The sequence below is a fragment of the Dickeya fangzhongdai genome, from assembly GCF_002812485.1.
Classification (GTDB): domain Bacteria; phylum Pseudomonadota; class Gammaproteobacteria; order Enterobacterales; family Enterobacteriaceae; genus Dickeya; species Dickeya fangzhongdai.
In genome coordinates this window covers 1,726,828-1,784,498 of record NZ_CP025003.1, presented here as the reverse complement: position 1 = coordinate 1,784,498, position 57,671 = coordinate 1,726,828, and the positions used below count along the sequence as shown (strand labels likewise).

The following is a 57,671-nucleotide window of genomic DNA, read 5'->3' as shown; positions in this document are numbered from 1 at the left end:
TGCGACGGGCGATCTTGCGGGTGAAAAACTTCACCAGCAACGGAATATCTTCCGGCCGCTCGCGCAACGGCGGAATAACGATGGGAAACACGTTGAGTCGGTAATACAGGTCGCTGCGGTACTCGCGGTCCGCCACCATCTGTTTCAGGTCACGGTTGGTGGCGGCAATCAACCGCACATCCACCGCGATGACTTTGCTGCCGCCCAGCCGTTCTATCTCCCGCTCCTGCAACACCCGCAGCAATTTGGGCTGCAATTCCAGCGGGATATCGCCCACCTCATCCAGAAACAGCGTGCTGTTATCCGCCAGTTCAAACCGCCCCTGACGCTGACTGGTGGCGCCGGTGAACGCGCCCTTTTCATGGCCGAACAGGTCACTTTCCAGCAGGCCGGACGGAATGGCGGCGCAGTTCATTTTCACCATATGCCGGGCTTTACGCTGGCTCAGGCTGTGTATAGCGCGGGCAATCAGCTCCTTGCCGGTGCCGGTTTCACCCAAAATCAGCACCGTGCTGTCGCTGGCCGCCACCATCTCCACCTGTTCCAGCACCTGCCGGATGGCGGCGCTGCGGCCGATGATTTCACCGAACTCGTCGCCGCTGCGCTGATGAATATGCTCGGTAAGCTGTTCCGTCAGGTAGAAATTCTCATGCACCAGCGAATCTTTCATGCGGGTGATCTGCTCATAGGCCAGCGCGTTATCCAGCGCAATAGCGATACGCGCGGCAATTTGCCGCAGCAGCCGGAGATCCGCTTCGCTGACCGCCAACGCTGAGCGGTGCGCCAGCTCCAGCACCCCCAACGTCCGGTTGCCAAACGCCAGCGGCAACAGGCAGACATGAGACAACGCATGGTCAAACCACTGACTGAGCGGGCGCGGCTCGCCGGCCTGGGGGCGCTCCGCCACCCGTACCAGCAGCGGCTGATGCTGCGCCATCACGCCGTCTGCCAGCGTTTGCGCCCGCTCCACCTCGCCTTGCACCGTTTTCGGCGCGCCGGCCTGCGGGTAGACGGTGGCGAGATACTTGAGCGCTTGCGCTTCGCCCTCGCCTTCTTTTAATACCAGCGCGATAAAATCAATGCCGAAGAAACGGTGGATCTCGCGCGACACCTCCAGCGCCAGCGCCTTCAGCTCCAGTTTGGAAATCACGGTATTGGTGACATCCACCAGAATGCGCAGATGGTCGCGCTCATGGCGCAACCGCTCCTCTTCTTGCAGCACCTGCTCGCGTTCACTAATGTTTTCCACCACCAGCGCCACCACTCCAGCCAGCGCCTGGAAAAAGTCGAGTTCGTTATCGGTGAAACGGCTGCCGTCGGTCTTGAGGAATTCCACTCCGCCCAGCCCGCGGTGCGTGCCACACAGCGGCAACTGACAATAATCGCTCAGTCCGGCGTAGGCCGGCTGGTCGGTCAGGTGGGGAAAATCGCGCAGGAAGTGCGTGCGATCGCAGTGCAGCGGGGTCTGGGTGCTCCACACCACTCCGCCGGGACCGTTCGCCAGCAGAACCGCCTCTTCGCTGCACTGGGTACGCCCGGATTCGCGATCGTAGCGGTAGAAATTCATCTGGTTATGCAGCGGATCAAGCAGGATCAGATTGACCCGGCCAAAGCGCACCACTGAAAACGACACGCCATCCAGCGCCCGCAACAGGTCGGGAATGCTGCGCTGTTGCAACAGTGACTGAGAAATTTTCAGCAAGGCATCCTGCCACAGAATAGACAGCCGGGACGGAGAGTCTGTCAGTCGTGTCGCCATAACCACCGTAATCCAATTTCCATAGATAGTGTGGGGAAATAGTGTAAGAGCTTCACTGACGAAATGACACGTCGCCTCACCAATAGCTTGATCTGAATCGTGCTAAACCGGAGCACGCCGGCAACAAGCGGTTACCGGATAAGCGATTATCGCCTGTCGCGCCAGATAATAATAAGAACCGTTTACTATTGTGGGTGTATTTTATACAGCGGCCATTACCGATGCTTGCTGAGGTAATATTGTCTTTGTGTATATTATCGTGCTGAATTGGTTAAAACGCCGTCATATAAAAACCAAAATCCAACATTTCAGTTACATCCAGAAAGAAGAAAATAACATTTACCCGCCCGTTCAATGCAATTAAAGCAGGTCATTAAAATTGCTGCTGTTTTTATTCAATTGCGATACGTTTTTTTCGTATTACGCCAGATTATATTTTCATGAATAGAAGGGTAATTACTGTTTATTAATCACTCATGTCATCAACCAATAATAAAATCGTGAATGGATAAAAATAGTTCAACGGCGATTATTGGATTTATTGCTGACTCAGATGATGATATAAGAAAAAGTTATGATTAACTTAAAAAGCGCCTGTCGTCTCACGACATAAAAAACACAACCAATTGATAAATATAAAATTATAGAAATAAATACACCTATTATTTATCTGGTTTTTACCCATAGTCAACAGGGAAATAACGCATTTTTGACCTCATTCAGTGATGCATTTCATTTTATCAGCAGAAAAAAAGGGCAAAAATCCGATTTCGTTGTAATATTTCGCGCGGCAGACACAACACCCCACAAACAAATCAGGGTATCGGCCTGCGTATGTCTCACGACATCTCTGACCGCTACGCTGCAATAACACTGTGTGTTGTCTGAATACATTCATCAACATGAGGTTAATATGCAAAGGCAGAAGTTATTAATACAGATATGCTTGGCGATCGTGCTCGGTATTCTGATTGGTTGGGCATGCCACACCTATCTGGACGGTGCCCGCGCCAAAGAGGTGGCGTCTTACTTCAATATGGTCACCGACATCTTCCTGCGCCTGATCAAGATGATCATCGCGCCGCTGGTGTTCGCCACTCTGGTCTCCGGTCTGGCCAGCATGGGCAACTCTTCTGCCGTGGGCCGCGTCGGCCTGAAAGCTATGACCTGGTTCGTTACCGCGTCTTTCCTGTCGCTGCTGATCGGCATGATGCTGGCGAACTTCTTCCAGCCGGGCGTCGGCATGAATCTGGTCGCGCCGGTCAACCATGTCACCACCGGTCTGAATACCGATGGTTTCACGCTGAAAAACTTCATCAGCCATATCTTCCCGAAAAGCATCGTGGAAGCGATGGCCAACAACGAAATCCTGCAGATTCTGGTGTTCTCGCTGTTCTTCGGTTCTGCGCTGGCTTACGTCAAACACCATAACAAACAGGCCAACTTCATTCTGTCCACCATCGAAGAGCTGGCCAAAGTGATGTTCCGCGTGACCGACTACGTGATGGCGCTGGCGCCGATCGCCGTGTTCGCCGCCATCGCGTCCGCCATCACCACTCAGGGTCTGGGCCTGATCTACGACTTCGGCAAGCTGATCGGCGAGTTCTATCTTGGTTTGGCGCTGCTGTGGGCGGTGCTGTTCCTGGTCGGTTACGCCTTCCTTGGCCGCTCCATCGCGGTGCTGGCCCGTCTGATTCGCGAACCCACCATGCTGGCGTTCGCCACCGCCAGCAGCGAGTCGGCCTACCCGAAAACCATGGATGCCCTGACGCGTTTCGGCGTACCGAAGAAGATCACCAGCTTTGTGCTGCCGCTGGGTTACTCCTTCAACCTGGACGGCTCCATGATGTACCAGTCGTTCGCTATCCTGTTCATCGCTCAGGCGTACAATATTGACCTGAGCCTGACCCAGCAGATCCTGATCCTGCTGACGCTGATGATCACCAGTAAAGGTATGGCGGGCGTCGCGCGCGCCTCCGTGGTGGTGGTAGCCGCCACCCTGCCGATGTTCAACCTGCCGGAAGCCGGCATCCTGCTGATTCTGGGTATCGACCAGTTCCTGGATATGGGCCGCACCGCGACCAACGTTATCGGCAACAGTATCTCGACCGCCGTGGTGGCCAGTCTGGAAAAAGACATCACCGACGACGAGGAAGAGCCTGAGGCGGAAGTGGCGCTGCAACAGGCCAGACAAGACGCCTGACCGTTCCCGGAAACAGCTTAGTTCGTCAAACAGCGGCCCTGCGGCCGCTGTTTTTTATTGCGCCGAACGCGGCGCGGTCATCGCCCGCCAGAATGACTCCGACGCCACGTTAAGCCGCGCATCCAGCCGGTACAGATACACCTGCATCTTCATCACCGCCTGATCCAGTTTCAGCACCGTCAGCTCCTTGTGCGCCAGTTCATCGCGGATGGAATAATCCGGCAGCCAGGCGATGCCGTGGCCCTGCTTCGCCATACGTTTGAGCAAGTCGCTCATCGAGGAGACAAAACTCACGGTAAACCGCTCGGGCGCCAGCGTGGAAAGATAGCGGTTGACCTGACGCCCCATGTAGCTGGTGTCGGTGTAATTGAGCAGCGGCAGCCCGGCGGCACGGATGTCAAACAACGGTTTGCCGGCCGCATCGCAGGCGCAAACCGGGTACAGGGTGGAATCCATGATGCGGGTATGGCGAAACGGCTCCGACATCAGTTCCTCGTTGTAAAACGAAAAAATAAAATCGCTGCGCCCTTCTTTCAGATTGAGTACCGCATCATCCACATCGATGGATTCAACATAGAAAATCTTCTCCTGCCGATCCGGCACGGTTTTAAGCAGTTCCGGCATCACAAACACCGACAGCGAATGCGCCGCCGCAATCGTGATCTTGTTCTTGTAATGGCTGCCGCCGTGCAGTTTGTGAATCTGGTATTCCAGATCGTCGAGGGTGTTGCGGATATGGGCGTGAAAAATCTTGCCCGGTTCGGTCAGTTGCAACGGCTGGGCGCCGCGGTCGAAAATATCGAACCCCACCGCCTCTTCCAGCGCCCGGATTCGTCGGCTGAATGACGACTGGGAAATGTTGCGCGTCTCGGCTGCCAGCGTAAAACTGCGGTGCTCCTCCAGTGCGATAAAATCGTATAACCATTTGGTTTCAATGTTATTTAGCATCGACACTCACCTTTCAGAAAAACGCATTACGCGCATAACGCCAGCACAGTTATGCAAAACATACATAGAGGATGGGAATTTCGCAATTCACATTTCCGGGCGCTGTGCGATGATTTTTCCACTCCAACATCACCATCAATGAGGCGGAAAACGTGAATCCTGTAGTCGGCATTCTTGGCGGCATGGGACCCGGTGCGACCGTGGATGCCATGCAAAAACTCATCCGGCATACTCCGGCCAGAAAGGATCAGGAACATATTCCGGTGATCGCGGTTTCTATCCCGGATATTCCCGATCGTACCCAATGTATTCTCAATCACAGCGCCTCACCGCTGAAGAAAATGGTGGAGTACATGAAAATTCTGGAGAGAGCCGGCGCGACCTGCATCATCATTCCCTGCAACACCGCGCATTACTGGTTCGAGGATTTGAAGCGGTATACCCAGTTGGAGATGATCAGCATTATTGACGCTACCTGTCAGCAGGTGGCTGAACAGCGCGTCCGTCACGTCGCCATCCTGGCCACCACCGCCACCGTGCGCGGCGAAATTTACCAGCACGCACTGGCCGATCAACAGGTGCGCTGCACATTACCGACCGACGAGCAGCAGGACGCGGTGATGAACAGTATCTACGCCTACAAGGCGGGCGATGCCGCGCAAGCCCGGGCGCTGCTGCTGCCGGTGGTCGACTCGCTGCGGCAGCGGGGCGTGGAAAAAATCATTCTGGGTTGTACCGAGCTGCCGCTGATTCTGGAGCCGGAAGCCGTCGCCGAGCCAGACGCCTATCTGGATGCCACCGATGCGCTGATCAGAAAAACCATCGCCTGGTATTACCAGCAGGTAACGCATCCACCGGTCGCCGCGTAATTTTTCTCTGTCGGTCGCAGTCTACTGTCGCCAGCCTTTGTTATGATAACGTCAGGTGACAATACAGGGACTGATTAACAGAGAACCATGAAAGCGAAACCAGTAACGCTCAATGACGTGGCGGCTTACGCCGGGGTATCGTACCAGACAGTCTCCCGGGTGCTGAATCAAGCGCCTCATGTCTCAGACCGAACCCGGGGAAAAGTGGAGCAGGCAATGGCCGCGCTCCACTACATCCCCAACCGGGTGGCCCAGCAACTGGCGCGCCGCAGCGCCACCACCATCGGGCTGGCGACCATCGACCTGTCGCTGCACGCGCCCTCCCAAATTGCCGCCGCGATTAAAACCACCGCCAGCGAACTGGGATTCAACGTGGTGATATCCATGCTGCGCGCCGTCGATGGCAATGACGTTCAGCGCGCGGTCAATGAACTGCTGGCGCAACGGGTGGACGGCGTGATCGTCAACGTGCCGCTGGAACAGGAAGCGGCGGAGCAAATCCACCAGCTGTGCGCCGCCACGCCGGCGCTGTTTCTCGACACCTCCCCCGCCGCCGACCTGCCCAGCGTGATATTCGACCCGCATCAGGGCACCAAACTGGCTATCGATCATCTGGTGGAGCTGGGCCATCGCCGGATTGCCTTGCTTGCCGGCCCGCAAAGCTCGGTATCCGCCCGGCTGCGTTATGAAGGCTGGCAACAGGCGCTTGCGGCCCATCTGCTGACGCCCTGCGCTATGGCGGAAGGCGACTGGAGCGCCAGTTCCGGCTATCAGCAGGCGCATCTGCTGCTGGCGAATGCGGTTCGCCCGACCGCCATTGCCGTCGCCAACGATCAAATGGCGCTGGGCGTTTTGCGGGCCATCCACGAGTATGGTCTGCGGGTACCGGAACAGATCTCAGTGATCGGCTTTGACGACACCCGCGACAGCGCCTATTTCCAGCCGCCGTTGACCACCATCCGTCAGGACTTCCGGCAACTGGGCCGGGAAAGCGTCAACCGGCTGCTGGAATGCCTGCAACACCCGCACACCCCCGCCCCGCTGCGGCTGAAAACCACGCTGATCCCCCGTCAGACCACCGCCGCCTGGCAACCCTCCATCCTGTCGCCGCAAGACGTAGCGCTACAGCTGATTACACTGGCGCGGCAGTTACAACGCTAATCCATTCCCCAACGCCGATTGGTTTTGTGATCGACGCCACTTTCCGGCGTCCTTGCGCTTTACTCACGCCCGGCAAGCCGCGATCCTGCCAGTAAAATTGTGAGCGGATAACAATTTTTGTTCATCCGCCAGTCGGGCGATTTCAGCCACTCACTTTCAGCCAACAAAGGAAAGCCTGCTTTATGTCCACTGCTTCCGCTTACGTTCCTCTATCCGGCATCTCGCTGGCGGATATTCTGGCCAGACGCGACTGGGAAAACCCGGCTTGTCCTCACGCTCGCCGGCTGGACGCCCATCCGCCGTTTTCCAGCTGGCGCAGTCTCGACGCTGCGCGTGACGACCAGCCTTCCGAGCGGCGTCAGTGGCTGAATGGCGCATGGACCTTCAGCTATTTCCCACGCCCGGAAGCGGTGCCGGAACAGTGGCTGATGCAGGATCTGACCGACGCTGACGCTATCGCCGTGCCATCTAACTGGCAGTTGGCAGGTTACGACGCGCCGATTTACACCAACATCAAATACCCGATACCGGTCAATCCGCCGTTCGTACCGCAAGACAACCCCACCGGTTGTTACTCGCTCACATTCTCAGTTAACGCCGACTGGCTGGCGCAGGGCCAGACCCGCATCGTGTTCGACGGCGTGAATTCCGCCTTTCACCTGTGGTGCAACGGCAAATGGGTCGGCTATTCCCAGGACAGCCGGCTACCGGCGGAGTTCGACCTGACGCCCTGCCTGCAGCCGGGAGAAAACCGGCTGGCGGTGATGGTGCTACGCTGGTCTGACGGCACCTATCTGGAAGATCAGGACATGTGGCGCATGAGCGGCATTTACCGCGACGTCTACCTGCTGCATAAACCGGCGGTGCATCTGCGCGATGTGCAGATCACCACCCCGCTGCGCCACAGCTACACGCAGGGCGCGCTGTGCGTTACCGCGCAGGCTAATCTGTCGGAAGAACAGGCGCAGGCGTGGCAACTGCATGTGCAGCTGTGGCGCGGCGGGCAACTGGTGGGTGAAAGCCGCGCGCCGTTCGGCACGCCGGCGATCGATGAACGCGGCGCCTACCATGACCGCGTAAGCCTGCAACTGGAGGTGGAGCGGCCCGCGCTGTGGAGCGCGGAAGAACCCAATCTGTATCGGGCGGTGGTGGCGCTGGAGCACGCCGACGGCACGCTGGCGGAAGCGGAAGCTTATGACATCGGCTTTCGCGAGGTCGCCATCCGTAACGGCCTGCTGCTGCTCAATGGTCAGCCGCTGCTGATTCGCGGCGTCAACCGCCATGAACACCACCCGCAACGCGGTCAGGCCATTGATGAGGCGACCATGCGGCAGGATATTCTGTTAATGAAGCAGCACAACTTCAACGCGGTGCGCTGCTCTCACTATCCCAATCATCCGCTGTGGTATCGGCTATGCGACCGTTATGGCCTGTACGTGGTGGACGAAGCCAACATCGAGACTCACGGCATGCAGCCAATGAGCCGCCTGTCCGACGACCCGCGCTGGCTGCCGGCTTACGCCGAGCGCGTCACCCGCATGGTACAGCGCGATCGCAATCATCCCTGCATCATCATCTGGTCGCTGGGCAACGAGTCTGGCTACGGCCCTACCCACAGCGCACTCTACCAATGGGTGAAACAGCAAGACCCGAGTCGGCCGGTGCAATACGAAGGCGGCGGCGCCAACACGCCCGCCACCGATATTCTGTGCCCGATGTACGCCCGGGTGGATCAGGACCAGCCGTTCCCGGCGGTGCCGAAGTGGTCGATCAAAAAATGGATCGGTCTGCCGGGAGAAAACCGGCCGCTGATTCTGTGTGAATACGCGCACGCCATGGGCAACAGCTTTGGCGGATTCGACCGTTACTGGCAGGCATTCCGTCAGTATCCGCGGCTGCAAGGCGGCTTCGTCTGGGACTGGGTGGATCAGGCGCTGGTGCGTGAGCAGGATGGTAAAACACACTGGGCTTACGGCGGCGATTTCGGCGATAAACCCAACGACCGTCAGTTCTGCCTCAACGGTCTGGTGTTCCCCGACCGCACGCCGCATCCGGCGCTGTACGAAGCCCAGCGCGCCCAGCAATTTTTCCAGTTCACCCGCCATGAGGACAACCCGCTGACGCTGACCGTCACCAGCGAATACTTGTTCCGTCATAGCGATAACGAGGAGCTGCGCTGGCGCATCATGCAGGATGACGTCCAACTGGCGTCAGGCGTGGCGCCGCTCACTATCGCACCGCAGGGCTGCCAGACCTTCACTCTGCTCGAACAGTTGCCTGCGCCGCAACACCACGCCGATATGTGGCTGACGGTGGAGGTGGTTCAGCCGAACGCGACTGACTGGTCGCCCGCCGGGCACCGCTGCGCCTGGGATCAATGGCCGCTGCCGATGCCGCTGGCGTACCCGGCGTCACGCCAGGCCGACGGCGCATGTCCAACCCTGACTCGGGATGATGACTGCTTCGATATCAGCCACGGCCAGCAACGCTGGAGCTTCGACAAACGTAGCGGTCTGCTGACGCAGTGGTGGCGCGACGGGCAGCCGCAGTTGCTCAGCCCGTTACAGGACAATCTGACGCGCGCGCCGCTGGATAACGACATCGGCATCAGCGAAGTGGACCGCATCGACCCGAACGCCTGGGTGGAGCGCTGGAAGCTGGCCGGGCTGTATCAATACCAGACCGACTGCCGACAGATCCGCGCCGACACGCTCAGCGACAGCGTGCTGATCACCACCGAACACGTCGGCCATTACCAGCAAAAGGTGTTGTTCATCAGTCGCAAACAGTGGCGTATTGACGCACAAGGCGTGTTGACGGTGAATGTCGACGTGGACGTTGCCCGTCACCTGCCGCCGCTGGCGCGCATCGGCCTCTGTGGTCAACTGGCGGCGGTCAACCCACAGGTAAGCTGGCTGGGGCTGGGTCCGCACGAAAATTATCCCGACCGCCGCCTCGCCGCGCTGCACGGCCGCTGGCAGCAACCGCTGGAAGCGATGCACACGCCGTACATTTTCCCATCGGAAAACGGCCTGCGCTGCCACACCCGGGAACTGCGCTACGGCAACTGGCTTATTGAAGGCGACTTCCACTTCGGTATCGGCCGCTACAGCCTGCGACAGTTGATGGATTGCACCCATCAGCATCTGTTGCAACCGGAGCCGGGCACCTGGCTCAATCTGGACGGATTTCACATGGGCATCGGCGGCGACGACTCCTGGAGCCCAAGCGTCGCGTCGGATTTCCTGCTGACCGCGCCCCGCTACCGTTACCAGTTGCAACTGCGGCTGCAATAATCCCGCCGGGCCGGCAGCCTCACGCTACTGTCGGCCCGCTGTTTTAGCACGGCGACACAACGTAAAACGCCGTTCAATCAAGACGATCGTGTGAAAAAGTCGGCATATTGCGCATTCCCTCGCCAAACGCGTCAAAAATGTGGTTTACACCTTTGACATGCACAGCAGACCCCGTTATCATGCGCCCCGTTCAAGCGATTCCTCTGTAGTTCAGTCGGTAGAACGGCGGACTGTTAATCCGTATGTCACTGGTTCGAGTCCAGTCAGAGGAGCCAAATTTAAGAAGCCTGCTTAGGGAACTAAGCAGGCTTCTTGCTTTTATCACGCCATCTCATCAATGGCGTTTTTATCCGATAGGCTCACCGTCAGGATTTACCCGCTGGAAGCGGACTGGGAGATTATATTGCCATCAGTTCAGTAAATCGCTCAGGAAACGCCTTGCGCGAGGGTGCTGCGGTGCGCTAAAGAATTGTTCCGGCTTGGCCTTTTCCAGAATTTCGCCCTGATCCATAAACCAGATGGTATCCGCCACATCGCGGGCAAAATGCATCTCATGCGTAACGCACATCATGGTCATGCCTTCCTGCGCCAGCGAACGCATCACGCTTAAGACCTCCCCTACCATTTCCGGATCCAGCGCCGATGTGGGTTCATCAAACAGCATCACCGGCGGCTTCATCGCCAACGCTCGGGCAATAGCGACTCGCTGCTGTTGCCCGCCGGAAAGCTGCGCCGGATAGGCGTTGGCTTTGTGCGACAATCCGACGCGCTCCAGCAATTCTCCGGCATGTTTGCGCGCTTCGGAACGTCTGGTACCCAGCACTTTCACTGGCGACATCATGATGTTGTCCATCACCGACACATGCGGGAATAGATTGAAGTTCTGGAAAACAAACCCAATACGCGTACGCAGCTGATTCAATCGCGTGCTGCTGCCGTGAATATCTACGCCATCAAACAGAATCTGCCCTTGCTCAATAGGCTCAAGACGGTTGACCGTGCGAATCAGCGTGGACTTACCTGAGCCGGACGGCCCGCACACCACCACCACTTCACCCACTTTGACTTCGGCGCTAAGATCGGTCAGCGCATGGTAGTCGCCGTACCACTTGTTGACCTGATTAAACAAAATCATCGGGATCATGATGTTTCCTTATTAAGATTGCGGTTGGCGAAGAAAAGGGAATTGTTCTGCGCTTCTCCCTGCGGTGGTTGTTCGTTGAGTCGTTTGTTAGCAATATAGTTTTCGAGCTTATTCGCCAGCCACGTCAGACTAAAACAGATGATGTAATAGCTTAGGGCGACAATAGCGAACACCTGAAACGGCTTGGTCAACAACTGATTACTAACCTGATTTGCCGCATAGGTCAGTTCCGGCACGTTAATGACATAGCCAAGCGTACTGTCTTTGATAATCGACACCAGTTGGCTCACCAGACTGGGCAGAGAATTGAACAAAGCCTGCGGTAAAACCACCAGCCGCAGGGTTTTCAGGTAACTCATCCCCAGCGCCCGCGAAGCTTCGTACTGGCCGTGGGGCAGCGCCTGAATACCGCCGCGGACAATCTCGGCGATATATGCGCTTTCGTAGATAACCAGCGTGCAGAGCATGGTGGAAAAGCCGCTGATATTCTGCCCAATCAGCAGCGGTACGCAGAAGTAAGTCCAGAACACCACCATCATTAGCGGAATACCACGCAGCGTGTAGACCCAACAGGCGGCGGCCCAGCGTAACCCGCGCCACGGCGACAGGCGAGCCAGCCCCACCAGCACGCCAAGCGGAAAGGAGAGCGCCACCGCCAACAGCGAGATTAACAGCGTGCAAAGCACGCCGCCCAGCGGCCCGTTCGGGTATTGTCCCATCAGGAACAGCATGCTGTGGTCGTGCAAAATAGTTAAAACGTCAAACATAGCGATTACCTCGCATACACGCGTTGAAAATGACGCCCCAACAGCGCGCCCAGTCCCATCAACAACAGTGAAAATGCCAGATATCCCAGCGTTCCAATCACATAGGCTTCGAAGGTACGGAAGGTCTGATTTTCAATGTCGCGCGTGACGTAGGTCAGTTCGGTCACGCCGATGACCATCGCCAGGCTGGTGTTTTTAAACAGCAAAACGGTATGGTTAATCAGCGCAGGCAGCGCGTTGCGGATCCCCTGCGGCAAAATAACCGCCCCCATCGCCCGCATATAGCTCATTCCTAATGCCCGCGCGGCCTCATTCTGCCCGTCAGGTATGGCGCGCAGGCCGCTGCGGATATCTTCGGAGAAGTAGACCGCCTGGCATAACCCCAATGCGAACATCGAGAAAAGAAACTCGGCATTGAACGCGTTGATCCAGCTCTGCACCGATTCCGGCAGCAGCGTCGGAATGGCGAAATACCACATCATCAATTGGATCAGCGTGGGCACATTACGGTGATAGGAGATGTAAGCCGCCACCAGCCGCGTAGCGAAGCGGTTTTCCGTCAGACGGACAACCAGCAGCAGCAGCGCGATAAACATGGCCAGCAGCCAGGCGCCCAGCGCCAGTTCCAGCGTAATAGTCGCGCCCTGCACGATCATCCCGCCATAATGGCCTGTTAACACAGCACTAAAATCGAGCGCCATAATGAGCCTCCTGTAAACCCGCTCAGACTACGCTTTCGCCGGGACGCATCGTAGAAAGCCCGCCGGGAACCTGCAGCGTCGGCGTGATTTCTATATTGCCGATATTCACCGCCACCGGTGCGCTAACGGCAAAGGCCACGCAATCTGCAATGTCTTTTGCCTGAGGCAGCTCAAAGCCATCGATAAAACGCCTGCGGGCGTCCTCATGATCGCCGGACACGTTGCCAAAAATATCGGTCGCCACACGCCCCGGACAAATCTCCGTGATACGAACGCGTTTGCCGTAGCAGTCAACGCGCAGTTGTCGCGACAAGGCATGCACGCCCGCCTTGGTCGCGTGATACACCGAGTTGCCGTTAAAGTTATAAATAGCGGCGATGGAGGTGATATTGATGACGTGGCCGCAGTCGCGCGCCACCATGCCCGGAACCAGCAGGCGACACAGATGCAATACCGCGCGCAGGTTAACGTTCAACTGGGTTTCAATCACATCTTCACTGGCATTCAGAATGGAGCCGGGGTGCGAAACCCCGGCGTTATTCACCAGAATATCAACCTGCAAATCGCTGCACAGGCGGGTCAGCGCATCGAGGTCGGCCACGTCCAGCGCATGAGGAATGCAGCCGGTGCGATCGGCCAGCGCAATCAGTTGTTCCCGCCGGCGGGCAACCGCATGCACGGTGATGCCTTCCTGGCATAAACGTTCAACAATCGCTTCACCCATACCGGCGGACGCGCCAGTCACCAGTGCGACTTTGTAATCTGAAAATGGCATGTTGCCTCTCCTGTCATGACTGCGGTCATCAATGCCGCATCGTATTTATTGCGTATTTTTGACTCTATTCAGTTATGTCCCGGCGGTATAAGACATAAATGGTTTGAGGCGATAAGGGGGACTTATAATCCTGATGCCAGAGGGGCATGGTTTTGAATTTTCGCGATTTCCTGACCAAATCCCACGACGTCACCATCGTTGACGACGAAGGAAATCAGCCGCCCTGACACCGGGCTTCGCACGGGTAAATAGAGGGCGCCTACCTTCACTATCGCCAGCAAATCGTGTGGGTTAACCGCTACGCCCGGCGCAGCGAAATTGCCGTCAAGAAGCGGATGGCGCAGCAGCACCCGCCCTGGAGCAGGGGCGCATAACGGCGTTAACGGCGGCATTAGGCAAGAAGGTTTCTCTGTCGCTGGAGGCGGCGCAATGCGGGGAGAAGCGGTGAGATGAACTGACCACGTTCTGCCCTTTAGCGAAACATGCGAAATTGACGTGGCGCGCAGACTGTGCGCCAGCTGCTGTAACACCTTAAGTGTGAGCGTTTTTTCCATATCCGGACCCGGTTACTGGCTAGTGTTTTCGGTGAATGTCTTCACTCTATCCCGTGTACGCTGCCGGCCAGTAAGAGGGTTTCGCTTTACGGTAATAAGGGAGACTTATTAACTCACCAGCGTTAAGGGACGGTTGTCCGGCGTGCGGTTCGACACCAGTGAAAGCAGAATGGATTTCACCGCTTCCGCCGGTTCCGAGAGCGGCAAATGATCCGAGATGCAAAACGAGAGCGAGGCATGTACATCCGGTTCGATAATTTTCGCCATCCACGCATCGGATGCTTTCAGCATCGCGCGCGCAGCGGACTCCGGCATGATCGTGCAGCCCAGCCCCGCCGCCAGCGCCGCATTGAGCGTAGTTTGCGACTCGATTTCACAGGCGACCCGGTAATCCAGCCCTTCTTTAACAAAGGCGTCATCCACACATTTACGCATGATGTTGTAAATGCGCGGCACGAACAGGTCGTAGCGCGCCACATCGGCAAGCGCAATCTCTTTTACCGGCTTATCAAGGCTATTCGGGCAGACAAAATACAGGTGCTCCTTCATTAAAGGAATAAAGCGCAGCCCGTGGATCGCACGGTTATCGTAGATCACCGCCATATCCATCCTCCCGTTCATGATCAGCTCGCTTAAGGTAGTGCCGAAGTTTTCGTTGAAGTAGAGCACAATGCCAGGATGCTGGCGCTGCACCTCTTTCATCAGCGGAATAGCCAGCTGCTGCGCCGCCGTGCCGGGAGCAAGGCCCACGGAAACGTTGCCGCACAGCTCCATTCCCGAACGGTCGATAGCGCTCTGCGCCTGCGCGCACTGGCGCAAAATCGCCTGGGCATGGGTATAAAGAATGTTGCCCGCGGTGGTTGGCGTTACCCCGCGTTTGGTACGGATCAGCAGTTGCTGATTCACCTCCCCTTCCAGCGTCGCAAGCTGCTGGCTGAGCGCGGGCTGAGCGATATGCAGAATATCCGCCGCCTGGGTTAAGCTGCCCACATCGACAATTTTGATGAAATATTTCAGGCGACGTAGATTCATGGCATTTCTCCAGTGATGGCTTTCTCATCAATTAAGCAATGGATGTGCCAGTTCTAATGATTGCGGAACCACACAGGCTACTTATGGTTTGATTAGCGCATAATCTGTGCAACTGCCGCCCAGGCCGCATTCCACCGTGAGCACCCCGCACCGCTGCGGTGCAAACGGGCATGGCATTGCATCGTTGCAGTGTCTTACGGTGGTCTCCGTCATTGCTTTGTATTATGTCCCCACAACAAAGCGGTATTATCCGCCCGCCAGGCCGGTTCCCTATCCTCAGACATGCATCACCCTCCACCGTGCGCAAGCGCGGTTCCCGCTGAACCAACTGGAACACCTGTGATATGCCAGAAATTGCCGATCGACTTAAAAACATAGTCATTTCAGCGTCCGTTGCGATGACGCAAAAGGCGCGGGATCTCGCCGCGCAGGGTATTGATGTGGTTGGGCTTTCCACCGGAGAGCCGGACTTTCCCACCCCCATGCATGCGATTGAAGCGGCTCATGCCGCCGCCCTCGCCGGAGACACGCGCTACCCTCCCACCGACGGAACACCGGCGCTGCGGGCGGCTATCCAGCGCAAATTCAAACGCGACAACGGCCTGGATTACGACGTTAGTCAAATAATCACCGCCGGCGGCGCCCGACAGATAATCTTCAACGCCATGATGGCCACGCTTAACCCCGGCGATGAGGTGGTGATCCCCACGCCGTCGTGGATTAGCTATGCGGACATCGTAAAATTCGCCGGCGCCACGCCGATCCCCGTGCCCTGCCATGAAGAAAACGGTTTTAAGCCGCTGCCTGCGGATATCGCCGCGGCGATAACAGCCAAAACCAAATGGCTGTTGCTGAACTATCCCAGCAATCCCACCGGCTCCGTCGCCAGCCGCGAAGAATTGCAGGGCATCGCCGATGTGATGCTCGATAACCCGCACGTCTGGATCCTGACCGACGATATTTATGAGCACCTGATTTATGACGACTGCGTTTTCCTGACGCTGGCGCAGGTGGAACCGCGTCTGTACGACCGCGTGCTGACGGTAAATGGCGTGTCGAAAGCATATTCCATGACCGGCTGGCGTCTGGGCTTTTGCGGCGGTCCCGCGCCGCTTATCAAAGCGATGAGCAATGTGAACACCCAGAACTCAGGCGGCATTACGACGCTGGCGCAGGCGGCGGCCATCGCCGTGCTGGATGGCCCGCAGGATTTACTCAAAGAGCGCGCCGCCATTTACCGCGAGCGCCGCGATTTTGTGCTGGCGAAACTGGCCGCCATTCCGGGGCTGACGTGCCATAAGCCGCAGGGGGCGTTTTATCTGTTTGTGAATATCGCGGCGTTTATCGGAAAAACCAGCGCGGCCGGGCGACTGATTGCCAGCGATGCCGATTTTGTGATGGCATTAATTGAAGAGCAGCATGTGGTGACCGTTCAGGGCGCGGCCTACGGTATCAGTCCCTATATTCGCCTCTCTTACGCCACCAGCATGGAGCGCCTGCAGACCGGTTGCGAGCGCCTCGCCGCGTTTTGCGAAGGATGCCGGTAAGCTTCACATTCCCTCCCCGGCGGCGCTGGCGCTGACCGGGGCTACACGAACGCTCCCTCCCACCCGACATTAAAATAAACCGCCGGTTGTTCCACAGGCGGCTTTGTTCCATTAACCGGTCACATACAGGAAAAATATTCTATTAATGGAATAAGGTCATTATCATCACTTTGCCACCATGCTCTATAAATGGGTTATAATTATGCAATATGACCTATTAATGAAACACGAGGTAAGTTATGGCAAAGCCGGCCACTCGAACATATTCTCGCTATAGCAGTGATGCGGCTCGATTACTTGGACTGATGATTCGCACTGCGCGCATTGAGCGCAAACTCACCGTCGAGGAACTCGCCGAGCGGGCAGGGGTATCCCGGGGGCTTGTCTATCGTGCCGAAGAAGGCGATATGGGGTGTACAATCGGCGCAGTATTTGAGCTTGCCACTATCATCGGAGTTCCGCTTTTTACGCCCGAGCACGTGGCAATGACAATGCATATAGCGAACGCAGAGAAAACCCTGTCACTTATGCCACGTGCAGTACATCGCTCCCGAAAAGAGATAAATGATGATTTCTGATAATAATGCCAGGCAGGCCTACGTATGGATCTGGTTGCCAGGCGCGACTCAACCTGTTGTTGCTGGCGTATTAAACCGCGACGGCAATCGGTTTATCTTCAATTACGGGCGTAGCTATCTGGAGCGTGAAGACGCAATATCTATCTATGGGCCAGAACTCCCTCTGGTTCGTGGCGCCATTTTACCGGGTCCGGACCTACAGCAAGCCAGCGCTCTACGCGATGCAGCGCCTGATGCATGGGGCCGACGTGTCATTCTCAACAGGCTGGTTGGTACCCAGAGCAAGGATGCCGATCCCGATAAACTGGACGAACTGACATACTTACTCGAATCTGGCTCTGACAGAATAGGCGGGCTCGATTTTCAATTATCAGCGACACAATATGTCCCACGAGCGGCCCAGAGCGCATCTCTTGAAGAGCTGATGCAAGCGGCGGCCATGGTTGAAAATGGTATCCCTCTCACGCCGGAACTGGACCTTGCGCTTTTTCATGGCAGTTCGCTTGGCGGAGCGCGACCAAAAGCAATGATCGAATCTGACGACCGTAAGTTCATCGCTAAATTCTCTTCTTCAACGGATACTTATAATGTAGTGAAGGCGGAATACATTGCCATGAAATTGGCGGTCAGAGCCGGTTTAAACGTCGCTTCTGTACGCTTTCGTCATACTGCAGGTAAGGATGTCATATTGGTCGAGCGATTTGATCGCATGAAGAAAGATATGGGATGGGAGCGTCGTCTGATGGTGTCGGCCCTGACTATTTTTGGTCTGGATGAAATGATGGCGAGATATGCAAGCTACGAGGATTTAACAGACATTATCCGCCAGCGCTTCGACGCGCCGAAGGAAACATTGCGCGAGCTATTCAATCGTCTGATTTTCAATATCATCTGTGGCAATACCGACGATCATGCCAGAAATCATGCAGCGTTCTGGAATGGCAAGACACTGAGTCTAACTCCTGCCTATGACATTTGCCCTCAGAGCCGTTCAGGTAATGAGGCGACGCAAGCGATGCTCATCGCAGGTGAAAACCGCATGAGTAATCTCTCTGTCTGTCTGAGAGCCGCACCCAAATTCCTGCTGAACGAACAGGAAGCCATCAGGATCATTATCCAGTGCATTGACGCTGTGCGCACAAACTGGACAGAGGTGTGTGACGAAGTTGCATTAAGCGAAGTAGACCGGCGCTTGTTCTGGGGGCGAATGTTCCTCAACCCGTTCATATTTGAAGGCACTCCTTCTGTCATCATGCAATTACGTAATCTGTCGGGTTGATCTTGCGGTTGAAACGGTATTGGCATGTCGGGTAAGCGCCGCGCCTTCCCGACAAACCACCGACAGGGCTACTGCTGCAACACCTCCGCAGCCGGCGCCACCGCCGCCCCGCAGGCCTCAATCTCACTGCGCACAATCTTCGCAAGCGTCAGCGAACCCGGCGTATCGCTATGAATCAGAATGGACCTGGCGCGCACGGCAAGCCGGTGCCCCTCAATGCTGGTGACCGTGCCTTCCTGCAGGAACTGACGCACCCGACCGCGCACCGCCCCTTCTTCTTTAATGACCGCGCCGGGCTTGCCGCGCGGCACCAGACGCCCTGCCGCGTCGCAGGCGCGGTCGGCCAGAAACAGCGTCAGGCTCCGCAGGCCCACGCTTTGGGCTGCACGCTCAATAATGGTATCCGCCTGACAAAAGATAATCAGAGCCGGGTCAAGGTGAGAAATCGCCTGCATCACCTGCCGCGCCAGCGCCTCATCCCGATTAATCATATTGCCCATCGCCGCGTGAAAACTGACATGCGACACGCTCACGCCTTCGGTTCTGGCAATCGCCTGCAGCGCGCCGATCTGATAAATCACCTGCTGGCAAATCTCATCGGGGCTAAAGGCAATTTCTTTACGCCCGAACCCTAACCGGTCCGGCAAGCCAGGATGCGCGCCAATGCCCACGCCCCGGCGTTTTGCCAGCCGTACCATTTGCGTCATGATGGCCGGATCCCCCGCATGAAAACCGCAGGCGATATTCGCCGATGAAACCACTTGCATCAGGGCTTCGTCATCACACAGTTGATAGACACCAAACCCTTCTCCCATATCGGAGTTCACATCTATTTTCATCATCTGTCGTTATCCGTTCACGCGGTCAAAGAACGCGAAAAATCACGCAGCTGCGCCAGCCAGCGTTCAATCGCCCGCCGCGCAACGATGGCCTGCTTCGCATCGCTTTGAATTAATTGAATCGACTGTCCGGCCTGTAGCTGTCCGAGCCGCCATAAATCTTCCTCAATCACGCAGGCGATTTTGGGGTATCCGCCTGCCGTATTGGCGTCGCTTAACTGAATGATCGGTTCCCCGGCGGGGGGAACCTGCACAATACCGGGGATCAGCCCGTACGAGCGCATCTCAATGGTGCGCGAAGGGTAAATCGGTTCTCCGGAAAGCCGGTAGCCGGTACGGTTGCTTTGTCTGGAAATTTGCCAGGATTGCTGCCAGAAACGCGCATGATCGGCTGCGAACAGCGCATATTCGCCGGACGGAATCGCCCGCACCGCTACCACGCCATTGTTCGCCGCCGGGAACGCGTCGCGCAGCGCCAGTTCAGGCGGCTCGATGCCCAACCCGCCCTGCGGCAAGGTCGCCCGGCAAGCGCCTGACGGCAAGGTGTCGCCAGCCTGCAGCGGACGCCCGTCAACGCCGCCGAACCCGCCACGCAGCGCCGTGCTGCGCGAACCTAACACCTCGGGAACCGCGATTCCGCCCGCCACGCAGAGGTAGCCGCGCGAGCCGGAACGCGGATAGCGCATCTCCAGCACCTGTCCTTTGGCAACCCGGCAGCCCCACCAGGGCGGCAGGTCAACATCATCAAGCCGCGCACGGCAATCCGCCCCCGTTAGCGCAATCGCCGTATCTTGTTGAAAACGGACGCGAAAGGGAAACATCTGCACCTCAACGGCGGCGGCGTTATCGTCATTACCCAGCAGCGCATTGCCCGCCCGCAGCGCCAGCGGATCCATCACACCGCTCACCGACACCCCAAGGTGGCGAAAGCCAAAGCGACCCAAATCCTGCACCGTGTTCAGCGCACCCGTGCGCTCAATTTCAATCACAGCTCTATCCTTTCGGGTAAAAAACGGATGTTGTCGCCGGGCGCCATCAATGCGGGACTGGCCGCGTACGGGTCAAAGACTTCCAGCTCCGCATAGCCAATGGCGTTCCAGCCGTTGGGGCCGGTCAGCACCGATACGCCCGTCTGCGCCCCGCCAATGGTGACCGTGCCTTTTAGCATATTGAGCGACGGTACTTTTTTACGCGGCGTGGCGAGCAGCGGATCAAGGCCATGCAGATAACCGAAACCGGGGGCGCTACCCAGCGCGACAACGGTGTACTGCCCCTGATAATGGCGGCGAATCACCTCGTTTTCGCCAAAACCGGTATGACGACAGACCGCTTCCAGATCGCTTGCCAGCGCGCCGCCGTAGTGAACCGGAATTTCAATCAACCGCCCCTGCGGGTGCACTTCCTGTGCCTGTCGCCAGTATTCACGCAGCCGCTGCGGGAAGGCATCCGCCTCTTCCGGAGTCCGTTTGAGCAATACCAGTAAATTGGTGACGCCGGGAATCAGCGTTTCGACGTCGTCACAGTGAGAGAGCATTTGCGCCAGTGACCAGATGCGCCGTTGGGCGGCCAGGCTAAATGCGCCTGGCGCTTCCACCAGCCAGGCCCGGCTACCCATGGTCGAGAGGGTGACATCCGCCCCCAGAGAAACCGACGCGTGTTGCTCTAACCAGGCCATAACTTATTCCAGCGGTTCAAATTTCAGGTTCGACAGAGGCTGCACGCGCTCTTCGCGCACCATTTTGTATTCGGTGTTCGGCCCAATCCAGGTGTCCCAGATTTTGTCGATGGCGCCATTGTCATCCATGGTTTTCAGGCCGGTGTTGACGGCGGTAAGCAGCGCAGGTTCGTCGCGTTTCATACCCACGCCAATGGGTTCCAGCGCCATCGGTTCTTTGATCATCGCCAGTTCAATACCGTCTTTTTTCGCCTGTGAGATCATTTTGATGCCGGTCATCGTGTTGGTAACAAAGCCCACCGCCTTGTTTTGCTCAAGCGCGAGAAACGCGGAAGCCGCGTCCTGGAAGGTGACCGCTTTACCGCCTTTAATGTTGATCGACTGCTCAGAGGTAGTTCCTTTGGTCGCGCTGATGCGTTTGCCTTTGAAATACTCAAGGGTTTTATCTGCGTTCTCTTTTTTCACCAGCAGCATCTCTTTTGCCACGTAGTATGGGTCGCTGAACTGGATTTGGTTACCGCGTGTTTTCGTGTAGGCCAGGTTGGCGATCAGCACATCGGCGCGTCCGGTGGCAATCACCGCGATGCGGGCTTCTACCGATGTCGGCACCAGCGTCAGCTTCAGCCCCATTTGCTTCGCCAGCGCATTGCAGAGGTCAACATCCATTCCCACCAACTGACGTGTATTCGCATCCGGTGATGAAAAAGGCGGGACATCCGAATAAACCGCACATCTCAAATCCCCCCGGGCAGTCATGTCTGAAAGCAGGTCCGCCTTCGCCCCGACGCTGGCGAATACAAGTGGCAACGCCAGCGCGGCAGATAATTTTTTCACGGTCATGATGTTTCCCCCAAAGTATTAATTCGTTGAATACACGACTTTTATTACCAGACCCACCCAGTATGGCAGCCCGTATTCTCTGAAATATACGGGCTTTGCTTTCGACGGCATAAGAGGGAAACCGTGTTGCGAGATACACAATTTATATGACCAATATCACGCCGCATCGACAGCATCGGGTAATAAGAAAAGGTTATTCAGGCAGAGGGAAATTATCTTATCGACGCACGTTGCGGGCGTTCTAAGGTTAGGGCTCATCCACACCTGCATGTAGTAAAGGTAAGACCATGAATGCCAAACTTGGGATGTTGCTGAAAATAATGTCGGCGCTGTGCGCGACATTAATGCTGGCCTGCGTCAAAGGGCTAAACGGCGCCATACCCACCGGAGAAGTCATCTTTTTCCGCTCGTTCGTTGCGCTCTTTCCTCTGTTGCTGTGGCTGAAAATACAAGGCAGCGTCATCAACAGCATCAAAACCCACAATATCTTCGGCCATTTTATTCGCGGTTTCTCCGGTACCGGCGGCATGTATTTCAACTATCTGGCGCTGGTTTATATCTCGCTGGCCGACGCCACGGCCATCAGTTACGCCGCACCGTTATTTACCGTGCTTATGGCCGCGATGCTGCTGAAAGAGAAGGTGCGCTTTTATCGCTGGCTGGCGGTCCTGGTCGGCTTTAGCGGCATTGTGATTATGCTGTCGTCAAACCTCACGCTCGGTCACGCGTTACGGGCATCCGGCTTCACCCTTGACGACGCAGCGCTGGGGGCGGTATTTGCCCTGCTGGCCGCCGTCTGCTCCGCGACATCCAATGTGCAAATCCGCTTCTTGAATGGCGTCGAAACGCCGGGAGCGATCGTTTTTTATTTTTCGCTGATGACCACGTTGATTGGCCTCTCGACGGCCCTTTTGGGCTGGGCGCGCCCTACCGGCTGGCAGTGGGCGTTGCTGATGGGCTGCGGTTTGTTTGGCGGACTGGCGCAAATTCTGGTCACGCTTAGTCTGCGTTATGCCGATGCCTCGCTACTCGCGCCGTTTGATTACACGACGCTGGTATGGTCTATGGTGATTGGTTATTTGTTTCTCGACAGCTTGCCCGGACACGCCACGCTTCTCGGCGCGTCTATCGTCGTCATGGCTGGGGTCTTCACCATCTGGTGCGATCAGCGCCAGCGCAAAGGGCAGATAATCCGCTCGTTATCATGATCCATCGTCACGCAATACGCTTCATCCTCCGGTCCGGGTAAGCATCGCTCTACCTGGGCAAAATGATGGGCATTTAACTGGCTTCAGGGTACTCCAGTGTCTGTATCCCGGTAATCCACACGACAGACTATTCAGGCATAGCCGCTGAAGAACAGCAATCAATCCAATTGGCCGTCTTCCGCTGCCTTAACCAGCGCATCAACCACGTGGCGTATTTTGGGCAGTAGCTGACGGCTTTTGGGCCATAGTGCGCTGATCGGCATTTCGCCGCCGGAATGACCAGCAAGAACCGCTTTCAACTCGCCGCGCTCCAGGTAATTACCGACCAGCCAAAGCGGCAACTGAGACAAACCACATCCGGCGAGCGTAGCGGCCAGCATCGCGTCACCGTCGGCAAATTCATGCGTAGGCGTTGGCGTATAGCGCGTTATTTGCCCGTTATTTTCCTTCAGAAGCCAGGAGATCGGCTGATTTCGGCGAAATCCCACCACACAATGGTGTTGACTCAGTTCATCCGCCGAGGTGGGTTCACCGTGATTAAGCAGATAATCCGGCGAAGCACAGATGACCAGTTTCTGGGTTGTTAGCCGTCTCGCCACCAGACCACTGCTGTCGGCGAGCTCGCCAATACGGATAAGCAGGTCAATACCTTCTTCGATCGGGTCCACAAATCGCTCACTGAAGGTGACGGTCAGCGCCAGCTCAGGGTAGCTGCGGGTGATTTTAAGTAGCAGCGGAAGAATGCGCTGTCTGCCGAATGCGGCGGGTAAATCCACCCTGAGCCTGCCCGCAGGTCGGCAAATGTGAGACGTCAGCTCAGCTTCTGCCTGCTCAAGGGTATCTATTGCGCTCTGGCAACTGATCAGAAAGCGTTCGCCATCCGGCGTAAGGCTGAGACGGCGCGTGGATCGCTGGAACAGCTTCAGCCCAAGCCGATCCTCAAGGCGACTAACGCTCTTTCCCACCGCCGATTTGGTCAGGCCCAGCCGCTCAGCCGCTGCGGTAAAGCTCCCCTGCTGCGCAGTGGTAACAAAAGCAGTAATGCCGCCCAGATGATCGGTTGTACGCATACTCAATTTTCCGTTACGTGCCTCATACCCAGTCTGTGTGCATGCCTGATTGAAAGAGGACGCCGGCTGGTCCCAGGCTGAACCCGCATCACGGGATCCTTAACCTCTCACCGTGATTGTTGAATCTATGTCCACACAGAAGCGAATGAAACCCGATTTATCATGAAATAAAAAACAATCATAGTTATTTCCGGATTTATTGTGATGCCCCGAAACGAAAAATCGTCAGGCTGAGACAGTGATAAGGCATGGCCGTCCCCGGTCATTTGCGGGCCAGGCCCCGATTGAATCAACAGCAGAGAACATGATGACGTCAGTAACAGGTTTTAAACACGTGGGTTTTATCACCCGCAAGAACGGTCAGAGCTTTGAAGAATTTGTGCAGCACTGGGATAAGATCCACACCGAAATTGCCCTGCGCCTGCCCGGCTTAAAAGGGTATGTGCTGAATCCTATCGATCGTGAAAAATACCCAGAGTCACCGGTAGACGGCTTTTCAGAACTGTGGTTTGACTCAATCGAAGCGGCTGTTGCCGCCTTCAATTCGCCTACCGGTAAAGAAGCTTTTGAGGATGTCCCGAATTTTGCCGATCACGTTGCCGTCACTTACATTACCGAAATTAAAAAACGCTGAAATACAAAGGATTTTTACCTGAAAGCGTTTGATGTAAGAGGCAAAGACGAAACCGCGCCATCAGAATGACTTAATTGAATACATCGTTTGCAAGCCGCTGTCGAAAGACAGCGTTTTTTTCAGACAGCGGGTTACCCTCGCCCTCTCATCTATACCCGCCCGGTAAAAACGCCCACCAGCTCCGCATCCTGTTTCCCGGTTTATTGATGGCTGCTGTCAGCTACGGATCACCTCCAACCAACGGGTCACCGTTTCTGTCGTTTTTCTTTCCTGATCGCATTCAATGACCAGCGGTTTTTCTCGTTTGGCTCGCGATATATGGCCGCAGGCGCTATCCCGAACCTTCGACAAAAATAGCTAACCGGCCGTTTTCGCTACACGAGTGGTCAACGCAATTACCGCGCTGATCGCGGTAAACAAGGCGATAATCCAGGCCATCGTCCACGGCGTGCCGTCCCCCGACAGGGCAAGCAGCAAGGAGGAAATAATGCCGCTACCGTATTGTAGCGAGCCGATTAATGCCGACGCGGAACCCGCAATGTTTGGCACGGTATCAAGCGCGGCGGCGGTCGATGTTGCAGCGATAATCCCGTTCATCGCAAAGAAAACAAACACCGAGACCACAATCAGGATCATCCCGCCGATATTGAGTTTCGTGCCTAACGCAAGAACGAGTGAGGCGGCGGTGGCGATCAGTACGGCAAATTTAAGCAACTTCTCAAGCGGATAACGTTGAACCAAACGGCGGTTCACGATACTCATTCCCACCACGCCGACAATATTCAGCGCAAATAACCAGCCGTAATGTTGTGGGTCGATACCGAAGTAAGTGATGTAGACAAAGGCTGACCCGGTAATAAAAGCGTAGGCGGCGACATAATAGGACGTCAGGCACAGGGTGAAACGCATAAAAGCGGTATTCGTCAGCAATGCATAATAGTTGTGAAAGGCGCTGGATAAAGAAGCCTTTACGCGTTTGTCTTCGGCTAACGTTTCAGGCAGCCAATATAATGAAATGAACATGAGCAGGCCAATCACCGCCAGCAGCCAGAAAATCGAGTGCCATGACGTCACTTTGATCAATTGCCCGCCGAGCAGCGGCCCGGCAATCGGCGCAATCGCCATAATGATGATTAGCGTAGAGAGCATTTGCGCGGCCCGGATACGGCTAAATAGATCGCGGATCATCGCACGAGCCAGCATCGGCCCAGTGCATGCGCCCAGCGCCTGAAAGATACGCCAGAAAACAATCTGCGAAATAGTCGTTGAAAGTGCGCAGCCCACGGAGCCGATGATAAATAGCACCATGCCAATAAACAGCGGCGTCCGTCGCCCCCAGTGGTCGCTTAATGGCCCCCAAATCAGCTGTGCGATGCAAAAGCCGATTAAAAAGCCAGTAATGGTCAGTTCCACATCACCCTGTAAATCCTTCCCCATGATCGGCATGGCAGGCAGGTAAATATCTGTCGATAAAGAAGTAAACGCCATCAGGGCGCTAAGAATGGCAATAAAAAATAGCTCTGGGATTTTTTTCGATCGCATCTGGGGTTGAGTCATATCCGTCATGTAAGCGTAAATTCTTTGCGCTATATTACCGGCATTGAACCCGATGATAATCATGCGCTACAGAATGGCTTTATGAATAAGACTCATGAATCAGGCATTACTGAGCAGCCCTGGCATCCAGGATAATAAAAGATGGCGCTATGACCACAAATTACAGGCCCAGTGAATTTAGAATTCCGAAACAAAGCCGCGGATCACAGCGCAATAATACTTAAACGGAGATTGACTGAACAATACCCCTCCACATCGAATAGATATATAAGGAGTATTTACTACCTCAACACGGCCCGCTACCAGCCGCAAACGTTAGTTTCCTCGTCTGACTCGTAGCCTCGCACAATATTAATCAGTTCTTTGACGGCATCGGCGGCAATAGCCGGGTCTTTCAGTTCAGAAAGAGCAGCGAAATCTTTATCCACTGACACGCCATTATTTTGATTGGTAACGGTCAGCACAAAATCTTTACCCTTTTGACTTGTTTCCGACAGTTCGTCGATCAGCGCGGCAACCGCCTGAGCCGCGACGTCCGGCACATATAAAGACATGGGTTTCAAAAAAATCTTTTCTTTTTTTTCACTATTATCGCGATTAGCTATCGCTAAGGAATACCCTTTATTTTCGCTTTCCATTATTAACACCTCAGCCTTCGATCAAAATTTTTGGATCGACATAAAAATCAACGTTGAATAGCGTATCATCAGATAATGCTTCTATTCGGTGCCATTTTTCGGGCGGGAATACGCCAAACTGCCCGGCTTCTATCGTCAAGGTGTCAACAGGATCAGGGCTTGTCTCATCAGCGTAACCATAATAACGGATAGCCCCTTGCATCACGCATAAACGCGGGTAAACGCCCTGGCGGGTACCCGCATCCAGGTGTCGCTGCCAAATAGACGCAGGCGCAGTGTCCCTGGTCCAAAAAGGTGTTGTTCGTGTATGAACATAATTAGCAGGTATTACGATTCGTTGCATGTTTTAACCTCATTTTTCCCAGTTTAAAAGTGATGGGAGGATAAAGTAATATGATGCATATCATATACCTCTTTTCGGGTTTGTGGATTATTTTTTCCGATCTATTTTTCACAGCAGCGCAACACGCATACCCCGTAAATACTCAATTGTGGTTATTGTTAAAGACGAGCTGGAAGAGTAGAAATGGACGCCATCTAAGCCTTCACATAATGGGTTCCATGCTGAAATGAAGAAGAATGTGAAATTAAGTTCATTTTATTACGGCTTCCCGGTTTTTCTTGTCACCACGACAGACAGCCGTAACGGAAATACCAATATCGCCCCCGTCTCCTCTTCGATCTCTCTTGGCGATAAAATTATTATCGGGGTCAGCAAAGGCAGCAAGACGCACAGCAACCTAATATCGGGGTCCGATGCGGTCATCAATATCCCTGATTCTACGCTTTGGGAAAAAGTGGAAGAAATCGGTAAGCTGACAGGTGGAGATACGTTATCTGAAAGCCAAATCAAATGGGGCGTTCAGGTATGTCACGATAAATTCGCCAGAACCGGGCTTCACACGGAAGAATCAGCTGGAATTGCACCACCGCGTGTAGTTGAATGCCCACTTCAGGCGGAATGCAAAACAGTAAGCACAACGGACAAAGGGCGTTTTATACTCGTTGAGCTTGATATTCTGAATATCTGGGTGGAAAGCCATCTATTGGGTCACAACGACGCCATCGATTCGTCAAAATGGAAGCCGTTGATATATAACTTCCGCGAGTACGATACCACTGGCGATGCGCTAGGCTTTAATTTTAAATACGGTCACTAACCATGGCGCATTACCCCGACCAGACGCTATCAATGCCGCGCGCTGGTCGGGGATTTTCCGTCAGGAAAGAAACTTCACGCCTTGCTTTAATACGATATCACACGCTTTGGCTTTGACTTTTTCCGCCAGCGGGGTATTGCCCAACGTACTCAGGTTTACCTGTTTCCCCTCCCCCGTATTCAGCAGGCCGGCCAACCCTTGCACATAATCGGTCTGTTTCTGCTGCTCCTGTTGCGAGCTCAGGCCCAGTTTATTCAGCAACTGGTTTTTGACATTTTCGGTGTTTGTCGCCGAAACCAGCTTCTGTTTCAGGCAATATTGCAGGATACCCGCCGCATTGTTCATGCTGCCGGCGCTCAACGACTGAGTTTCGCCATTAAGCAAGCCGGTCAGCCCACTCAGGTTGCCGGATGAAGCGCCGTTCTGGCTTAACTGGCTGGCAGCGCTGGAAAGGGAATCCTGCCAGCCGGCCGCCTGAACGTAACTCGCTGCCGTTATCAGAGCGGCCACACCCACGATGTTCACTGCACGTTTGATTAATGTCATAACACGCTTACTCTTTTGTGATCGAAAACTGCGATGCAGTATACCTTCGCAGTCATCAGGCACCATCCGATAAAACCGAAATCGCCCGCTGAAACAGCGCCATGATTATCCGATGCACGGTTTTCGCAATTCGGCACGCCAGCGCCGGTCCCATGCACATAATCGCGTCCCTTCATTACTGCACGGTGTTGCGCATTTCAATCGACTGAGAAATGGTGTGCAGTAAATCCGGTATATCCATCTTAGGTAAAACCACCTCGATAAACGACAGGCGATGCTCTCCCTCAATGTCGGCCAGAACCTGAGCCAGTTGGTCTGGCGTACGGGTTTGCTTGATGAACACCTTGTCTTCATCGCAGCCAAGCGCCATCGGAAGCTGCGTCCAGTTCCAGGCCGCGATGTCGTTATAGCGCTGTTTCGGGCCGTGTATCGCCCGTTCGACGGTATAGCCCTGATTATTCAGCACAAACACCACCATGCTGAGTTCGTTGCGAATAATCGAACCGAGCTCCTGCACGGTAAGCTGGAGAGAGCCGTCGCCAATCAGCAGGATGACCCGGCGATCGGGTGAGGCGGTCTTGGCGCCAAGCGCGGCGGGCAACGTGTAGCCTATCGATCCCCATAACGGCTGGGCAATAAACTGGCACCCCTGCGGCAGCGTGAGCATCGCCGCCCCGAAGCAGGAGGTTCCCTGCTCGGCCACGATGATGTCGCCGGGGCGAATGAAATGCTGAATTTGCAGCCAGAACTCGCGTTGGTCCAGTCGGTTTTTCGCCTGCGGGGAAGGCAGCGCCGGCGGCGTAATAAAGCCGGGGTTCCAGCGGGCCGCTTGCGCCGCGGTGATCGTTTCCAGCGCGTCAATCGCCTTCAGCATCGGAACGGCAGGAAATGTCTGATGCCCTACCCGTGCGAACGTCGGCTGAATATCAATGTTTTTTTCCGCGGGAATTCGGTGGCTGAACCCGGCGGTAATGGTATCGACAAACAGAACGCCGACGCTGATGATGACGTCAGCGTCTTCAATGCGCGACCTGACGCTTTCACTGCTGCCGCCCCCGGCATACGTGCCGATAAAGCACGGATGCTGCTCATTCAGCGTGCCTTTTCCCATCAGCAAGGTTGAATGCGGTAACGGCACACGCTCCAGCCAGCGTTGTAAGGCAGCCGATGCGCCAAAGCGGTGCGCCAGAAAATCCGCGAGCAGCGAAACCGTCCCGGCGCGGTCCAGCAGCGCGGTTGCCGCTGCGATGAACGCGTTCAGCGAAGCCTCATCGCACCAGGGGTCCGGCATAGCCAGCGGAGAGGGGCGATCGTCGGTTGGCGCCGCAGCCACGTCTAACGGCAAAAACAAATAGACCGGGCGGCGAAGCCTGAGCGCGGCGCTAACAACCCGATCGATTTCTGCCGTGGCGTTGTCGACGCTCAGGCTGGCGCTGACTGCGGTGACTTCGGCCGCCATGCGCAGAAAGTGGCGGAAATCGCCATCCCCCAGCGTATGGTGCATGCGTTCGCCTTTTTGTTGCGACTGTTGTCTGGGCGCCGCCGCGATATGAATGACGGGAACGTATTCGGCATAGCTGCCGGCAATACCGTTAATCGCGCTCAATTCTCCAACGCCGAACGTCGTCAGTAATGCCGCGGCGGATTTGCAGCGGGCGTAGCCATCGGCGGCATAGGCGGCATTGAGTTCATTGGCGCAACCTACCCAGGAAATAGCGGGATGGCTGATGACATGATCAAGAAATTGCAAATTGTAGTCACCGGGAACGCCAAAAAGATGCTGAATACCACTCTGCGCCAGACGATCCAATAAATAATCGCCAATTGTATAGTTTCTATTCGTCACGTTATCTTCTCCATGTTGTTCGTCCTGTTTACTGGAAAGTATTAACGATCAGATAAAAACTTCTCATATTTTTATTGCATGAGATGAATAAGACACGCTAAATATCGGATATTATGTCGTAAAAAATCATGACGGAAATTACTTTAACGTAAAAATACATAGCCACACGGAGTAGCATTTATGACAAAAGCGGTTAAACGCAGAGACTTATATATCACTAATCTTTACTGTTACCCCTCTACTAATTAGTCGCCACCGGTTATTACCGCCGACTGGCAACGCTCCCCTTCCCCAGAGGAATAATGCAGACTCACTGTTTATCTTTTATTTTCGATCAAACGGAACATAATATTCCACCTCAAAATAGTCTTTATCCATCCCGCCTTGCGCGTCTTTCCTGCAATGAATAACCTCCAGATCGCCGCCATTCATGCGGGTATAAGACCGGCCGGGTAAAATATGATGGTAGATCGTCTTCAAAAACGATGTATATTCCTCCACATCTCCGGAAAACAGAAAGCGCAAATAGCGCTCTGTCGCGGCCGGCATTTGCCTGTAGTCATTATCAGCATCGACGCTATTGTACGGGTCGACGGCGCTAATATGGTATTCCATTCGCACATGGCGGTTAACCCGATTGGCATCCGGAATAAAGGTTGAAAAAGAATAGATCACCACCTCCGGTCCGCTATATCGACGACAGGTCTGTTCCCATAGTTTTATTCTTTGCGGAATATCGCTTGCCGAAATAAAGTCATCAATACTTTGGGTATGCTCAAAAAAGGAGGTGTTAGCCGGTCTGGCAGGTAAATCAACCACTTCGGGAATCGGCAGCCAGTCCACGCTAGCGTCTAATGACGGTTGCAGGCCGGTGAAATCCCAACGTAAAGCTTTACGATAATGCCCGGGCGACATCCCAAAATGTTTTTTAAAGGTACGGGTAAATGACTGCTGGGAATCAAAACAGTAACGTAGCGCCACGTCCTGAATGGTTTGATTGGTCAGCTTTAGCTCGACCGCCGCCCTGCTCAACCGCCGGCTGCGAATATACGACCCCAGCGAAACGCCGGTTTCTTTCTTGAATATGCGCTGCAAATGCCATTTGCTGTAGCCCGACTTCGCGGTGACGTCATTGATCATCAGCGGGCTTTCAAGATGACTCTCTATCCAGCCAATTAGATCGGCGGTAAATCTCATCATGGACGGCATCGTTGATAACATCATGGCAGAACCCCCTTGCTGAACATCAGAAACATCGAAACTCACGCCGATAACGAACCTGCACCGGCATTAATTCACCCATCGGCGGCGCCGCGGACTAATGCCCGGCGGCGGCCGGCCCTGTTTTGGTAAACGGCGGTCTGGCGAACCAGATGATCACCACCAGCCCCATAAACCCCCAGCCCAGCAGATGGAAATAATCGATGGTGGACGCCATCCACGCCTGCTGCTGCACGGTTTTGTCCAACTGCGCCAGCGTGGTCTGACTGATGCCGCCCATCCGATTGAGGTAATCCACCGCCGCCGGGTTGTAGACGGAGACGCTTTCGCTCAGCACCGCGTGGTGATAGATCTCGCGATGCGACCAGATCCAGGTGGTGAGCGACGACGCAAAACTGCCGCCCAGCACGCGCAGAAAGGTCGCCAGCCCGGAACCTTCCGCCACATCCTTGCCGTGCAGGCTCGACAGCAAAATGGAGGTCAACGGCACAAAGAAGAACGCTACGCCAATCCCCATAAACAGCTGTACGCCGGCCACCGTCATGAAATCGACGTCGATGGTGAACTGGGCGCGCATCAGGCACGACAGCCCCATGATCACAAACGACAACGTGGCGAGCAGGCGCAAATCGACCCGGTTACCGTAACGGCCGATAATCGGCGTGAGCAGCATCGGCAACATGCCCATCGGCGCGGCCGCCAGTCCTGCCCAGGTCGAGGTGTATCCCATCCAGGTTTGCAGCCACTGGGGCAAAATCACATTGATGGCGAAAAACGCGGCGTAGCCGAACATCAGCGATAGTGTGCCGATAGTGAAATTCCGATCGGCAAACAGCCTCAGGTTGACCAGCGGGTCGCGCTCTCCCAGCTCCCAGAGCACAAAGGACACCAGCGCGATGGCGGAAATCACTGACATCGTCACGATATCCGAGGAGGCAAACCAGTCCAGGTCGTTGCCTTTATCCAGCACCACCTGCAGCAGGCCGACCCCGAGAACCAGCAGGCCGATGCCGACGTAATCGACGCGAGCGCGCTCCGTCGTGTCCTGCCAGTCGCGCAGTTGCGCCATCACCACCCCGGCGGCGAACAGGCCGATCGGCACGTTGATGTAAAAAATCCACGGCCAGGCGTAGTTGTCGGTGATCCACCCGCCGGTAATCGGGCCGACAATCGGCCCCACCACCGTCACCATCGCCAGTAACGCCAGCGCCATGTTGCGGCGCGATGGCGGGAAAATCATCAGCAGCAGCGTCTGGCACATGGGGTACATCGGCCCGGCGAAAAAGCCCTGCAAAGCCCGGAAAACAATCAGTTCCATCATGCTGCGCGAGAAGCCGCACAGAAAAGAGGCCAGGCTGAACAGCAGCACCGAAACGACAAACAACCGCCGCTGACCGACGATGCGCGCAAGCCAGCCGGTCAGCGGCAGAGAAATGGCGTTACACACGGCGAACGACGTAATCACCCAGGTGCTCTGATCCGAACTGACGCCGAGGTTGCCGGCAATCGTCGGCAGCGACACGTTGGCGATGGTGGAATCCAGCACCTGCATGAAGGTCGCCAGCGATATCGCCAGCGTCGCCAACCCCGGATTCGGCGGCGTAAAGGCGGCTTTATCGTTCATCACCGCCGCCTTAGCCACGCGAGCTCGTCAACGGCTGACTGTTGTCGCGAAGAATTTTCGCCACCAGTTTATCGGCCTGCAGGAGCGGATCGTCGTACACATCGGTACGATAGCGCGGCGCACTGTTCGACGCGGCCGGCAGCAGTTCGCCCTGGGTGTTGTGCAGATCCACGCTAGCCAGCATCGACAGGCCGATACGCAGCGGGCGCTGTTTCAATCCTTCCGGGTCCAGCGCGATGCGCACCGGCAGACGCTGCACGATCTTAATCCAGTTGCCGCTGGCGTTCTGCGCCGGCAGCAGCGAGAACGCACTGCCGGTGCCGATCCCCAGGCTCTGAATGGTGCCGTGGTATACCGTTTTGTCGCCATAGATATCCGCCGTCAGGGTCACCGGCTGCCCCAGCCGCATTTGCAGCATCTGGCTTTCCTTGAAATTGGCGTCCACCCATACCTGATCGAGCGGCACGATCGTCATCAGGGTCGCGCCGGAACTGACGCGCATCCCGACCTGAACCGCGCGTTTGGCGACATAGCCGCTGACCGGCGCGACGATGGCGCTGCGCGCCCAGTCCAGATATTTACTGCGCAGATCCGCCACCGCGTTTTTAATGTCGGGATGGTCGTCCAGCACGGTATTATCGACCATCGCCTGATTGGTGCGCAGCGCCTGTTCGGCCGCATCCAGCGCGCTGCGGGCGCTGTTGACCGCATCCTGATAATGCGCCAAATCCTCGGCGGAAATAGCGCCCTTCGCCACCAGCCCTTTGCGGCGGTTATAGTCGCCAATCGCCTGTTGCAGCGCCACCTGTCTGGACGCGACCTGCGCCTGATAGTTATCAACGGTGCTATACAGGCCGCGCACCTGACGCACGGCGCTGGCCAACTGCGCTTCCGATTGCTGCAACGCGATGAGGGTATCGCTTGGGCTGAGTTGCACCAGCAACTGCCCTTTTTCCACATAGTCGCCGTCGTCCACGCTGACCTGGGTTACGGTACCGCCGACCTGCGGCGTCAGCGTGATCAGATTGCCGCCCACATAAGCATTGTCGGTGGTTTCGTAAAAACGCAGGTAAAGCTGGTAATAGGCCCCGCCGCCTGCCGCGGCCAGCAGCAACACCAGCAGCAGGATGGCGAATTGACGTTTACGGCGGCCGTTGCGCGGCGCCGATGGCGTGGAGGTGGTATCCATGAAAGTCGTGGCCTTTATTATTGTGGGTAGGTTAAGTGAGGGGAATAACGCGCTATCACGTCATCCGGCAACATCTTGATAAGCAGCCGCATCAGCTGCTCCGCTTCCTGATGAGTCAGGCGCGCAGTGGTTTGCGCCAGCACAATCCGCATCCCCTCCTGCTCGAAATGCTGGCAGATCGCCTGCCCTTTTTCGGTCAGCGCCAGAATCACCTGACGTTTGTCGTTGGGATGAGGCTGCCGCAAAATCAGCTCCCGCTTCACCATCCGTTCAATCATGCGACTGAGCGCGCCGCCGTCCATCATCACGTTTTTGCTCACATCCACCGGGCTGGTGAAGCCTTTATAGATACTGATCAACACCTTGAATTGGGACGCGGTGATGTCGCTGTCGGCAAAATAGTCATTCAGCAGGTTATCTTTGAACTGGTTTGCCAGGTGGATCAGCAAGCCAATCGGGTAAAGCGTGTCATTGACGGTATTGTTCATTACATAAAAACCTGACTAGGCATTAATTGAAAGTGAAATTAATGCCTAGTCAGTAAAATGTCAATATCGATTCTTATTCACGCACATTCTCCCCACCGAAACGCCAACGCGGCGTGCCGAAGCGGCGATGCCCGGTCCGGTGATTTTCTGGCAGGGTAATTCTCTGGCAGGGTAATTCTCTGGCAAGGTGAGCCGTGGCGCTGCCGGCGTGCAGGCGTCATGCGGCCGACATAACGCCATCGCGCGTTAGCGAAAGGTCATGACCGCTTGCAGCAGCGATGCTGAGTATGGATGGGAAACCGTGGATAAATCGTTAACGGCGCAGGTTTCAACGATTTCGCCCTCGCGGAAAAAAATCACGTTATTGCACAGGTACGCCGCCGCCTGTATATCATGCGTAATAAACAGGCAGGAAAGGTTAAACCGCTTTCTCAGGTCGATGAGCAGATCCAGAATCTGCACCTGCGAGGACACATCCAGCGCGCTGATGGCTTCATCCAGAACCAGCAACTGCGGATGCGTCGCCACCGCCCGGCAAATACAGACGCGCTGAATCTGGCCGCCCGACAATTCATGGACATAACGCCCGCTGAATTCCGGCGCTAACCCGGCCAGTGCTAATAATTCGGTTATTCGGCGATCCCGCCCGGCCCGGCCGGTGGTTTTCTGCAGCAGCAGCGGTTCGGACAGCGCCTGATACACCGTCATCAGCGGATTAATCGACGACGTATAATCCTGAAACACGGCGCTAATGCGGCGCCTTCTGTTTTCGGGGGAAAAGACCGGCTCGCCCGCCAATAATATTGCCCCCCGGTCGGGCCGTTCTAGCCCGCTAATCAGGCGCGCCAGCGTACTTTTTCCGCCGCCGCTTTCGCCGATAACGCCGAGACAATCGCCGTGCTCAAGCGAGAACGAGACATTTTTTATCACCGTGCGTTTTCTTTTCGAGAAAAACTGTCCGCGGTTTTCCCAATAGCTTTTTTCAACCTGCCGAACCTCAAGCAACATGCGTCATTTCCCCATCACCTGATTGAAAGCCAGACTGAGTCGTCTGCGGGTATCAATCAGGCCGCGCGTATAATCCTGTTCGGGGTGGGCGAATATCCGTTCGGTTTCACCCTGCTCAACGATCCGGCCGTCTTTCATCACCACCACATACTGCGCCAGCGCCCTGACCAGCGCCAGGTCATGAGAGGCGAACAGCATGGCGCTATGACTGCTTTTTTGCAGGCGGATAAACTGCTGCACGATGTGATACTGGGTAATGCCGTCAAGCGAGGTGGTCGGTTCATCCGCAATAATCAACGCCGGTTGCGACGCCAGCGCGATGGCGATCATCACGCGTTGCAGCATCCCGCCGGACAGCTGATGGGGATATTTAGCCAGTAATTCGGCCGCATCACGCAGCCCGACGTTTTCCAGCATCTCTTTCGCGCGGGCCCGGCGCTGCGCGCGCGTTAACGGGGTATGCCGTTTCAGGGTTTCATCAAGATGGTTGCCCACCGTATACAGCGGATCAAACGCGCTGACGGCATCCTGCATGATCAGCGCGATCTGTTTGCCGCGAATGGTCAGCCACGCGTTGGACGAGAGACGTTGCAAATCGCAACCGCGGAAAACCGTTTCGCCGCTGACGCGCAGCCAGGGCGGCAACAAGCCGAGCACGCTTCGGCATAACAGGCTTTTTCCACCCCCGCTCTCTCCCACGACAGCCGTACAGCAGCGTTCATGCAGCGTCAGGGTAATATCGTTGAGCAGGATTCGGCCTTTTCGCGTATCGGCAACCGAGAGCCGGTTAATCTCCAGCAATACCGGCGGCGTCATCGTGGCTTACTCTTCACTGCTTCTGCGCGGCTGACATAACCAGTGGGATCCAGCGCGTCGCGCAAAAAATCGCCGACCACATGACAGGCGGCGACCACCACGGCAATGGCGATGCCGGCGGGCAACATTTGTGTCGGGTGAGTCAGCATGACGTTTTTCGCCTCGCTGAGCATATTGCCCCATTCCGGTAGCGGCGGCTGAGCGCCCAGCCCCAGAAAAGAGAGCGCGGAAATCATCAATATCACGCTGCCGATATCCGCGGAAGCCAGAATAACCAGGTCGGCGGCGGCGGCCGGCAATAAGTGCCTGCGCATGACATAGGCGGAAGGCGCGGCAATAACACGCGCGTAATTGACATAGTTTTTACTGCCGTACCGCAGCGTCATCCCTCTGACCATTCGCGCATACCAGGCCCATTTCGCCAGCACCACCGCCAGCAGGATATTTTGCATCCCCGGCCCGATAATCCCCACGATGGCGAAAATCATCACTTCGCCGGGAAAAGAGAGCATGGCGTCGCAAGCGCGCATCAAAAACCCGTCGATTCTGCCTTTGCAATAGCCGGCGATCAGGCCGACGATAGCGCCGGTCAGCACGGTCAACATCATGGCCGCTACGCTATAAAACACCGTGGTTCTCACGCCAAAGACCAGACGCGAAAACACACACCGGCCCAGGTTATCCGTGCCGAGCGGATAGAGCAGACTGGCGCCCTGATACTTATGCCTGACCGACGTCAACGCCGGATCATGCGGAGCGATATACGGCGCGAAGATACCGAAAATCAACACCGTCAGCAGCAACAGACAACACAGCAAAGCCAGTCGATCCTGCGTTATTTTTTTTCCGATATTCCACGCCATGATTAGCGTTCACCCCTGATGCGCGGGTCAAGTTTGGCCTGCAACACGTCGGTCAAAAAATTAAACCCCAGGAACAGCAGCGCCATCAGCAACATGTAGGCTTGAATCATCGGATAGTCACGATTGAAGATGGCGGAAAGACACAAGCGGCCGACGCCGGGCCAGGCAAAGATATTTTCGATCACCACCGTGCCGGCAATGAGTTTCGGAATGCTCATGCCTATCGCCACCAACGCCGCGTGCAGCGAGTTCACCAGCACATGTTTACCGATAATCAACGGCGCAGGCAGCCCCCTCGCTCTGGCGTACAACACGTAGTTTTGCTGCAAATTACCGATCATGCCGCCCCTGATCAGGCGGATATAGGTGCCGAGGTATCCCAGCATCAACGTGCATGACGGCAAAATGACCGATCGTTCTTCCTGCATACCGCCGATGGGAAACAGGTCCATGTTGACCGCCAGTCCCCACATCAACAGCAAACCAATCCAGTAATTGGGGATGGCGACCGTCAGGAAAACCACGCTGCGGACCCCTTTATCGAACGGGGTATTTTCGGTTACCGCGCAGGCGATGCCCAACGTCAGCGACAGCGTGACGATCATCAACAGCGACACCGCGGCCAGATACAGCGTGGCGGGCAGCGCCTGCATAAACTCATGCCACACCGGCTGTCGGGTGATGAACGAGGTGCCGAAATCAAGGTGCAGCACTTTCCAGAGCCATAATAAATAGCGCTGGAGAAAAGGCCGATCCAGCCCTAACTCATGACGCATCAGTTGCACCGCCGCGTCGGTCGGCACGATGTCATTCACGCGCAAGGCCACTTCGGCCGGGTCGGAAGGCGCCAGATTCAGCAGCGAAAAAGCCAGAAACGACATCACCACGGCCAGCGGCGCCGTCATGAATAATCGTTTGATGAAATAAGCACGCATCAGATCCATTTTCCTCTGCATTGCCCCGGCGGGGATATCGCCTGGCGCTCAGAAATGCATGTTCTCAAAGGGAATCTCATACTGTGATGAGTTAAACGCCACCCCTTTCAGCCTGGGCGAATAGATGGCTTTGGTTCTTGAATAGGTCAGCGGGATATACACCGCTTCATCGGTCAGCAAGGTGAATAATTGTGCATAGCGATCCTGACGCTGTTTTTCATTCGGCGTCAGCAATATTTCGCCAATCAGGTTATCGATGTCCGGCTTGCGGCGTAATCCCTTCTGCGCCTGATAATCCGCATGGGCGGGAATACGAAACGACGAAATATACGAAGCCGGGTCGTAAGGCGTTCCCCATGACAACGAATATTGCAGGTCAAAGTCGCCCGATTTTTGACGGTCCAGAAAAGCCTGCTTTTCTTCCCCCAAAATAGTCAGCTGCACGCCGACCCGCTTCAGGTCATCCTGAATCAGCTCGGCAATTTCCCTTTCCGCCGCGTTATTGCGGTTATAGGACAGCATCAGCGCCAGCGCCTTACCCTGCTTTTCCCGCACCGTTTTTCCCGCCGCCAGATGCCAGCCGGCCGCCTCCAGCAATGTTGCCGCCTGCTGCGGATTAAACCGATAAACCGGCAAATCGATATCACAATAGGGCGCACGGCGGGACAGCAGGGTATCGGCAACGCTCTCGCTATTGCCCATAATCCCGCCGGCGATCGCCGCTTTATCGATCGCGTACTGCAACGCCTGACGCACCGCTTTATCCCCGGTAATGGGACGAGCGCTATTCAGCACCAGCGCGCGGGAGGCGACCGGCGGGCTCATCAACGTCTGGTATTTTCCCGAGGTCTGCAGCGCGGCGAAGCTGTCCATATCCAGCATATCGCCGTCGGCGCCGAAGATGAGCTGGACCGTTTCTTTTTGCAACGCCATCAGCATGGACTGCCGATCGGGTATCACACGCCACACGACGCTATCAAGACGCGGCCGGGTTCCCCAGTAATCGGGGTTGGCGACAAACCGCGCGTATTGATTAGGTTTATGTTCCGCCAGCACCCAGGGGCCGGTTCCCACATAACCCGTTATCCCGTCTTTGGTTTTACCGCCGATAAACGCCCGGGGCGACACAAAACGAAACGGTCTGGTCAGCCCCAATTCGATTAGCGTCGGGTAATAAGGATGTTTAAGCGTGATGTCGACGCGGTAACGCTCCAGCACGGTGACCTTATCGATCTGCTGCACCAGTTCAAGCCAGGCATGGCGCTGATAATTGTCCAGCACCGCGTCAATGTTCTGTTTGACGACATCGGCCGTCAGCGGCTCGCCATCGGTAAACCGAACATCGCGGCGTAAATTGAAAATATAGTGTTTGCCATCGGGAGATATCGTCCAGCTTTCCGCCAGCCAGGGTTTCACCCCGTCGGGGGTATTGATGACCAGCGATTCAAACACCATATTCTGGGCGGCCATTTCGCCGGCGTAGAGATGAGGATTAATATCACGAATATCTTTGGTGCTGGCGTACGCCAGTTGATTCTCAGTCGCGCCGGCGCACGCCGGGAATATGCCGGAGAACCAACACAGTATTAGCCCCACCAGCGTTATTGGCCGTATCCTAAACATCACCCTCACCCTGAAAATAAACAAGAAACGCCAGCGCGCCTGCATCTTGAATTATGACGGGCATAGCCGTTTATTTTTCCGCAACAACCATAAACATCGGCGTAGACGCGTAATTAATTTTCTCTTCGTCATCCCATAGGTTTTCGGCAATATTTTCATCGATGAAAACCTGATTAAAACCGCACGCCAGCAGGGTATGGCGATCCCACTCCGGGCGTATTTCCCGGCTCAACGGCAGCGCTCTGGCAATATTTTCCATCGCTACCGTGTCCGTGTTTGCATAGTGGTCATTAATCTTCAGACGGCGAGCATTCTGTCGATCGCGCAAATAGCCGTCACGCGCGTCGGCATTAAAAAGATGCGCGTACCAATTGGCATCGAAATTAATCAACCGACCGCCGGGCGCCAATACCCGCCGCCATTCCTGATAGGCGGCCAGCGGTTGTTTCAGATTCCAGGTGACATTGCGCGTCACCAGCACATCGAAATGATTATCGGGAAACGGCAGCGTATGGACATCCGCCGTCGCTAATGTGATGTCGACGCCATAATAATCGGCATTATTTTTAGCCTGCGCCAGCATGGCGGGCGTGGCATCCACCGCGGTAACGCGATGCCCCGCCATCGCCAGCGTGACGGCGAAAAAACCCGGCCCGGTGCCGACGTCCAGTATCGTTAATACCGGCTTTTTCGGGGCGTGATGTAAAATAACGTTCTGCCATAACAGGCGTTTGCCGCCGGTTAATTCAGAGACATTAACATCGTTATATCCTTGCGCCCTTTTGCTCCAGTAATGCTTTACCTCATTGAGTAAACCATCACACGTAATATCATCCGTTAATAGTGTCACAACAGGTAGCCCTATTATTACGACAAGTGAATCTCACCCAGAAAAAGCTGCGACTGCGTTCCGCCTTTATTTAATTACGCCCTACGCGCAGAAAGAAATAGTACACCGTGAAAGAAAGGCATACCCGCCCCGCGTATGAACTTTTATAAAAATCTCATACTTCATTGAGGTAGATCATGAAAGCCAATACGCGCCAACGCCGGCAAATGCGACTGCCGGCGCGGCTAACGGCAATGATTTAGCGCCTATCCCAATAGGCTCTTATTGGGTGAGCGCGTCTGGCGCAATATCCATGTGGCGCAGCACGTCGCCCATGATGTGGCCGAAGACCGGGCCGGCGACCGACCCGCCGAAGTGTTTGCCGGCGTCGGGATGGTTGATCATCACCACCAGCGCCACCCGCGGCTGACTGGCCGGCGCCACCCCGGCGGTGTAGTTGACGTAACCGCCGTCGTATTTGCCATCAGACCCCATTTTCTCGGCCGTACCGGTTTTAATCGCCAGACGATAGCCGGGAACGGCGGCCGTTACCCCGCTGCCGCCGGGCAGAGCATCGCTCTCCATCATATGTACCACCGTCCTCGCCACATCCTCGTCGATCACCCGGGTGCCGAGCACCGGCGGCGTCACTTTGGTGATGGAAACCGGACGGAAGACGCCGAATGACCCAATCGTGGCGTACTCGCGCGCAATCTGCAGCGGCGTGACGCGCAGCCCGTAGCCGAATGAAAAGGTCGCGCGTTCAATGTCGGACCAGCGCTCACGATGCAGCGGAAAATAGCCGCTGGTTTCACCCTCGATCCCCAATCCGCTGGCAACACCGAGCCCAAAGCGATGATAGAGATCGACCAGCACGCTTGCCGGCATCGCCAGTGCGATATGCGACACCCCGATATCGCTGGATTTTTGCAAAATGCCGGTGATGGTCAGCCGGCTCCAGTGCCCGACGTCTTTAATCAGGTGTCCGTTAACCGGATAAGGCGTGGTGTCGATGACCGAATCGGGCCGGATCAGATGGCGTTGCAGCCCCGCCATCACCACCAGCGGTTTGACGGTCGACCCCGGCTCGAAGCTGTCCGACATCGCCACATTCCGCATGTTCTTCTGCGGCTCGCCTTCGTAATTATTGGGGTTGTAGGACGGGTAGCTGGCCATACCGAGAATCTCCCCGGTGTTGACGTCAATCAGCACCGCGGCCCCGGAATCGGCCTTGTTCAGTTGCACGCCGTCACGCAGGTGCGAATAGAGAACGAACTGCAGATAACTGTCGATGCTCAGAGTCAGCGTCGGCGCCTGCTGCGCCGGATCGTCGGCCATCAGGCTGACCACGTTGCCGTAACGATCTTTGCGGTAAACCCGCAATCCCGGCTTGCCCAGCAGCAGCTTGTTGAAACTCCGTTCAATGCCGTCCAGCCCCTGCCCATCCAGCCCGACGATGCCGATAAGGTTGGATACCGCATCGCTCATCGGGTAGTAGCGGCTGGCATCGGCCGGGGTCGAGATGCCGCCGATATGCAATTGACGCACGTAATCAGCTATCCCAGCTTCGACCCGGCGTCCGATATAGAGAAAGTGACGGTGCGCATTCTCCTGAATCTTGTCTTTAATGGCGCTGAGCGGCAGCGATAACGCGGTGGATAGCGCGTTCCACTGCGCACCGGCCAGCGTCGGGTCGCTCTCCAGCACATGAATCGGATCGGCCACCACGTCATTGGAGGCCACGCTGACCGCCAGCGGATGACCGTTGCGATCGGTGATGCTGCCGCGCAGCGGTTGCATCACCAATTCACGTAGTGAACGCTGATTGGCTTCTTTCTCAAGTTGCAGGCTTGCCACTACCTGCAAATACCCGACGCGGGCCATCAACAGCACCAGGCAGACACTGATACCGACACACAATAAAACAAAGCGACCCTGAAAATAGGTCACACCCACACCTGTAGAATGTCTTTTGAGCATAAACCGCGCCAACTGAAATGAGGCTGTGTCCGCAGTGAAATCATCACCAACGATTGTCACGCCGCATTAGCGGACGCAGCCCAGAGTAAAAATACCGATTGATCGTGTGGCCGCACTATAAATGACATCGGCAAACGGTACAGAAGCAGGAAACATCCCTACGTAATTCATTAATCATTGAAATGAAAGATACAGATGAAAACAAACGCTGCCGGAAAAGCATACGCTGCCTCAACACCGTACCCGCACAACATCCCTGGTTCCCGGCGGCCCGGTTTGCCATGTTACGCGCCTGCATACCGAGTACTAACAATTGCTTTACTTATTAATCTTCACGGTTAAATAGCTACTATCTATCACAATATTCATGTAATTCGATTTCATCTCTGACCAGACGCTGACTAAGATGAATAGTGAATTTCAACCGAAGGACGCGAAGAACCTATCCCAATAGGCGTAATCGGCACAGCCGGTTTGGATGCGGGAAGCCGCGCAGTACATGAGGATGTCGAGCACTGTCCGGATCCCAAATGGCAAGTAGCATTGCCTATTGCGATAGGTTCTATACCCAAAATAATTCGGGTTGCAGAAAGGCGGCAACCGAGTGAATCCCCGGGAGCTTACATAAGTAAGTGACCGGGGTGAGCGAGGGCAGCCAACGCACCTGCAACTTGAAGTATGACGGGTATAAACCACGGATTGGCGAACGAGAATTATCCGATGAAATTCAAATTATTGCGTTAGAAACTGACGCAGCACCCAATGCCAGCATTACGAGCAATTTCCTGTCCACAGCTCACTACCCGGCGGTTTTGTTCGGCCGGGTCGATGGGGACACATGAGCATGAGGTAGAGAACGCATGACAACTGAAAGCAAATGCCCATTCCATCACCAGAGTACGCCGGTTACCGCCAGCGGTAGCGGCACCGACAACCGGGACTGGTGGCCGAATCAACTGAATCTGAAAATTCTGCACCAGCACTCTTCCCTGTCCGACCCGCTGGATAAGGGCTTCAACTATGCCGAGGCGTTTAACAGCCTCGACCTCGATGCGGTTAAAAAAGACCTTCATGCCCTGATGACCGACTCGCAGGACTGGTGGCCGGCGGACTTCGGTCACTACGGTCCGTTGTTTATCCGTATGGCCTGGCACAGCGCCGGCACCTACCGCACCGGCGACGGCCGCGGCGGCGCCGGTGCGGGTCAGCAGCGTTTCGCACCGCTCAACAGCTGGCCCGATAACGTCAACCTCGACAAAGCGCGCCGCCTGCTGTGGCCAATCAAGCAAAAATACGGCCAGAAAATTTCGTGGGCCGACCTGATGATCCTCACCGGCAACGTGGCGCTGGAATCGATGGGATTCAAAACCTTCGGTTTTGCCGGCGGGCGTCCGGACGTGTGGGAACCGGAAGAAGATGTGTACTGGGGCTCGGAGACCACCTGGCTGGGCGGCGACAAGCGCTACTCCGGCGAGCGCAGTCTGGAAAACCCGCTGGCTGCGGTGCAAATGGGCCTGATTTACGTCAACCCGGAAGGCCCGAACGGCAACCCGGATCCGGTCGCCGCCGCGAAAGACATCCGCGAAACCTTCAGCCGCATGGCGATGAACGATGAAGAAACCGTGGCGCTGATCGCCGGCGGCCATACCTTCGGCAAGACCCACGGCGCGGGCGACGCCGCGCTGGTCGGCCCGGAACCGGAAGCGGCCGGCATTGAAGAACAAGGTCTGGGCTGGAAGAGCAAATTTGGCAGCGGCAAAGGCGGCGACACCATTTCCAGCGGCCTGGAAGTGACCTGGACGCAAACGCCGACCCAATGGAGCAACTACTTCTTCCAGAACCTGTTCGGCTACGAGTGGGAACTGACCAAAAGCCCGGCCGGCGCCCATCAGTGGCAACCGAAAGGCGGTGCGGGCGCCGGTGAAGTGCCGGACGCGCATGACCCGTCCAAACGCCACGTGCCTACCATGCTGACCACCGACCTGTCGCTGCGTTTCGACCCGGCGTACGAAAAAATTTCCCGTCGTTTCTACGAGAACCCGGAACAGTTTGCCGACGCGTTCGCCCGCGCCTGGTTCAAACTGACGCACCGCGACATGGGGCCGCGCGCCCGCTATCTCGGCCCGGACGTTCCGGCCGAAGAGCTGATCTGGCAGGACCCGATCCCGGCGGTTAATCACACCCTGATAAGCGAGCAGGATATCGCCACCCTGAAAGCCGGGGTGCTGGCTTCCGGTCTGAGCGTGTCCCAGTTGGTGTCGACCGCCTGGGCCTCGGCGTCCACCTTCCGTGGCTCCGACAAACGCGGCGGCGCCAACGGCGCGCGCATTCGCCTCGCGCCCCAGAAAGACTGGGCGGTCAACCAGCCGGACCAGTTGGCGAAGGTCCTGAGCACGCTGGAAAACATCCAGAACGAGTTCAACCGCGCCCAGTCCGACAACAAGCAAGTGTCGCTGGCCGACCTGATCGTGCTGGCCGGCGCCGTCGGGGTGGAGCAAGCCGCGAAAGCCGCCGGTCATGCGGTCACCGTGCCTTTCACTCCGGGGCGGATGGATGCGTCGCAGCAACAAACCGACGTCGAGTCTTTCGCGGTGCTGGAACCGATCGCCGACGGCTTCCGCAACTACCTGAAAGGCCATTACAGCGTAGCGGCAGAAGCGCTGCTGGTGGATAAGGCGCAGTTGCTGACGCTGAGCGCGCCGGAAATGACGGTGCTGGTAGGCGGTCTGCGCGTACTGGGCGCCAATGTCGGCCAGGCATCGCACGGCGTATTCACCACTCAGCCCGGCGCGCTGACCAATGACTTCTTCGTGAACCTGCTGGACATGGGCACGACGTGGAAAGCGGCGGCAGGAACGGAAGGCGTGTTTGAAGGGCGCGATCGCGTTAGCGGCGACCTGAAGTGGACCGGCACCCGCGTCGATCTGATCTTCGGTTCCCACTCGCAACTGCGCGCGCTGGCCGAGGTCTACGGCAGTACGGACGCACAGGCGAAGTTTGTACACGACTTCGTCGCCGCCTGGACCAAAGTGATGAACCTCGATCGTTTCGATCTGGCGTAATCATCACCGCGCCCCGGCGTTTTCCGCGCCGGGGCGCACCAGACGACTATAGTCCGTGGCGACATCGCTAGTCCGTGGCGACATCGCTGGCTGGCAACGGCGCCAGCCAGAAACGACGCGCCGACATGCCCCTGAACCAGCCCTGACCGTCCTGTTCCACCACGTTGGCTAATGCCGTTACTCCGCTTTCAATAAATCGTCATTCCCTCACTCCATCCGGCAGGCATGTACACCCAACATAATGTAACCGATTGATAGCGGCCGTCAGCGAGAAACCGCCTATAATTCACGATTCACGATTCACGCGTCGCACGGCCGCCGGGTTATTCCGGCAGCGCCGACACCATACTCCATTTTACCGAACTGATATTCTTTTCCAGACTGATGCGGCAAACGATAGCTTCAATATCTTTCTGCGACGAGGTTCTGGCGATAATTTCCGCGCTGACCTCCATTAAATTCTTATCCATATCCGAACTGCGTAATGAATGCAGATGCAGCGATACCAGATTAATCGCCTGTAATATCAGCGCACGGATAATAATTTCATCCTGCGAACCGCAAATCGCTTCGACCCGATACCGGGTTTCCCGATCGGCTTCCGGCGGTTGTGGATGCTGATTCATGCGCTGAGCAAACTCACGCAATAATATATTGGCGCACAGAATAATCATGACTGCAATTACCGCCTCCCAATACAAACTTAATCCGCATAACAAACCAATCGCCGCCGAACACCATAATGTCGCCGCGGTATTCAGCCCCCGCACATTCATGCCGTCGCGCATAATCACGCCCGCGCCCAGAAAACCGATGCCGGAGACAACCTGGGCGGCAATCCGCCCGGCGCTCACCGGCTCAAACGACAGAGAGCAGAGAATAAAGGCGGCGGCGCCGGTGGCGACCAGCGCATTGGTGCGCAACCCCGCCATCCGCTGACGCCACTGACGTTCGGCGCCGATAATAGCGCCCAGCGCCATCGCCAACAGTAAGTTCAATGCGAAAATAGTCAGGTTCATGTTTATTCCCCCTGAAATTAAAATGCCACTAATGTTATTCGCCAAATCCGTTAATTCCCTGCGGATTCATGAAAAATTCATTAGAAATACAAACAAACATCATCAAAACCGTTCCAGCTGAGTATCATTAAGGTAATGTTTAGCGACAACCGCCATAAAATAAAACCATTCATAGCGATAAATCAGCCGGGAATAAGACTAAAAGCCATCCACTGCTATTTCAATTATGCAATCGTCTCACTGGAATATACTTTGGTATAGATGGCCTATACTTTTTAATCATGGACGCACCTTAGCGCTTATTATATTTTTCGCCATCATTCATCAGCGAATAAAACCGACCGACTGTTGTATTGCGACAGCGTACTGTAATGACCGTGCATTATTTCGGAAACATGACACGACATCTGCCGCAAGACATTTTTCCGGCTAATGCCTGACATTACCGCGAGGAAAATCATGCATCATCCACTTCAGAGCATTATGACTGACCAGGCCGCGCGCCCTATCCGGCGGCATGCCGCGCCGTCCTACCGGGCGGACATGCTGTTTTTCACCCTGCTGGCGCTGGTGGCCGCACTGGTGGTGTACGGCATGGAACAAATGAGCCTGCCGCTCTCCATTCTGGATGCCAGCCCGGTCAGGCTCGATATCGCCCTGCTGCCCGAATACGCGCTACGCACCACCCTACGCATGTTCGTGGCGCTGGGGGTGTCGTTGCTGTTCACGCTGGTCATCGCCACGCTGGCCGCCAAGAGCCGCAAGGCCGAGATGGTGATCATCCCGGCGCTGGATATCCTGCAATCGGTGCCGGTGCTGGGGTTTCTGACCTTCACCGTTACCTTTTTCATGGGGCTGTTTCCCGGCCGCCAGCTAGGGGTGGAGTGCGCCGCCATCTTCGCCATTTTCACCAGTCAGGCCTGGAATATGGCGTTCAGTTTTTTCCAGTCGCTGCGCACCCTGCCCGGCGATCTGAGCGAGGTCAGCCAGCAATTCGGTTTCTCGCCCTGGCGGCGGTTTATCCGGCTGGAGTTGCCGTTCGCCACCCCCGGTCTGGTGTGGAACATGATGATGTCGATGTCCGGCGGCTGGTTCTTCGTGGTGGCGTCGGAAGCGATCACCGTCGGCAACACCACCGTCAGCCTGCCGGGGATCGGCTCCTGGCTGGCGCTGGCGATCGCACAGGAAAACCTGACCGCCATCGCCTGGGCGGTCGTCGCCATGACCGTGGTGATTGTGCTTTACGATCAATTGCTGTTCCGGCCGGTGGTGGCCTGGGCGGATAAGTTCCGTTTTGAGCAGACCGCCTCGCAAAAAAGACCGCGTTCCTGGGTCTACGACCTGATCCGCCGCACCCACATTTCAACGGCGATCGCCAGAGTAGTTAGCTGGCCGTTGCACACGCTGGCGGCGTTGCGCTGGCCGCCGATGCCACGGTTTTTACGCCACACGCCCGGCCCACGTTACAGCAAGATCACCGACCGGCTGTGGCTGGCGCTGGTGGTTATCGGCGTGCTGGCGGGCGTGGTGCAGTTGGTGCAATACATCGGCGCGTCGCTCGGCATGGCGGACGTCATCGCAGTGTTCGGCATGGGGCTGGCGACGCTGGCGCGGGTGGTGGTGCTGATCGCGCTGGCCAGCGTCATCTGGCTGCCGATCGGCGTGTGGATCGGTCTGCAGCCCAGCGTCGCCGAACGCCTGCAGCCGCTGGCGCAGTTTCTGGCCGCCTTTCCGGCCAACGTGCTGTTTCCATTCGCGGTCATCATTATTGCCGGCTTCAACCTCAATCCAGATATCTGGCTGTCGCCGCTGATGGTGCTGGGTACCCAGTGGTACATCCTGTTCAACGTGATCGCCGGCGCCGCCGCCCTGCCGACCGACCTGCTGGAAGCCGCGCGCATTTACGGCATCCGGCGCTGGCAGTGGTGGCGTCAGGTGGCGCTGCCCGGCATTTTTCCCTACTACGTGACCGGCGCGCTCACCGCTTCCGGCGGTTCCTGGAACGCCAGCATCGTGTCCGAATCCATTTCCTGGGGGAAACAGCATCTGGAAGCGACCGGCCTTGGCGCCTACATCGCCAACGCGACCACCGCGGCCGACTTTCCCCGGGTCGCGCTGGGCATCGCGGTGATGTCGGTATTTGTGATCGCCTTTAACCGCCTGCTGTGGCGCCCCCTGTACCAATTTGCCGAACGCCGTCTGCGTCTCGGGTAAGGAGAACCTCATGACTGCCCATCAACAACACTGCCTGGTGAAGGTGCAACACGTCCGGCATCTGTATGGCAAACCCGGGAGCGCCGAGCGGCTGGTGCTGGACGACGTCAACCTGACGTTGGACAACAACGAGATCGTCGGGCTGCTCGGCCGCTCCGGTTCCGGCAAGTCGACCCTGCTGCGTTCGATCGCCGGGCTGCTCACGCCGAGCGCCGGTCAGGTGGATTTTCCGCCGGGACCGGACGGCAGGCCGACTACCGTCAGCATGGTGTTCCAGAGTTTCGCCCTGTTTCCCTGGCTGACGGTGCAGCAAAACGTCGAAGTCGGGCTGGAAGCGCAGAACGTGCCGGTGGAGCAGCGCCGTAAACGGGCGCTGGCGGCCATCGACCTGATCGGCCTCGACGGGTTTGAAAACGCCTATCCCAAAGAGTTATCCGGCGGGATGCGTCAGCGCGTCGGGCTGGCGCGCGCGCTGGTGGTGGACCCGGACATCCTGCTGATGGACGAGCCGTTTTCCGCGCTGGACGTGCTGACCGCCGAAACCCTGCGCACCGATCTGCTGGACCTGTGGGGCGAAGGCCGAATGCCGATCAAGTCCATCCTGATGGTGACGCACAATATCGAAGAAGCGGTGCTGATGTGCGATCGCATCATCCTGTTTTCCATCAACCCCGGCCGGGTGGCCTATGAAATCCGCGTCGACCTGCCGCAGCCGCGCAACCGCCAGGACCCGGCGTTTCGCGCGCTGGTTGAAGATATTTACGTTAAAATGACTTCAGATAACGGCGCAGGCGCCGCACGACAGGGGATTTTCCCCGGCGCCGGGCTGGGCATGGTGCTGCCGCTGGTGTCCACCAACTCGCTGGCCGGCCTGATCGAGGCGGTACACGCCGCGCCGTATGACGGCAAGGCCGACCTGCCCGAGCTGGCGAATGCGTTGCAGTACACCGCCGATGAACTGTTCCCGGTGGCGGAGATCCTGCAATTGCTGCGGTTCGCCGAGCTGCAGGGCGGCGACATTCGGCTGCTGCCCGCCGCCAGCCGCTACGCCGACGCCAGCGTGGATGAACGCAAACAGCTGTTCGCCCAGCATTTGCTCAATTACGTGCCGCTGGTCGCGCACATCCGACGGGTGCTGGACGAACGTTCGTCGCGCACCGCCCCAGCCCGCCGCTTTCGCGACGAACTGGAGGATTTCATGTCGGAAATCGACGCGGCGCGAACCCTGAATTCGGTCACGCAATGGGGACGTTACGCGGAACTGTTCGCCTATGACGAAACCCACGACCAGTTCAGCCTGGAAAACCCGTCGTAATCACGCGCCGCCGGCGGTGGGATCGACACAGAAAAGGGTCCTTGACGATGAGTGAGAAAACGCGCGTCGGCCACGCTGCCGCAACGCTGCGGGTGATTCCGCTGGTGCTGATGGCGGTGGGTATCGCGGTGGTGGATACCCTCACCAAGCTGGAGATCGCGGTGGGGGTGTTTCAGATCGCCATCGTGCTGCTGGCGGTGCGCGTTCTGACCCCGCGCGGCGTCACCGCCATCGCGGCGCTGTGCATCGTGCTGACGCTGCTTAGTTATAAGCTCAGCAAGCCCGACGGCAGCGAATCCAGCCTGATCAACTGCGGCATCAGCCTGCTGGCGATCACGCTGTCGACCTATCTGGCGTTGAAAATGTCGGCCGCCATCAACGCGTTTCATGAAGCGCGCGCCCAGCTGGCGCAGATCTCCCGCGTTAACCTGATGGGCGAACTGACCGCGTCGATCGCCCATGAGGTTAACCAGCCGCTGGCCTCCATCGTCACCAGCGGCAACGCCTGCCTGCGCTGGCTCAACGCCACGCCGGCCAATCAGGCGCGCGCGGAACTGGCGGTACAGCGCATCATCAACGACGCCAACCGCGCCAGCGAAATTATCGCCCGCATCCGCGGATTCGCCAGCCGCACGCCCCCGCACAAGGCCTGGCTGAACATCACCGATACCATCGACGAAATGCTGCTGTTGATTCGCACCGAACTGATACAGCAGCGTATTTTGTTTAGCTTCAACGTGACGGAAGGGCTGCCGCCCATTCTGGCGGACAAGATCCAGATTCAGCAGGTGCTGATGAACCTGATTCTGAATGCGGTGGATGCCATCGACGCCGCCAATACCGAACAACGCGCGCTCTCGGTCACCGTGGACCGCGATAACAGCGGTGATATCCGCTTTGCGGTCTGCGATCATGGCGTCGGGTTTAAACCGGAAGAAAGCGAGCGGCTGTTCGACACCTTTTTCACCACCAAATCGACCGGCATGGGCATGGGCCTGACCATCAGCCGATCAATCATCGAAACCCACGGCGGCCGGATCTGGGCCAGCGCCAATACCGACGGCGGCGCCACCTTCTACTTCACCCTGCCGGGGACGGAAAAAAAGCGCCATGAACAACACCATTCTGAATGAACACGCGCCGATCGTGTATATCGTCGATGATGACGCATCGGTGCGGGCCGCGTTGGAAGACCTGCTGGCATCGGTCGGGCTGGAGAGCCGTGCGTTCGAGTCGCCGCAACAGTTTATCAGCGCGCCCCGCCCTGACCGGCCGGGCTGCCTGATTCTGGATGTACGGATGCCGGGCATGAGCGGGCTGGATTTTCAGGATGACATGCACCGCCACGGCATCACGCTGCCGGTGATTTTTATTACCGCCCACGGCGACATTCCGATGTCGGTGCGCGCCATGAAAGCGGGCGCGCTGGAATTTCTGACCAAACCGTTTCGCGAGCAGGACCTGCTCGACGCCATCCAGAAAGGACTGGAGCGGGATGGCGAACAACGCCGTCAGGCCGATATTCAGGCCAGACTACAGGCGTGCCACGACAGCCTGACCGCCGGCGAACAGCAGGTGCTGGAACAGGTGGTGACCGGGCAGTTGAACAAGCAAATCGCCGCGCAACTGGGCGTCAGCGAGGTGACGGTGAAAGTGCGGCGTGCGGCGGTAATGCGCAAAATGAACGCCGACTCGCTGGCCGAGCTGGTGCGGCTGTACGATGCGTTGAAGAAGAACGCACAGGGGTGATTTGGCTTTATTGCTCGTCTGTCTTTATTTCGATAAACATCGTCCTGATTTGATAATACCAGCCACAGCGGAAGGCGCGATAATCAACGCCGTTATCCATTCACCTTCATCCGCTGGCAGACAATTTCATGCGTACGTTCATTACCCGCTTCTGGCACCAGGCCCGGGCGTTTTTACTGATTTATGCCTGTTTATACCTCGGTATCGGCGTGTCCGCCGTGTTGCCCATCACCTTGCCGGGCAGCATCATCGGCATGCTGCTCCTGTTTCTGTTGTTGTCGTTGCAGATTATCCCGGCGCAGTGGGTCAAACCGGGGTGCCATGTGCTGATCCGCTATATGGCGCTGTTGTTCGTGCCGATTGGCGTCGGCGTGATGCAGTATTTCGGCCTGCTGCGCGCCCAGTTCGCGCCGGTCATCATTTCCTGCGCCGCCAGTACGCTGGTGGTGCTGATCACCGTAAGCAGCTGCTCGCATCTGATCCACGGGCGTAAACCGGCTCACCATCAGGCCGATGCGGAAAAAGGAGCCGACCATGCTGCATGATATCGTCTGGTCGCTGCCGCTGACGCTGCTGGTGTTCTTTCTGGCGCGCCGCCTGTCCATGCGACTGAATACGCCGTTGTTAAACCCGTTGCTGGTTTCTATGGTGGTGCTGATCGCATTTCTGCTGGTCAGCCACATCCCTTACGAACGCTATTTCCGGGGCAGTTCGGTGCTCAACAGCCTGCTGCAACCGGCGGTGGTGGCGCTGGCGTTTCCGCTGTACGAACAACTGCACCAGATTCGCATGCGCTGGAAGTCGATCATCACCGTCTGCTTTCTCGGTAGCGTAGTGGCGATGGTCACCGGTACCTGGATTGCGCTGCGGCTGGGCGCGACGCCGGCGATTGCCGCCTCGATCCTGCCCAAATCGGTCACCACGCCGATCGCGATGGCGGTGGGCGGCAGCATCGGCGGCATCCCGGCCGTCAGCGCGGTGTGCGTGATCTTTGTCGGCATCCTCGGCGCGGTGTTCGGGCACACGCTGCTCAATGCGATGCGGATTCACACCAAAGCATCGCGCGGGCTGGCGATGGGCACCGCCTCGCACGCGCTCGGCACCGCCCGCTGCGCCGAACTGGATTATGAAGAAGGCGCGTTCAGTTCGCTGGCGCTGGTGATCTGCGGCATCATCACCTCGCTCATGGCGCCGTTGCTGTTTCCGCTGTTGGTCGCCCTCGCGCGCTAATCCAGCAGGTGGGGCTGTTAACAAACAGCCATGTTGTCTTATGAACGGTGAATGTTGTCCGGTAAGTGAATAGTTTCGTGCGGGATAAACGGTGTCATTTCTCTGCCATTGCATCGCTCGCACGACAAGGAGAGGTTCAGACGCCACCTCTCCTTGACCACTGGCTGAGGGCTAAACTGTGCCGCTTCGCGGTCCCTTCGGCGTTCGCCTTCGCTGTTCGGGCCGCCCGTGACGCGTTCCCGACGCGACACGAGCTTTCGCGGCATCCATGCCGCTCACCCGGCGAAGTCGCACACCTCAGCACAGTTTTAACGCCGGAAAATCCCTTTATTTTAAACTCATAGGGTTTGTCAGCGGTCTGACCGCAGACCGAAAAAGCGGGAATTAATAGCGCGTCGGCGGCACGCCGAACATCTGACGGAATGCGAAGGTAAACGAGGCGGTGCTGGCATACCCCAGTTCCAGCGCCACCTGCGTCACGCTGCGGTTGTTCTTTAGCATCACCACCGACTCCAGCAGCCGCATGCGTTTCTTCCACTCGCTAAACGCCACCCCGGTTTCCTTTTTGAACCGGCGTGAAAAGGTGCGCACCGACATCCCGGTGCGCGCGGCCCATTCCTCAATGCCGTGAGCCGCATCCGGCGTCTGCTGAATATCGCGGCATACCCGCATCAGCGTGGCCGAATACGGCCACGACAGCGAAAACCCGGCATCCGGCAGCTGTCGCAGCAACGTGGTCAGCACCCGCACCAGCCTGGCGTCATCGCCGTCGTGGTCGTACTGTTCCGGCACATGCCCGGTGGCGTAGTGGATAAACTCACGGATGAAATCGCTGACCAGCACCACCTTGCAGCCGCTGTGGTCGATAGCCACGTAATCCGGCTCGATATACAGACTTTCCAGCAGTACGTCGCTGCTCGCCAGAACGCGGTGCGGCACATGCGCCGGAATCCAGACGCCGTACAGCACCGGTACGATCAGCGTCTTGCCTTCAATCTCCACCCGCATTCCCCCTTCCCGCGCATAGAGAAATTCGACAAACGGGTGCTGATGCAGCGCCACTTCCGTCTCCTTCGCCAGCGGGTAGGTGCGAAAGTAGACCGGCCGCGGCAGCGTGAGCAATACCGGCGCGGGTTGCCCGGCCACCGGCAAACGGGGGGGAGAAACAAACGAACGGGACATGACAGACTGGCCTCTACTCGATGAAGTTTGTCTCAATAGGGTAACGCAGGCCAGCCCAATTTGCCCGATAATCAGCATCTATTCAGCAGGCGCCAGCTCATGACCTGATGAACAAATTCTCTGTGATTGTACGATTTTTCAAACCAGAAAATGGATTGAGGAATAACTCATGGAAGCGACATTATTTTTATGTCACGGCCGTTCGCCGTTTTTAGTCACGCATTGTCCGTCTTTTGATGGAATACGTCATTTTGCCGACAGCAGCACGATGTCATCCGAAACAACAGTACCTCAGTAGTCATTAGCACTAGCGATAACCAATTGAATTTACTGTTAAGGGAGACATCATGAGTAATGTATGCATCGTTGATGATATCAGCGAGAAAAATGATTGGCGGCGTATTGCGCAGGAATTATTGAATCAGGCCGGCATTACCATTAACGGCGCCGAACCCTGGGATATTCAGGTTAACGATTCACGCTTTTTCAAACGAGTATTACAGCAGGGTTCTCTTGGTCTGGGCGAAAGTTACATGGAAGGCTGGTGGGACTGTCCGCGGCTCGATATGTTCTTTCACCGGATACTCACCGCCCGGCTGGATGAACAACGCCCGTCACGCTGGCGCGATCTGATGCGCATCGCACTGGCACGGTTGGTCAACCTGCAATCCCGCAAACGCGCCTGGCAGGTCGGCAAAGTGCACTACGACCTCGGCAACGACCTGTTCAGCCACATGCTCGACCCCTACATGCAATATTCATGCGGCTACTGGAAACAGGCCGACACGCTTGGCGACGCCCAGCAGGACAAACTGGCGCTGATTTGCGAAAAACTACAGCTCAAACCAGGCATGACGCTGCTGGATATCGGCTGCGGCTGGGGCGGACTGGCGGTGTACGCCGCCCAGCATTACGGCGTAACCGTACATGGCGTCACCATCTCCGCGGAGCAGAAAGCCTTTGTGGAAGCGCGCTGTTGCGGGCTGGATATCCATATTCTGTTGCAGGATTACCGCGATCTGCGCCAGCAGTACGACCGCATTGTCTCCGTCGGCATGTTTGAGCATGTGGGGCCGAAAAATTACGCTACCTATTTTGAGGTGGCGGATAGGTGCCTGAAGCCGGACGGCCTGTTCCTGTTGCATACCATTGGCTCGAATAAAACCGCTCATAACGTTGACCCGTGGATTAATAAATACATTTTTCCCAACGGCTGCCTGCCATCCATTAAACAGATTGCCAACACCAGCGAACCCTATTTTGTGATGGAAGACTGGCACAACTTCGGCGCCGATTACGATAAAACCCTGATGGCCTGGCTGGCTCGTTTTACCGAAGCCTGGCCGCAACTGGCCGCCGATTATTCGCCCGCATTCCGGCGTATGTTTAGTTATTACCTGACCGCCTGCGCCGGCGCTTTTCGGGCCAGAAACATTCAGCTATGGCAAGTCCTCTTTAGCCGGGGCGTCACACACGGGTTGTGCGTACCGCGCTGAGTGTTCAGGCCGTAGGTGCGGGCCAGTGAACTCATGACGATAAGCACCATACTTATTTTTAAACCGCTTGTTTAAACCGATACGTCGTTAACCCATACAAACTGGAAGCTAAAACAACATGAACGTTAATTTCTTTGTCACCTGCATCGGCGATGCGCTCAAATCGCGCATGGCGCGTGACAGCGTGCTGCTGCTGGAACAGCTCGGCTGTCGCGTTAACTTTCCCGAGCGGCAAGGCTGCTGCGGGCAGCCTGCCATCAACAGCGGGTATATCCGCGACGCGCTGCCGGGCATGAAAACGCTGATTGCCACGCTGGAAGAGAACGATGACCCGATTATTTCGCCCGCCGGGTCCTGCACCAACGCCATCCGCCATTATGCCGACTGGCTGACTGAAGAGCCGGAGTGGGCCCGCCGCGCCGAACGGGTCGCCGGCCGGATGGTCGACCTCACCTCATTTATCGTCAACCGGCTCGGCGTCACCGATGTCGGCGCCCGCCTGCCGGGCAAGGCGGTCTATCACCCCTCCTGCAGCCTGTTTCGCAAAATGGGCGTGCGCGAAGAACCGCTGACGCTGCTGCGTCAGGTGCGCGGTCTGGAACTGCTGCCGTTTCATGCGCAGGAAACCTGCTGCGGCTTCGGCGGCACCTTTTCCGTCAAAATGGCGGAGATCTCCGGTGAAATGGTGAAAGAAAAGGTGGCGCACATCATGGAAGCCAAACCGGACTACCTGATCGGCGCCGATGTCAGTTGCCTTATCAATATCGGCGGACGGCTGCGGCGTGAAGGGCACGCCGTTCAGGTATTGCATATCGCCGAAGTGCTGATGAGCCGTTAAGGAGACGCCATGTACCTCAAAACCAGCAACCTGCCGTTTCGCGAGCGTATCCGTCAGCAGATCGACGACCCTATCATGCGTCAGGCGGTCGCCAACGCGCAGGAACGCATCGGCGCCAACCGCCAGAAAATGGTCGATGAACTGGGCCAGTGGGATGTCTGGCGCACGCGGGCGGCGCAGATTCGCGCCCACGTGCTCGATAATCTCGATGCCTACCTGTACCAGCTGTCGGAACAGGTGACCGCCAACGGCGGCAAGGTCTTTTTTGCCGCAACGCGCGAAGACGCCACCCGGTATATTCTGCAGGTGACGCAAGCCAAACAGGCACGCAAAGTGGTGAAATCCAAGTCCATGGTGACCGAGG

General features: G+C 56.6%; 51 protein-coding genes, 1 tRNA gene and 1 pseudogene (2 of these 53 only partly in view). 21 read left to right on the top strand and 32 right to left on the bottom strand.

What is annotated here, in order from left to right; genetic code table 11:
- A protein-coding gene (gene flhA, locus CVE23_RS08080; RefSeq protein WP_100849265.1) for a formate hydrogenlyase transcriptional activator FlhA crosses the window boundary here: on the bottom strand, positions 1-1,759 show its 5' portion. 422 nt of this gene lie to the left of the window's left edge; 1,759 of the gene's 2,181 nt are visible here — the first part of the coding sequence; the start codon lies at positions 1,757-1,759; its stop codon lies off the left edge, out of view.
- A gap of 913 nt (positions 1,760-2,672) precedes the next feature.
- Here flhA and CVE23_RS08075 point away from each other — a divergent pair.
- Entirely contained in the window at positions 2,673-3,962 is a 1,290-nt protein-coding gene (locus tag CVE23_RS08075) for a dicarboxylate/amino acid:cation symporter (RefSeq protein WP_049854967.1), read from the top strand.
- 54 nt (positions 3,963-4,016) lie between these two features.
- On the opposite strand, the gene hypT is transcribed toward CVE23_RS08075, so the two are convergent.
- Complete coding sequence (hypT, locus tag CVE23_RS08070; protein WP_038660250.1) at positions 4,017-4,910, bottom strand: hypochlorite stress DNA-binding transcriptional regulator HypT; 894 nt, start codon at positions 4,908-4,910, stop codon at positions 4,017-4,019.
- Positions 4,911-5,062: 152 nt separating this feature from the next.
- Here hypT and cuyB point away from each other — a divergent pair, with 152 nt between their 5' ends.
- From cuyB to CVE23_RS08050, 4 genes are all read left to right on the top strand, one after another.
- Positions 5,063-5,779, top strand: coding sequence for a cysteate racemase (gene cuyB / locus CVE23_RS08065; protein ID WP_038918516.1), 717 nt, complete (start codon positions 5,063-5,065; stop codon positions 5,777-5,779).
- Positions 5,780-5,866: 87 nt separating this feature from the next.
- The gene (locus tag CVE23_RS08060) at positions 5,867-6,940 is read left to right on the top strand and encodes a LacI family DNA-binding transcriptional regulator (RefSeq protein WP_100849264.1); all 1,074 of its coding nucleotides are present in this window, start codon (positions 5,867-5,869) and stop codon (positions 6,938-6,940) included.
- A gap of 182 nt (positions 6,941-7,122) precedes the next feature.
- A complete protein-coding gene (locus tag CVE23_RS08055) occupies positions 7,123-10,236 on the top strand; it encodes a beta-galactosidase (RefSeq protein WP_100849263.1) in 3,114 nt (1,037 codons plus the stop codon).
- A 199-nt stretch (positions 10,237-10,435) separates the two neighbouring features.
- Positions 10,436-10,511, top strand: a tRNA-Asn gene (locus CVE23_RS08050).
- A 134-nt stretch (positions 10,512-10,645) separates the two neighbouring features.
- Here the strand turns inward: CVE23_RS08050 and CVE23_RS08045 are convergent.
- From CVE23_RS08045 to nac, 6 genes are all read right to left on the bottom strand, one after another.
- The gene (locus tag CVE23_RS08045; protein WP_038660262.1) at positions 10,646-11,380 is read right to left on the bottom strand and encodes an amino acid ABC transporter ATP-binding protein; all 735 of its coding nucleotides are present in this window, start codon (positions 11,378-11,380) and stop codon (positions 10,646-10,648) included.
- Complete coding sequence (locus CVE23_RS08040; RefSeq protein ID WP_100849262.1) at positions 11,377-12,147, bottom strand: amino acid ABC transporter permease; 771 nt, start codon at positions 12,145-12,147, stop codon at positions 11,377-11,379. Before CVE23_RS08040 ends, CVE23_RS08045 begins: the two co-directional genes overlap by 4 nt.
- Before the next feature lie 5 nt (positions 12,148-12,152).
- Positions 12,153-12,848: an amino acid ABC transporter permease gene (locus tag CVE23_RS08035; RefSeq protein WP_100849261.1), complete on the bottom strand. Its 696-nt coding sequence runs from the start codon at positions 12,846-12,848 to the stop codon at positions 12,153-12,155.
- A gap of 22 nt (positions 12,849-12,870) precedes the next feature.
- Entirely contained in the window at positions 12,871-13,623 is a 753-nt protein-coding gene (locus CVE23_RS08030; RefSeq protein WP_100849260.1) for an SDR family oxidoreductase, read from the bottom strand.
- 122 nt (positions 13,624-13,745) lie between these two features.
- Positions 13,746-14,177: an acetyl-CoA carboxylase biotin carboxyl carrier protein gene (locus CVE23_RS08025; protein WP_100849259.1), complete on the bottom strand. Its 432-nt coding sequence runs from the start codon at positions 14,175-14,177 to the stop codon at positions 13,746-13,748.
- 108 nt (positions 14,178-14,285) lie between these two features.
- Positions 14,286-15,209, bottom strand: coding sequence for a nitrogen assimilation transcriptional regulator NAC (gene nac, locus CVE23_RS08020; protein WP_038660277.1), 924 nt, complete (start codon positions 15,207-15,209; stop codon positions 14,286-14,288).
- A gap of 344 nt (positions 15,210-15,553) precedes the next feature.
- Between nac and CVE23_RS08015 the strand changes: the two genes are divergently transcribed.
- The 3 genes from CVE23_RS08015 to CVE23_RS08005 all read left to right on the top strand — a co-directional run bounded on the left by CVE23_RS08015 (position 15,554) and on the right by CVE23_RS08005 (position 18,613).
- Positions 15,554-16,756: a pyridoxal phosphate-dependent aminotransferase gene (locus CVE23_RS08015; RefSeq protein ID WP_100849258.1), complete on the top strand. Its 1,203-nt coding sequence runs from the start codon at positions 15,554-15,556 to the stop codon at positions 16,754-16,756.
- Between the two features lie 239 nt (positions 16,757-16,995).
- The gene (locus tag CVE23_RS08010) at positions 16,996-17,334 is read left to right on the top strand and encodes a helix-turn-helix domain-containing protein (protein ID WP_100849257.1); all 339 of its coding nucleotides are present in this window, start codon (positions 16,996-16,998) and stop codon (positions 17,332-17,334) included.
- Positions 17,324-18,613, top strand: a complete 1,290-nt coding sequence (locus tag CVE23_RS08005) for a type II toxin-antitoxin system HipA family toxin (protein ID WP_100850432.1) — start codon at positions 17,324-17,326, stop codon at positions 18,611-18,613. The genes CVE23_RS08010 and CVE23_RS08005 overlap by 11 nt, the downstream gene beginning before the upstream one ends.
- 68 nt (positions 18,614-18,681) lie before the next feature.
- Here the strand turns inward: CVE23_RS08005 and CVE23_RS08000 are convergent, their stop codons facing one another.
- The 4 genes from CVE23_RS08000 to CVE23_RS07985 are packed head-to-tail and all read right to left on the bottom strand — an operon-like array spanning position 18,682 to position 21,967.
- Entirely contained in the window at positions 18,682-19,452 is a 771-nt protein-coding gene (locus tag CVE23_RS08000; RefSeq protein WP_100850431.1) for a 5-oxoprolinase subunit PxpA, read from the bottom strand.
- Between the two features lie 17 nt (positions 19,453-19,469).
- Complete coding sequence (locus CVE23_RS07995; RefSeq protein WP_100849256.1) at positions 19,470-20,441, bottom strand: 5-oxoprolinase subunit C family protein; 972 nt, start codon at positions 20,439-20,441, stop codon at positions 19,470-19,472.
- Positions 20,438-21,127 carry a 5-oxoprolinase subunit PxpB gene (gene pxpB / locus CVE23_RS07990; RefSeq protein ID WP_038918472.1) on the bottom strand — a complete coding sequence of 230 codons (690 nt, stop codon included), beginning with the start codon at positions 21,125-21,127 and terminating at the stop codon, positions 20,438-20,440. The genes CVE23_RS07995 and pxpB overlap by 4 nt, the downstream gene beginning before the upstream one ends.
- Positions 21,128-21,130: 3 nt before the next feature.
- Complete coding sequence (locus tag CVE23_RS07985) at positions 21,131-21,967, bottom strand: transporter substrate-binding domain-containing protein (protein ID WP_100849255.1); 837 nt, start codon at positions 21,965-21,967, stop codon at positions 21,131-21,133.
- A 287-nt stretch (positions 21,968-22,254) separates the two neighbouring features.
- Between CVE23_RS07985 and CVE23_RS07980 the strand changes: the two genes are divergently transcribed.
- Complete coding sequence (locus tag CVE23_RS07980) at positions 22,255-23,175, top strand: DMT family transporter (protein ID WP_038918470.1); 921 nt, start codon at positions 22,255-22,257, stop codon at positions 23,173-23,175.
- Positions 23,176-23,333: 158 nt separating this feature from the next.
- On the opposite strand, the gene CVE23_RS07975 is transcribed toward CVE23_RS07980, so the two are convergent.
- Positions 23,334-24,245: a LysR family transcriptional regulator gene (locus CVE23_RS07975; RefSeq protein ID WP_100849254.1), complete on the bottom strand. Its 912-nt coding sequence runs from the start codon at positions 24,243-24,245 to the stop codon at positions 23,334-23,336.
- Between the two features lie 307 nt (positions 24,246-24,552).
- On the opposite strand from CVE23_RS07975, the gene CVE23_RS07970 reads away from it, so the two are divergent.
- Positions 24,553-24,879, top strand: coding sequence for an EthD family reductase (locus tag CVE23_RS07970; RefSeq protein ID WP_038920877.1), 327 nt, complete (start codon positions 24,553-24,555; stop codon positions 24,877-24,879).
- Between the two features lie 216 nt (positions 24,880-25,095).
- Here CVE23_RS07970 and CVE23_RS23045 read toward each other — a convergent pair.
- From CVE23_RS23045 to CVE23_RS07950, 4 genes and pseudogenes are all read right to left on the bottom strand, one after another.
- Positions 25,096-25,194: pseudogene (locus CVE23_RS23045) on the bottom strand (flavodoxin); the annotation flags it as partial.
- A 42-nt stretch (positions 25,195-25,236) separates the two neighbouring features.
- A complete protein-coding gene (locus CVE23_RS07960) occupies positions 25,237-26,436 on the bottom strand; it encodes a multidrug effflux MFS transporter (protein ID WP_167389567.1) in 1,200 nt (399 codons plus the stop codon).
- A gap of 299 nt (positions 26,437-26,735) precedes the next feature.
- Positions 26,736-27,074 carry a DUF1869 domain-containing protein gene (locus CVE23_RS07955; RefSeq protein ID WP_038918468.1) on the bottom strand — a complete coding sequence of 113 codons (339 nt, stop codon included), beginning with the start codon at positions 27,072-27,074 and terminating at the stop codon, positions 26,736-26,738.
- A gap of 10 nt (positions 27,075-27,084) precedes the next feature.
- Entirely contained in the window at positions 27,085-27,417 is a 333-nt protein-coding gene (locus CVE23_RS07950; protein WP_071605183.1) for a TehB family protein, read from the bottom strand.
- A gap of 226 nt (positions 27,418-27,643) precedes the next feature.
- Between CVE23_RS07950 and CVE23_RS07940 the strand changes: the two genes are divergently transcribed.
- Positions 27,644-28,234: a flavin reductase family protein gene (locus CVE23_RS07940; RefSeq protein ID WP_100849252.1), complete on the top strand. Its 591-nt coding sequence runs from the start codon at positions 27,644-27,646 to the stop codon at positions 28,232-28,234.
- Between the two features lie 60 nt (positions 28,235-28,294).
- Here CVE23_RS07940 and CVE23_RS07935 read toward each other — a convergent pair whose 3' ends face one another.
- The 13 genes from CVE23_RS07935 to ftsI form a co-directional block, all read right to left on the bottom strand.
- Positions 28,295-28,780, bottom strand: a complete 486-nt coding sequence (locus tag CVE23_RS07935) for a YjjA family protein (RefSeq protein ID WP_100849251.1) — start codon at positions 28,778-28,780, stop codon at positions 28,295-28,297.
- 175 nt (positions 28,781-28,955) lie between these two features.
- The gene (locus CVE23_RS07930; RefSeq protein WP_100849250.1) at positions 28,956-30,626 is read right to left on the bottom strand and encodes an alpha-keto acid decarboxylase family protein; all 1,671 of its coding nucleotides are present in this window, start codon (positions 30,624-30,626) and stop codon (positions 28,956-28,958) included.
- A 324-nt stretch (positions 30,627-30,950) separates the two neighbouring features.
- Entirely contained in the window at positions 30,951-31,850 is a 900-nt protein-coding gene (locus CVE23_RS07925; RefSeq protein WP_049842687.1) for a helix-turn-helix domain-containing protein, read from the bottom strand.
- A 94-nt stretch (positions 31,851-31,944) separates the two neighbouring features.
- Positions 31,945-33,471: a DHA2 family efflux MFS transporter permease subunit gene (locus CVE23_RS07920; protein ID WP_100849249.1), complete on the bottom strand. Its 1,527-nt coding sequence runs from the start codon at positions 33,469-33,471 to the stop codon at positions 31,945-31,947.
- Positions 33,472-33,481: 10 nt separating this feature from the next.
- Positions 33,482-34,660 (bottom strand): HlyD/EmrA/EmrK family protein, encoded by a 1,179-nt coding sequence (locus CVE23_RS07915; RefSeq protein WP_100849248.1) that lies wholly within the window; start codon positions 34,658-34,660, stop codon positions 33,482-33,484.
- Positions 34,661-34,677: 17 nt separating this feature from the next.
- Positions 34,678-35,148: a MarR family transcriptional regulator gene (locus CVE23_RS07910; protein ID WP_049854982.1), complete on the bottom strand. Its 471-nt coding sequence runs from the start codon at positions 35,146-35,148 to the stop codon at positions 34,678-34,680.
- Between the two features lie 246 nt (positions 35,149-35,394).
- Positions 35,395-36,156, bottom strand: coding sequence for an ABC transporter ATP-binding protein (locus tag CVE23_RS07905; RefSeq protein WP_100849247.1), 762 nt, complete (start codon positions 36,154-36,156; stop codon positions 35,395-35,397).
- A 3-nt stretch (positions 36,157-36,159) separates the two neighbouring features.
- Positions 36,160-36,972 (bottom strand): ABC transporter ATP-binding protein, encoded by an 813-nt coding sequence (locus CVE23_RS07900; protein ID WP_100849246.1) that lies wholly within the window; start codon positions 36,970-36,972, stop codon positions 36,160-36,162.
- The gene (gene opp1C / locus CVE23_RS07895) at positions 36,969-37,835 is read right to left on the bottom strand and encodes a nickel/cobalt ABC transporter permease (protein WP_100849245.1); all 867 of its coding nucleotides are present in this window, start codon (positions 37,833-37,835) and stop codon (positions 36,969-36,971) included. The genes CVE23_RS07900 and opp1C overlap by 4 nt, the downstream gene beginning before the upstream one ends.
- Positions 37,836-37,837: 2 nt before the next feature.
- Positions 37,838-38,770, bottom strand: a complete 933-nt coding sequence (opp1B, locus tag CVE23_RS07890; RefSeq protein ID WP_100850429.1) for a nickel/cobalt ABC transporter permease — start codon at positions 38,768-38,770, stop codon at positions 37,838-37,840.
- Between the two features lie 48 nt (positions 38,771-38,818).
- On the bottom strand, positions 38,819-40,393 hold the full coding sequence (gene nikA / locus CVE23_RS07885) for a nickel ABC transporter substrate-binding protein (protein ID WP_188726091.1): 1,575 nt from the start codon (positions 40,391-40,393) through the stop codon (positions 38,819-38,821).
- A 70-nt stretch (positions 40,394-40,463) separates the two neighbouring features.
- Positions 40,464-41,243, bottom strand: coding sequence for a class I SAM-dependent methyltransferase (locus tag CVE23_RS07880; RefSeq protein ID WP_225622653.1), 780 nt, complete (start codon positions 41,241-41,243; stop codon positions 40,464-40,466).
- A gap of 261 nt (positions 41,244-41,504) precedes the next feature.
- Positions 41,505-43,202, bottom strand: coding sequence for a peptidoglycan glycosyltransferase FtsI (gene ftsI / locus CVE23_RS07875; protein WP_100850427.1), 1,698 nt, complete (start codon positions 43,200-43,202; stop codon positions 41,505-41,507).
- Positions 43,203-44,062: 860 nt separating this feature from the next.
- Between ftsI and katG the strand changes: the two genes are divergently transcribed.
- On the top strand, positions 44,063-46,264 hold the full coding sequence (gene katG, locus CVE23_RS07870) for a catalase/peroxidase HPI (RefSeq protein ID WP_049854986.1): 2,202 nt from the start codon (positions 44,063-44,065) through the stop codon (positions 46,262-46,264).
- A 323-nt stretch (positions 46,265-46,587) separates the two neighbouring features.
- Here the strand turns inward: katG and CVE23_RS07865 are convergent, their stop codons facing one another.
- Positions 46,588-47,283, bottom strand: coding sequence for an MgtC family protein (locus tag CVE23_RS07865; RefSeq protein WP_100849243.1), 696 nt, complete (start codon positions 47,281-47,283; stop codon positions 46,588-46,590).
- Between the two features lie 459 nt (positions 47,284-47,742).
- On the opposite strand from CVE23_RS07865, the gene CVE23_RS07860 reads away from it, so the two are divergent.
- From CVE23_RS07860 to CVE23_RS07835, 6 genes are all read left to right on the top strand, one after another.
- The gene (locus CVE23_RS07860) at positions 47,743-49,497 is read left to right on the top strand and encodes an ABC transporter permease (RefSeq protein ID WP_100849242.1); all 1,755 of its coding nucleotides are present in this window, start codon (positions 47,743-47,745) and stop codon (positions 49,495-49,497) included.
- 10 nt (positions 49,498-49,507) lie between these two features.
- Positions 49,508-50,812, top strand: a complete 1,305-nt coding sequence (locus CVE23_RS07855) for an ABC transporter ATP-binding protein (RefSeq protein ID WP_100849241.1) — start codon at positions 49,508-49,510, stop codon at positions 50,810-50,812.
- 47 nt (positions 50,813-50,859) lie between these two features.
- Entirely contained in the window at positions 50,860-51,945 is a 1,086-nt protein-coding gene (locus CVE23_RS07850) for a sensor histidine kinase (protein WP_038918450.1), read from the top strand.
- Positions 51,923-52,561 carry a response regulator transcription factor gene (locus CVE23_RS07845; RefSeq protein WP_100849240.1) on the top strand — a complete coding sequence of 213 codons (639 nt, stop codon included), beginning with the start codon at positions 51,923-51,925 and terminating at the stop codon, positions 52,559-52,561. Before CVE23_RS07850 ends, CVE23_RS07845 begins: the two co-directional genes overlap by 23 nt.
- A gap of 128 nt (positions 52,562-52,689) precedes the next feature.
- On the top strand, positions 52,690-53,106 hold the full coding sequence (locus CVE23_RS07840) for a CidA/LrgA family protein (RefSeq protein ID WP_100849239.1): 417 nt from the start codon (positions 52,690-52,692) through the stop codon (positions 53,104-53,106).
- A complete protein-coding gene (locus tag CVE23_RS07835) occupies positions 53,096-53,791 on the top strand; it encodes a CidB/LrgB family autolysis modulator (protein ID WP_038660350.1) in 696 nt (231 codons plus the stop codon). The genes CVE23_RS07840 and CVE23_RS07835 overlap by 11 nt, the downstream gene beginning before the upstream one ends.
- Before the next feature lie 384 nt (positions 53,792-54,175).
- Here CVE23_RS07835 and CVE23_RS07825 read toward each other — a convergent pair whose 3' ends face one another.
- On the bottom strand, positions 54,176-54,973 hold the full coding sequence (locus tag CVE23_RS07825; protein WP_038918448.1) for a helix-turn-helix domain-containing protein: 798 nt from the start codon (positions 54,971-54,973) through the stop codon (positions 54,176-54,178).
- A 347-nt stretch (positions 54,974-55,320) separates the two neighbouring features.
- Here CVE23_RS07825 and cfa point away from each other — a divergent pair, with 347 nt between their 5' ends.
- From cfa to CVE23_RS07810, 3 genes are all read left to right on the top strand, one after another.
- Positions 55,321-56,469 carry a cyclopropane fatty acyl phospholipid synthase gene (gene cfa, locus CVE23_RS07820; protein WP_038918447.1) on the top strand — a complete coding sequence of 383 codons (1,149 nt, stop codon included), beginning with the start codon at positions 55,321-55,323 and terminating at the stop codon, positions 56,467-56,469.
- A gap of 118 nt (positions 56,470-56,587) precedes the next feature.
- Positions 56,588-57,307: a (Fe-S)-binding protein gene (locus tag CVE23_RS07815; protein ID WP_038918446.1), complete on the top strand. Its 720-nt coding sequence runs from the start codon at positions 56,588-56,590 to the stop codon at positions 57,305-57,307.
- Positions 57,308-57,316: 9 nt separating this feature from the next.
- Positions 57,317-57,671: the 5' portion of a LutB/LldF family L-lactate oxidation iron-sulfur protein gene (locus CVE23_RS07810; protein WP_100849238.1), read on the top strand. 1,073 nt of this gene lie beyond the right edge of the window; only the first 355 of its 1,428 coding nucleotides appear in the window; the start codon lies at positions 57,317-57,319; the stop codon falls past the right edge of the window.

What these genes read in the sequence shown, in the direction of transcription:
- CVE23_RS08075 (WP_049854967.1), top strand. Translation starts at nt 2,673, where the DNA reads ATGCAAAGGCAGAAGTTATTAATACAGATATGCTTGGCGATCGTGCTC.
- hypT (WP_038660250.1), bottom strand. Translation starts at nt 4,910, where the DNA reads ATGCTAAATAACATTGAAACCAAATGGTTATACGATTTTATCGCACTG.
- CVE23_RS08060 (WP_100849264.1), top strand. Translation starts at nt 5,867, where the DNA reads ATGAAAGCGAAACCAGTAACGCTCAATGACGTGGCGGCTTACGCCGGG.
- CVE23_RS08055 (WP_100849263.1), top strand. Translation starts at nt 7,123, where the DNA reads ATGTCCACTGCTTCCGCTTACGTTCCTCTATCCGGCATCTCGCTGGCG.
- CVE23_RS08045 (WP_038660262.1), bottom strand. Translation starts at nt 11,380, where the DNA reads ATGATCCCGATGATTTTGTTTAATCAGGTCAACAAGTGGTACGGCGAC.
- CVE23_RS08040 (WP_100849262.1), bottom strand. Translation starts at nt 12,147, where the DNA reads ATGTTTGACGTTTTAACTATTTTGCACGACCACAGCATGCTGTTCCTG.
- CVE23_RS08035 (WP_100849261.1), bottom strand. Translation starts at nt 12,848, where the DNA reads ATGGCGCTCGATTTTAGTGCTGTGTTAACAGGCCATTATGGCGGGATG.
- CVE23_RS08030 (WP_100849260.1), bottom strand. Translation starts at nt 13,623, where the DNA reads ATGCCATTTTCAGATTACAAAGTCGCACTGGTGACTGGCGCGTCCGCC.
- CVE23_RS08025 (WP_100849259.1), bottom strand. Translation starts at nt 14,177, where the DNA reads ATGGAAAAAACGCTCACACTTAAGGTGTTACAGCAGCTGGCGCACAGT.
- nac (WP_038660277.1), bottom strand. Translation starts at nt 15,209, where the DNA reads ATGAATCTACGTCGCCTGAAATATTTCATCAAAATTGTCGATGTGGGC.
- CVE23_RS08015 (WP_100849258.1), top strand. Translation starts at nt 15,554, where the DNA reads ATGCCAGAAATTGCCGATCGACTTAAAAACATAGTCATTTCAGCGTCC.
- CVE23_RS08010 (WP_100849257.1), top strand. Translation starts at nt 16,996, where the DNA reads ATGGCAAAGCCGGCCACTCGAACATATTCTCGCTATAGCAGTGATGCG.
- CVE23_RS08005 (WP_100850432.1), top strand. Translation starts at nt 17,324, where the DNA reads ATGATTTCTGATAATAATGCCAGGCAGGCCTACGTATGGATCTGGTTG.
- CVE23_RS08000 (WP_100850431.1), bottom strand. Translation starts at nt 19,452, where the DNA reads ATGAAAATAGATGTGAACTCCGATATGGGAGAAGGGTTTGGTGTCTAT.
- pxpB (WP_038918472.1), bottom strand. Translation starts at nt 21,127, where the DNA reads ATGGCCTGGTTAGAGCAACACGCGTCGGTTTCTCTGGGGGCGGATGTC.
- CVE23_RS07985 (WP_100849255.1), bottom strand. Translation starts at nt 21,967, where the DNA reads ATGACCGTGAAAAAATTATCTGCCGCGCTGGCGTTGCCACTTGTATTC.
- CVE23_RS07980 (WP_038918470.1), top strand. Translation starts at nt 22,255, where the DNA reads ATGAATGCCAAACTTGGGATGTTGCTGAAAATAATGTCGGCGCTGTGC.
- CVE23_RS07975 (WP_100849254.1), bottom strand. Translation starts at nt 24,245, where the DNA reads ATGCGTACAACCGATCATCTGGGCGGCATTACTGCTTTTGTTACCACT.
- CVE23_RS07970 (WP_038920877.1), top strand. Translation starts at nt 24,553, where the DNA reads ATGACGTCAGTAACAGGTTTTAAACACGTGGGTTTTATCACCCGCAAG.
- CVE23_RS07960 (WP_167389567.1), bottom strand. Translation starts at nt 26,436, where the DNA reads ATGACTCAACCCCAGATGCGATCGAAAAAAATCCCAGAGCTATTTTTT.
- CVE23_RS07955 (WP_038918468.1), bottom strand. Translation starts at nt 27,074, where the DNA reads ATGGAAAGCGAAAATAAAGGGTATTCCTTAGCGATAGCTAATCGCGAT.
- CVE23_RS07950 (WP_071605183.1), bottom strand. Translation starts at nt 27,417, where the DNA reads ATGCAACGAATCGTAATACCTGCTAATTATGTTCATACACGAACAACA.
- CVE23_RS07940 (WP_100849252.1), top strand. Translation starts at nt 27,644, where the DNA reads ATGAAGAAGAATGTGAAATTAAGTTCATTTTATTACGGCTTCCCGGTT.
- CVE23_RS07935 (WP_100849251.1), bottom strand. Translation starts at nt 28,780, where the DNA reads ATGACATTAATCAAACGTGCAGTGAACATCGTGGGTGTGGCCGCTCTG.
- CVE23_RS07925 (WP_049842687.1), bottom strand. Translation starts at nt 31,850, where the DNA reads ATGATGTTATCAACGATGCCGTCCATGATGAGATTTACCGCCGATCTA.
- CVE23_RS07920 (WP_100849249.1), bottom strand. Translation starts at nt 33,471, where the DNA reads ATGAACGATAAAGCCGCCTTTACGCCGCCGAATCCGGGGTTGGCGACG.
- CVE23_RS07915 (WP_100849248.1), bottom strand. Translation starts at nt 34,660, where the DNA reads ATGGATACCACCTCCACGCCATCGGCGCCGCGCAACGGCCGCCGTAAA.
- CVE23_RS07910 (WP_049854982.1), bottom strand. Translation starts at nt 35,148, where the DNA reads ATGAACAATACCGTCAATGACACGCTTTACCCGATTGGCTTGCTGATC.
- CVE23_RS07905 (WP_100849247.1), bottom strand. Translation starts at nt 36,156, where the DNA reads ATGTTGCTTGAGGTTCGGCAGGTTGAAAAAAGCTATTGGGAAAACCGC.
- CVE23_RS07900 (WP_100849246.1), bottom strand. Translation starts at nt 36,972, where the DNA reads ATGACGCCGCCGGTATTGCTGGAGATTAACCGGCTCTCGGTTGCCGAT.
- opp1C (WP_100849245.1), bottom strand. Translation starts at nt 37,835, where the DNA reads ATGGCGTGGAATATCGGAAAAAAAATAACGCAGGATCGACTGGCTTTG.
- opp1B (WP_100850429.1), bottom strand. Translation starts at nt 38,770, where the DNA reads ATGCGTGCTTATTTCATCAAACGATTATTCATGACGGCGCCGCTGGCC.
- nikA (WP_188726091.1), bottom strand. Translation starts at nt 40,393, where the DNA reads ATGTTTAGGATACGGCCAATAACGCTGGTGGGGCTAATACTGTGTTGG.
- ftsI (WP_100850427.1), bottom strand. Translation starts at nt 43,202, where the DNA reads ATGCTCAAAAGACATTCTACAGGTGTGGGTGTGACCTATTTTCAGGGT.
- katG (WP_049854986.1), top strand. Translation starts at nt 44,063, where the DNA reads ATGACAACTGAAAGCAAATGCCCATTCCATCACCAGAGTACGCCGGTT.
- CVE23_RS07865 (WP_100849243.1), bottom strand. Translation starts at nt 47,283, where the DNA reads ATGAACCTGACTATTTTCGCATTGAACTTACTGTTGGCGATGGCGCTG.
- CVE23_RS07860 (WP_100849242.1), top strand. Translation starts at nt 47,743, where the DNA reads ATGCATCATCCACTTCAGAGCATTATGACTGACCAGGCCGCGCGCCCT.
- CVE23_RS07855 (WP_100849241.1), top strand. Translation starts at nt 49,508, where the DNA reads ATGACTGCCCATCAACAACACTGCCTGGTGAAGGTGCAACACGTCCGG.
- CVE23_RS07850 (WP_038918450.1), top strand. Translation starts at nt 50,860, where the DNA reads ATGAGTGAGAAAACGCGCGTCGGCCACGCTGCCGCAACGCTGCGGGTG.
- CVE23_RS07845 (WP_100849240.1), top strand. Translation starts at nt 51,923, where the DNA reads ATGAACAACACCATTCTGAATGAACACGCGCCGATCGTGTATATCGTC.
- CVE23_RS07840 (WP_100849239.1), top strand. Translation starts at nt 52,690, where the DNA reads ATGCGTACGTTCATTACCCGCTTCTGGCACCAGGCCCGGGCGTTTTTA.
- CVE23_RS07835 (WP_038660350.1), top strand. Translation starts at nt 53,096, where the DNA reads ATGCTGCATGATATCGTCTGGTCGCTGCCGCTGACGCTGCTGGTGTTC.
- CVE23_RS07825 (WP_038918448.1), bottom strand. Translation starts at nt 54,973, where the DNA reads ATGTCCCGTTCGTTTGTTTCTCCCCCCCGTTTGCCGGTGGCCGGGCAA.
- cfa (WP_038918447.1), top strand. Translation starts at nt 55,321, where the DNA reads ATGAGTAATGTATGCATCGTTGATGATATCAGCGAGAAAAATGATTGG.
- CVE23_RS07815 (WP_038918446.1), top strand. Translation starts at nt 56,588, where the DNA reads ATGAACGTTAATTTCTTTGTCACCTGCATCGGCGATGCGCTCAAATCG.